The following is a 56654-nucleotide window of genomic DNA, read 5'->3' as shown; positions in this document are numbered from 1 at the left end:
AACAGGAGGTATACGAATGGCTTATAAGCACACAAACTCAAAAGGCATTACATACTACTTGCATAAAACCGAAGTCACGCTGCGCGGTGGCAAAACGCAGACGATTTATTTTTTCGCCAAGGTTGAAAAGAACGCCAAGGGCGAGCCATGCGACTTGCCAGATGATCGAATCGTTACCGAAAATCCACGCAACGGCTTTTTGACGATCAAAAAGAAGAAATAAGCACTTGCATTATACACCTGGTTACCGGTACAATGGTATCAAACAAACAGGTGCCTCAAAGACTCTCGCTCATGCGGGAGTCTTTTTGTGGTAGGGGTTGTGCCACCGAGATAGCCTTGCTTTTATGAGTAAAATGTGATATTTAATAATTATGGATGAACTGTTGCAGGTTGGTGATGAGTGGGACTGTGAATTGACCGCGGAGGAGTGGAAGAAGGTTGATGAACTTGTCGATAAAACAGGCTGTTCATATTATGAAGCGCGATGGGCACTTGGGCTTAAACCGCCGTCTTATCAGAACGCTCCCTCGAATAGCCAGCTATCGTCTGGTCAGAACGTCCCTGCGGATGAGAAGCCACGACCTCGTCGGCGCAGTGATCTTGCAGCGTTTGATACACGTACTGGGGATGCTATGTTGGCCTATGCATCAGAGCAAGAGCAGCCGTCGGATGATAAATGGGGAGAAATTAGTAGGCGTGGGGCTGCGATGGCGCGCGCTGCATTCAGGAACGCGCGAGCTGCTTGACGGTCGGTAGTGGGGGGAATTGACGGCACTTCTCACTTGGCCGCTTTTACGGTATAATATCGCTCATGGGGGTGTAGCTCAGCGGTTAGAGCAGCGGGCTCATAACCTGTTGGTCGCTGGTTCGATCCCAGCCACCCCCACCACGAAATCACCCAAGTAAATGGAGGTAATATGGAGGATCTGAAGCTTCCAGAGACAGATCATGTTAGTGCTGGTGATGTTGATTTCAGCCATGCTCTGGGGGCGCTCGTAGGACGTGGAGTTACTGAAGAAAGCGCCACGCGTATTCTTTGGGATGCTGTTGAAGCTGGAAAGTTAAATATTGATAGCAGTGGCACACTGTCTATTCCTAAGCAATTAATAGAAAATGATTAAGAAAAAGAAAAATCAGCATTCATTTGACAAACACGACGATGCACCTGAGAACAAACTTGCAATAGGCAGAACGCTCGTTTACCCGATCCGCTTCGCCGCTGAGGCTGTGCAGAAATCTTTGAGGAGATAGCTTCTGGTTATCGCGGAGCTCGGAGTAGCTAAGTCGGCATATTCCAGTGAAGTTACTGGTGGGGGAAGGTCGGGGCAAGTTATAATATGTCGAGCAGGTTTATCATCGCTGCTGGCTGCTATGCCGACCTTCTTGGCGAAGCTTTGGATAAGGTATAGTGGGCTCAAATACCACTTCTTCTCTCCCATCATCACCCCTCTCGAAGATGACTAGGCGCTTTCCGTCGGTACGACCGCTCTCTAGGGCGTTGATGGTGGCAACGCCGATATTCGAAAAAGTCTTATTGTTGCGCTTCTCGATAGCCCTATTTGCGCGCCATACTCGAAAAACCTTAACAAGCCAAGGAATTCCAGGTTCGTGGGCCTTGCTTTTAAGAGCTTCGATGTGTGGCAAGTTATAACTTGTCCATGACTCAGCTGTTGCAGCATCACTAGTCATCGCTGCGTTCTCCTTCTTGGAGTCGTCCAGCGGATTGGAGCCAAGGGGATGTGTTTGTCCTAGGTCGAAACGCGGCAATAGCTTGAATTCTGAGCTCATATTTACTGTAAATATAAGCTAGCTGCGCAAATAAAGCAATAGCTACTTGAGTCTTTGGGTACGAAGAAATAGTGTCCTTAAGCCGGAGTTTTGTGCTATCAAGATTCGTAAATTATCCCTTCAGGTAACCATTTTCTAAAGCCTTGGTAAAAGCATCTATGTGAGTTAAAATCGTCTCTAGGAGAATACATAAGTCGATGCACCTGAGAACAAACTTGCAGTGGGCGGAACGCCCGTTTGGTGAACGAGAGCGCCCTTTTGGTCGAGAACGAAGTCTCGTTGCTGCGCTCGATGTTGAGTGGACAAAGAATTTCCGGGTTCGGGGAGCATCAAAACCATTTTGCTACTCATGGGCCATCATTGACCTTGCGCATGTTGATTCGCTAGAGGATCAGAGCCTGCTTGAATTTGGATTCAAGTCGGTCTATCTGGAATCAGAAGACGAGGCGCCGCGGCTTCTGGAGATGATCGAGTCAGATATCGCTTCCTCACGGACATTGTCCGGCGTGACCTTTGCAGGCCACCAACTCTGTGCCGATTTGTCAGTACTGAAACGGTCGTCGCCAATTGCAACAGAACAGGTGGATTGGCTGTACAACAAGTGGAGAGAGCGGCGGCAAAATAGGGCGGTAGTTGACACGAGGTACGATATTGATCGTCTGACGCCGATAGCCAGCCGGCGCCTCGTCGATGTGGCTGAGGATCTGGGGCTTGACGTGACGCAGCCAGAACTCGCGAAATGCTCGATGACCAAGCTACACAAAACCTACCTCGAAACACATCAGGCGGATATTTTTGAAAAGCTTGCTGTACTCAATCTTCGCCACAGCCTATCGACGGCGCTCATCGCAGCTATATATCTCGGTGCTGCGGTGCCACGGCCTTTGAATGTTAACAACCTCCTGAGTGACCATCTGGCACATGATTTTGAATATGTGAACTCTTCCGAGTTTATGGAACTGGTGCACTGAGCTTACTACGGGCGACCGAAATGGACTAGTAATTTTGCTAGGTTGCTACGAGCTAGTCCCTCCCCATTTTTAACCATTCATGCTACAATCAAGTATTATGACGGAGCATTTATATCCAAATCAGTCATCAGTACAAGAACAGCAGGTGGCGCCAGCAGACGGAGGGGTGGAGACAGCGAAGTGCAGAGAATGCGGACAGCCATATCCGTGCGAGAGACAGCTTGGGAAGGAAGCTCTGAGTGCAGTAAATAGTGAACCTTCCGGCAGAGGGTGGAGAAGGCGTGCTGCTTTTCAAAGAACTCCTTTACCCAACCCTTCATTGACAGGGCGAAGACGTAGGATATCCAAAATAGAGAGACGGCAAAGAGAAGAGTCCATGCAAGAAAAGAGGGCTATCAGACCTCGAATATATCCTCCCGAAGGCTTGGCAACCTTGGAGGACTTGAAGAATAACTACATAAGTCATCAAGGCCGAACTCCTCGCAGAAGTATGCTTGTAGAAGACTGACCTGATTTTACACATCCAATAGCATCCTTTGAGTATACCCATCTTGACTAACCCCACCCGACCCCTCATAATATAGCCATACCTTCTGATAAAACCAACATGAACATGCTGAAACTCAAACGATTTTGGTACCACGTGCGTCACGATTATTTGACGCTGAATAATGTTGTGGTTGCGGCGGCGGCGCTGATCGCGCTGAGTTGGGCGTGGGGGTCGATTGAGTCGATGCAGCGTAATTATGAACTGCAACAGATGGTTGATCAAAAAAAGTATCAGCTGACGGTCGAGAAATTGCGCACTGAGCTGCTGGCGTACGAATCGAAATATTATGAGAGTGATGAGTACCTTGATCTCGCGGTGCGCCAGCGCCTGGGCCGCGGCTCGCCCGGCGAAAAGCTACTGATCGTGCCATCAACCGACGCAGCCAAGCAGCAACCGACCGCCCACAATACGTCGCAAAAACAACCGACCAGTAACTTCCAGCAGTGGGTCAATTTCCTCTTTGGCGCGCGGCGGACGAGTCAGAACTTGCAAAAATAATTCGTGTTTGCTAAGATAGACAATGTGCCGCGGGGTAGAGCAGCCTGGTAGCTCGTTTGGCTCATAACCAAAAGGTCGCAGGTTCAAATCCTGCCCCCGCAACCACGTTTCGTTGATTCTTCGGCCTCATGAGTTGAGGTCGTTTTTGTTTTTGATACATGTGAAGTCGTGGTGTAAATTGGCTGCGGTAGCCTACGTCTAGCCTTTTTGATCTGGCCGTGCTATATTAGAACATCATGACAGAGCGTCTAGGTTCATTGCCTCAACTATCCACTAGACAGTTTCCTCCAGAAATCGATGCCCGGTGGAGGAGTCAGATTGATAGAGATTTTAGAGAGAGTTGCTCTGATGGTTTGAGTAATTCGAGGTCGCCAGAGTATCAGATGTACCTCGGGGCAATTGCACGCGCCAATGAGGCGAGAAATCAACTCTTGAAAGAAAATCAATTCCTGACGACAGAAGAGGCTGTCAAAGAACTTGGTGGTGGGGAGTATGCTTCCAGCATTACACTTGCTGCGGTGCGCCGCGGTAGCGTTCTTGCAGTTCCTGATCACGGATATCACCTTTATCCGACCTTTCAGTTTGATAGTAATAGAGTATCGCCGCTGGTAGGTTTACTTCATGATGTGCAGATGCAACGTTTGGACGGGGAGAAGCCCGATCCCTGGGATTTATTAACTTTTTTCAGTGTTAGAAGGAAACTTCTCGGGGGTGCGGCCTTAAAGGATTGTCTGTGGAAAGAGAAATCTGCAGAGGCCTCTCAATACATTGTTGAGAATGCTCTTGTTTAGCATTCATCTACATGTCTCATCGATCCAGTCAAGGTATAGCTGTGATCCAGCAGTGATATCGAACGAGGTTATCTTTACCGCGTCATAGTCATGGAGCGATCATACCACCCCGTCATCACGCTGCCAATTTCCCCGCCGCAATGCGCACGGCCTCTGACCAGGCAGTGAAACAGTTTGGTGTGCTCATCAGTTGTTTGGCGGTCAGGCCGTGGCGGATGGCGAGGCTGAGGCCAGTCATCAAGTCGCTAGCGCCTGGTGCGACGATGGTGGCGCCGAGCAGGACGCCTTTTTTGTCGCTGATCAATTTGACGAACCCACTGCGTCGGTCGGTGATGTTGCTGCGAACGGTCAAGGTCAGTGGCGCAAGGGCAATACTTACTTTCAAATCACGGCGCAGACAGTCGTCCTCGTCTAGTCCCGTTCGGGCGATCTGCGGGTCGGTGAAGGCGATCGTCAAACGCGGCCTATCGTCAAGCGCGATGAAATTACGGTGTAGTAAGTTGTGTGCAGCGGTGCGGCTGTGGCTGAGAATGGTGTGTGTCTGTGCCTGAAGGTCAACGACGCTGCCAGCCGCAAAGATGTGCCGTGCCGAAGTCTGCATCGCTTCGCTGACTTGAATGCCATGTTCAGTATATGCTACGCCCGCATTTTCTAGGCCAATGTCGGTCGTCGGTAGGCGGTCGTCGGCGACGAGGATTTCATCAACGCGCACTGAATGCTGCTGGCCGCCACGAGCGTAGGTGACGCGCTTTGCGATGCCGTCTTTCTGGACGGCGACCAGCTTTGTCTGGGTGAGGATGTTCATACCGCGCTGTGCCTTGGCGTCAGCGGCGATCAGCTCGCCAACTTCCTGGTCAAACTCGGGCAAGATGCGCCCGGCGGTCTCGGCGACATACACCTTGCTGCCAAAGGTCGAGAATAAATATGCCAACTCCATCACTGTCGTGCCAGAGCCGACAACGAACAGTGTTTTGGGCGGGCGCTTGAGCGAGAGGATGGTTTGTGGCGTGTGATGGGCCACTTCGTCGAGGCCCGGGATGTGATCATCGCGCCAGGTTGAGCCGCTGGCGATCAGGAATTTGCGCGCGGATAAGTGGCGGCGATTGACGGTAATCTCGTTGGGACTGAGAAAGTGGGCGCTACCGGTAAAGACGCTGATGCCTTGTTTCTCGTAGTAACTGCGGTTGCCGCCGGTGCCGGTGCGCTTGATGGCGGTGTCTTTCCAGGCGAGGAGCGATGGATAATTATAGCCGACTGTACTGGTGCGCAGGCCGAACTTGGCTGCTGTTTTAGCCTCGTGATAGACGTCGGCGGTATAGAGCAGGGCACCAGTCGGAATGTCGCCCCAGTTCGGAGATTCGCCGCCAAAGGTACCGCGCTCGATGATGGCGACTTTCTTGCCAGCGCGCGCCAAGACAGTTGCGGCCGGTGAACCGCCAGCGCCGCTGCCGATAACAATTACATCATAGTCAAAAGTTGGTTTTTGTGCCATGTGCCCCCTACATGATCGTCTTATGGTGTTGATAAACAAATGCTGCGTCGGTGTGTAGTTTCTGTAGCAGCTGCGTCGCGCGGTGTCGGATGTCGTTTGTGGTAATTTCTGGTCGGGTCTCGCACCAGCTCATCACGCCGAGGGTGACTGACTTGGCGATATCATCAGCTTGGCCTTCGGGTGTGCGGATACTCAGGCAGGTCGCCATGATAGAGTGGTGGAGTTTCGTTGGGTCAAACTCTTCGCTCGGCCGCTTGCCGCGCTTGACAACATCGATGATTGGTCGGTTTGGGTGCCCTTCTGACATCAAAAACCTCCGTAGCTGACGATGCCGAGCACTCGATCAACGAATAAAAAGCCGCCCAAGATGATCAAGCTGCCGCCGGCCGCGAATTGCAAGAAACGTTTATGCGCCATCCGCCACTGTTGCAAATGGGCGAGGGAATGGCCGCTACCGACCAGCACCAAGACGACGACCAGTGATAGCAGCGATATGACGACGTAGAGGGCGATGGCGATGAGGCGCCACTCGGTTGATGGTAGTAGGACGGTTGCCAGCCCCGCTGCTGTCATCGGCCCGATGATAAACAGTAACTCGGCCACCACGCTCGCCATCCCGAGACTAAAGGCCTCGGCACTGTGACGCGTCGCTTTTGAGCGCTTTGATAGGTAGGTCGCGAAGCTGCGCGGCAGCCACAAGGCTGTACCTTCGCCTCGTCGGTAGTACACTGCCCAAGTCGCCACGCCCAGCCCGACCATCAGCCCACAGACGGTGGCCGCTACCAGCTGCTCGGCCTGAGCGGCATGATGAATGACCAGCGACAGGTAGTAGACGATTGCTGATATCAGCAGCGCTGTCAGCACCAACACTCCACACACAAATCCGTTCATCAGTCGCAACACTTTTCGGCGAGCGGTTTGCTTGCCGAGGGAATGGCCACTGAGCAAGGTCAAGACGCTGACGCTGAGCTGAAAACTAGCGTGGATCAGTGCTGAGAAGGCGACGATGGCGAGTGATGAAATAATAGCCGGGGTCATGTTTGTGTAAAATCCTCTCCCTCCAGTTTATCACAAGCGGTTTGCCGAGGGAAGATGATAGGTGATGTTGAGCGATTGTACAAGCTGTCATACTATTGCACTTATGTCAAATGTGTGCTATAGTAGAGCCACAGTTTAACAAACACAGAAAGGCAACAACATGGATATCACTGAGCACGAGCTCGGGCAATTTTTAGCTGCGGTCAATAATGATCGGCTGCGGACATGGCAGCGCCGGCGGACGTGCGAGGAGCTACGTTCGTTGGTGATGCGGCGGCTGGAGCTACTAGATGAAGAAGATGTGGAGCTGGTGGCCTAGTCGCCGGGGGCGAAACTTGCCTGGCCTTATTTGATTAGCAGTCTAGGCCCCGCCGGATAAGTAGGTTCTCGAGGCGGTTGAGATTTTCTGACTCGTTTGGTACAATTGGTGACGTGTGGCACCGTAGCTCAGCTGGTTAGAGCGCAGGACTCATAAGCCTGAGGTCGGTGGTTCGGGTCCACCCGGTGCTACCAGAACTGTTTTTTATCCGCGGTCTGTATGGGCCGCGGTATTTTAATATGTGGATGACACATTGCGCACGCCATTGCAAGAGTTGACGATATGATGATATACTTGTGAAAATAATATCGGGGAGGATATAGACAAACTATGAGCGAAATGATGCCAACTATGCCGACGAAGAAATTACCACCTCAAGAACATGGGGGGGTGGGACGCTCTGCGTCAGCCCGAGGCTTCTCCGACTGACGCCAATATTAGTGAAGTGGCAAAATTTATCCTGTGTCGTGTCGGTGATGCTGGTATGAAAAGAGCTAATTTTTTCAAAAACCCAGCCTTTAAGAGGTTAACAGAAGAACAAATTTCCTCAGTGTTAGCGGCGGAGGCGGTACCTATTTTTGAGGCTAGCGGTCGAGTCTATTGGTTAGACCCATCGGGGTCGGAGTCATCGAACTAGTTGACGTTTGAGTATTCTATGCTATTTCGCGTATCATCTGGGCGATTGCTCGGGCAAATCGCTCGTGACCTGCTGCTGTCCAGTGCAACCCGTCTACACTGGCCTCGGCATATGTGTTGGCGTCGAAAAACGCAACACCATGCTTGGCGGCATAAGTTCGGATTTTTTCAGGCAGTGCAGTTAGGGTCGCCACGGCTGTGTCATCAAAGTGCCACGCCGACCGCGGTACGATTGCCTCGTTGAACAGCCCAGCGGGGTCTGGGACGAGTGGCGCAACCAGCAGCGGCGTGACGTCCGATTCGTGACAATACGTGACGTAGCGGGCCAGTGCCGTCACGATCGCCTCAACTGGTCGCTGGTGGCAGAGCTGGGCATCATTTGTTCCCAGCATGATGATGGCGATGTCGGGCTGATGACTGGCTAGGCACGGCGGAAAATACGTCCAGCCATTTCTTGACGGCTTGGCTGGGTCAGGATGATCAAGGTCAGTCCGCCGACCGCCCAGCCCCTCCTCAATGACATAATATTGGCGTGCCTCGCTCGCTAGCAGTGCCCCCAGTCGCCGCGGCCAGCGCACTGACTCGTCATATCGCGCGTTCATATCGGGCCGCTGTCCAAAGGTGTTGGAATCACCAAAGCAGAGGATGGTTGTCTCGTTCTTTTTATCCATAAAAATATTTTACCATTGCCACATATTTTGTTGATAGCCATTACTTATTTTTGTCATGACAACAGGCTGATTGCCGCCACTTGTTACCCTATATTTATCGACTTCTCCAATTTCTTCTAGAAGCGATATGGCTGTATGGCCAGATTCAATTGGGTACATGCCGCTCTGTTCGGCAGCAGCTTGCATTTTATCGTACTCAAGCCCTATTGACATCCAACGAGCCTCAGACTCTTCCCTTAGTTTACTTAACAGGGTTACCATGCGGTGAAAGCGTCGATCTGAAAAATCTTTCTCAGCAGAAGTACCAATCGTTGTAATCCTGCCCCCCAACGAGACACCCGGCACCAATCTGTTTCATATGAGTTAAGAGAAACGCTCCATCTGCTTCGGCGATCTTTTTGTCGAGCGCATCATTTCCACGGTAGCTGTCACCATAAGCACTGCTAAAAAGTGTGTACAGCGCAAACCTTCCAAGTGCATTATCAAGCTCGGAGTTATTTATATGTTCAAGCTTGTAGTCATGACTATCGGGTTGTATAGACATGAACATATAATATCATATAATTTAATATTATACAATAGACTATAGGCTGTGTCATAATATCCTCATGAAGCGACTGATTGCGGTATCGGGTGGGGTGGACAGCGTGGTACTCCTCGACAGCGTATTGCGGCATGGGCAGGACGAGGTAGTGGTGGCTCACTTTGATCATGGAATTCGGGCAGAGTCGGCGGCTGATGCGCGGTTCGTGGCGGGGCTAGCGCGCCGGTATAATGTGCCATATGTTACCAGGCGTGAAGAGTTGGGCGTGGCAGCCAGCGAGGATACGGCGCGCCGGCGGCGGTATCAATTTCTCTTTGACGCGGCGGCACGGTGGGGCGGGCGCGTGACGACGGCCCATCATCAGGATGACGTGATCGAGACCATAGCACTCAATCTATGGCGTGGTACGCGCTGGCGGGGTCTGGCCGCCATGGGTGATCAGCGGATTGAGCGGCCGCTGCTGGAATGGACGAAGCAGGACATATATGATTATGCGCTGCGCCACCGGCTGGAGTGGGTAGAGGACGCGACAAATCAATCGAGCGCCTATCTGCGTAATCAGCTGCGCCGACAGTTGCAGGCAAGGCTGACTGATCAGCAGCGGGCGGCGCTTGGTCGGCTATGGCGTCAGCAATGGCAGCTACGCCAAGAGATTGACCAAGAGACATTGCGGTTATCGTCATGTCTTAGCAGTCGTTATTTTTGGGCGCATATCCCGATTGAGCCGGCGCGCGAGCTACTGCACCGAGAAGTGCAGCGACTGACTGGCGTATCGCTACTCTCAGCACAGCTGGATCGACTGCTGATCGCCATCAAAACTGGCCGAGCAGGAACGGTGTGGCAGCCAGCCGCTAATGTGCGGGTGAAATTGTCCGTAAAAAGTGTTACAATAAAACGAGTGACTCGCTAGGACAAAAGAGAAAGGATTATGTGACGTATGGCAGGAAAGACGCCAAAGAATACTAAGAAAGGGATCGGGCAGGTTGCTCGGCTGGGGTTGTTTTGGGCAATCATTGTGTTTCTTGGGCTGGCAGTGTACGCGGCGCTGTCGCCAAATAGCAACTTGAAGAATGTGGCATTGACTGACGTAGTGCGCCGGGCAAATGCTGGGGAGATTGCCAAGATTGATATCCAGGGCAATGATCTGAAAATTACTCCCAAAGGCCAAAAACAGCCGACCGAGAAATCAGTCAAGGAATCCGGTAGTACGATTTATGAGCAAGGTTTGAACAAGGACGCCAAGGTCGAAATTAACGTTCTGCCGCCATCGCAAACCGGTGAGGTGCTGTGGAACCTGACAGTGATGATCGTGCCGGTGGTGATTATCGTGATTTTCTTCATGTTCATGATGCGCCAAGCCCAAGGGCAGAACAATCAAGCGATGGGCTTTGGCAAGAGTAAGGCGCGGCTGTACGGTGAGGACAAAGAAAAGGTGCTGTTTGAGGACATTGCCGGCAATGATAACGCCAAGCAGGATTTACAAGAGGTTGTCGATTTCTTAAAGCATCCAAAGAAGTACAAGGAACTAGGCGCTAAGATTCCGAAAGGTGTCTTGTTGGTCGGTAATCCGGGTACTGGTAAAACCATGCTGGCGCGGGCAGTGGCTGGCGAGGCAGGCGTGCCGTTCTTCTCGATTTCTGGATCAGAGTTTGTGGAGATGTTCGTCGGTGTTGGTGCTAGCCGGGTACGCGACCTTTTCTCAAAGGCTAAGAAAAATGCGCCGTGTATCGTCTTTATCGATGAGATTGACGCGGTAGGCCGCAAGCGCGGTTCGGGTATGGGCGGCGGCCACGATGAGCGCGAGCAGACCTTGAACCAGATTCTGGTGGAGATGGATGGCTTTGACGGCGATACTAATGTGATTGTGTTGGCGGCGACGAACCGAGCGGATGTGCTGGATCCAGCACTGCTTCGGCCGGGGCGGTTTGATAGGCGGGTGACGATTACTCTGCCGGAACGCAAAGACCGCGAGGCAATCCTCAAAGTTCACTTTAAGAAAAAACCGACCGACGAGACGGTTGATCTGGATAAATTAGCCGCCAAGACGGCTGGCTCATCGGGGGCGGATCTCGCCAATATGGCTAACGAAGCAGCAATTATCGCGGCGCGCCGCAACAAAAAGAAGATTACCAACGATGAACTGACCGAGGCATTTGAGCGGGTAGCGATCGGGCCGGAGCGCAAGGCCAAGGTAATGAACGACCACGAGAAGGAATTGACAGCTTACCACGAGGCAGGCCACGCCATCGTCGGTCACGTCTTGCCAGATTCTGATCCAGTTCACAAGGTGACGATCATTCCGCGCGGCGGTACCGGCGGCGTCACGTGGTTCTTGCCGCCAGAGGATAAGAGCTACACCAATGTCTATGAGTTCAAGGATATCTTGGCGCGGGCGATGGGCGGTCGAATCGCTGAGCAGATCATTTACGGCGATGACGGCATTACCACGGGCGCTGGCTCAGACCTGCGTAAAGCCACCGAGATTGCCCGCGATATGGTGATTGAGCAAGGTATGGGTAGGGGTCTACGCGATCAAGTATTCCACGAAGACAACGGCGGCCTGATGTTTGACAAGATGACCCGCGAGCGGCCGTACTCGGATGAGACTGCTAAGCTGATCGACCAGGAAGTGTCGCAGCTGATCACCGAGGCCAAGCAACGGGCGATGCTGGTGCTTAAAGCCAATCGTCCGTTCCTCGATAAATTGGCTGAGGCGCTGCTCAAAGATGAGACATTAGAAGAAGCGGCGGTGGACGAGATTCTTTCGGGAACGAAACTGCCAAAGGAAGCAAAGCTGCACGCATAAATTGCTATGGGGCGCGTTCGTAATGTTGTCAACAAGATTAATCAGCGGCTGACAGTCAAGTTAGCCGCCACGATTTTAGCGAGCTCAATGTTGCTGTCAAGCCTGCTGGGGCTGCTGCGCGATCGCTTTTTGAACGCGGCGTATTTCCCGAACGAGAAGGCTCACTTGGCTGGCTATCCAGTTGGGCTGGATGCCTATACGGCAGCGTTCATGGTGCCGGATTTTATGTTTGCGATTTTGGTGTCGGGGGCGCTGAGCGTTACCTTCATACCGGTATTTAACGAGCGGTGGATCAAGGGCAACAAGCAGTCAGCCTGGCAAATCAGTTCGAGCATGATTAATTTGATGGCGCTGGTAACGCTGGTAACGAGCGTTCTAATCATCGTTTTTGCTGATCCGCTGATGAAATATCTGATCGCGCCAGGGCTGAGCGAGGCGGGCCACGCGTTGGCGGTCAGTATGATGCGAGTGATCGCGGTCAATCCGCTGATCTTTGCGGTGGCAGCGGTGATCGCCAGCATCCAGCAAGCGGTCGGTCGCTTCACCTTCTATGCGCTGGCGCCGATGCTGTACAATGTCGGGATTATCATCGGTACGCTATGGTTTACCAATGGCATCAACCTGTTCGGCTGGCAGATCTTTGATGGCGGCATCATGGGCGTGGCGCTCGGCGTGGTGCTCGGGTCGGTGCTGCAGCTCATCGTCAGTGCGGTTGGATTGATCGGCCTCGGTTTTGATTATGATTTCAAGATTTATTGGCGCAACCACGGCTTTCGTAAAGTTTTGTCGCTGCTGCCGGCGCGCTCGATTGACCAAGGGATGGATTATGTAGTCAGCCTAGCCGAAGTCAACTTGGCGTCGCGGATGGGGGATGGCGTCATTCGTCGCTATAATCAAGCATTGACGCTACACATGATGCCGATCAATCTCATTGGCGTCGCTATTTCCAACGCTGCCTTTCCGCAGCTAACTGAACGCCTTGCCTCGGAGCGGCCGGATCTATTTCGCAGAGACCTGCGGTCATTTCTCAGGACGGTAATCTGGATGATTATCCCGATCTGTGTGGTGACATTTTTCGCGCGCGGCTACATAGTACACTTTATCAATAATAATGGCGATCCGGTCATGGCGAATATTCTCGGTTGTCTGGTGATGGCGATTTTATTCAGGACGGTGTATCACATGGTGGCGCGCGGATTTTATGCGCAGCAGGACACCAAGACGCCGATGTATGTGTCGATTTTTGCGATTGTGTTAAATGTGGCGCTGGCGGTGATACTTGGCTACTACGTGAAACTTGGTCCGTACGGCCTGGCGTGGGCGCAGTCGGTCGTGGCCTTTGTCGAGGTGGTGATTTTGTGCGTCATTTTAGGTCGGCGCATGCCGCAGCTGTTTGATGCGACGTTTGTCAAAGCGGTCGCCAAGATGGCGTTAGCCGCGGTGCCGCTAGCGGTGGCGTGCTACGTCAGCGTGTTGGTAATTCCATTTCGAGCGTCGGATGACAGCTTTTTAGGGGCGCTGCCCAAGTTTGGGGCGATTACGATTTTCAATTTTGTCGTGTACGGTGCGCTGTCCAAGTGGCTGAAGTTGCCAGAAATCGACCCAGTCTTGGCGCGAATTAAACGTCTGCTGTTTTCGCGATTTGATATGAGTAAGTTGAGGCGCTGATGAAACCGCTGACCAGTATTCGTAATTTTTGCATCATCGCTCACATCGATCACGGTAAATCGACGCTGGCGGACCGGATGATGGAGATGACGGGGACGGTGGAGAAGCGCGAGATGAAATCGCAGTTGCTCGATAGTATGGATCTCGAGCGCGAGAAGGGGATCACGATTAAGCTCGCGCCAGTGCGGATGAGATACCGCTACCGCCAGCCAGCGGCAACCACTTCCTCTGAATCGAACGTCGCAGGCAACGCCAGCGACAGGGCTATCGATTCATCGGAAGGATTGCCACTGACTGGACCTTACGATCTCAACCTCATCGACACGCCCGGTCACGTTGATTTTAGTTACGAAGTCAGCCGCTCATTGCAAGCCTGCGAGGGCGCGGTGCTGGTGGTCGACGCCAGCCAGGGCATTCAGGCGCAGACGCTGGCGAATGTATACTTGGCGATGGAGCAGGATCTCACGATCATTCCGGTACTCAATAAAGTTGATTTGCCAGCCGCTGATGTGCCGCGCGTGTCCAAGCAAGTGATCAATCTGCTGGGCTGCAATGAAAGCGACATTATTCATATTTCTGCCAAAACAGGACAGAATGTCGATCAAGTTTTGGAGGCGATTGTTGAGCGAATTCCAGCGCCGACTTCGCCGCTTGCAGTCGAGCATCCTGATATTGCGCCGGCTGATATGCCGACGCGGGCACTGATTTTTGACAGCTATTATGACGATTACCGCGGCGTGATTTTGTATGTCCGAGTAGTTGATGGGCAGATCAAAAAAGGTGAAGCGATTCACATGATGGCGACTGGCGCGAATGGCTTGGCGCTGGAGGTTGGCCACCTCAGCCCTGGCATGATCCCCGACCCGTCGCTGGACACCGGTGAAATTGGCTACATCGTCACCAACCTCAAAACCACGCGTGAAGCGCGAGTGGGTGATACGGTAACCTTAAGTAAATACTGTAATCTGTAATTGATGATGAATAAATTTCCGTCAATAAAATTTACTAAATAGGTAAATAGCTAGTGTTTGATTGTAAAGATAAAACATGCTAGTATACTCGATATGAAAGAATCAAAGGAGATTTTTCTGGTGTCAGCAGAATTGCCTGGTTGCGGCAGCAGTACTATGACCCGCGCTATAGCAGAAGGGTGTCGCGGCGTAGATGGGGGGGGTGAGGTGTATGTTGTCAATATTGGTCAATCTATTCGACAGACACTTGGTGTAGAGACAGAAGAGCAGCTTAAAGAGAAATTAAGTCAGGTTAAGGACCCTGAGGCCTTTGATGCTCAGTTTTATCAAAACCTCCCAGAAGACAGGACTTGTGTCATTGATGGTAAGCTAGCAACTATAGCTGGACTTAGGTATATAGAACCTACCGATAGAGAGATAGTTACTGTAGACCTGACAAGTCATCCGCTGATTAGCGCTAAAAGGATAACTCAACGTGAGACCGGGCAATCTTTTCCTGAGACGGTATTGAACCGTGATAGTTTAAGAGGCCTATTAGCTCGATATGTGCTTATACAAGAAAGAGCAACTCATGATTCTGTAATGCGTTCACGGATGGAGAGTAGAGACCAAGGTCGGCGGCCTAATCGAACTCATAAAATTAATTCAGGAGAATTATCTTATCATGAGGCTGTAGGTCTTGTTGTGTCTGGCGAGAACGATAAGCAAGGTGTGCCAGACTGGGAACTGGAGGCTCTTTGGAAAACTGTGCGAGACCTGCAAATCGCTAGAGACACATTGGGGAGTAAGGTTCATCCAGCAGATGATAACCATTTTAGATATAACTTTGAGAGCATAAAGTATAAGATAGATAGACTTAGTATTATGGTGGCTGATACCGCAATCTCGTCTATCCGGCATGATATAAAAGATACTGTCATCGACGGATGGTCGAGCTTGATGATGAAACATACTCCAAGATTTTTTATTGATCATGGTGGCAATTTATCTGTAGACAATAGGTCTCAGCGATGGACTCCAGAACACTATAAAATAGCCGAAGCTTGGCCTATATTTAGCACTTTGCTAAAAGATAAAACTATCCTTGATCCTTTTGCTGGCGCAGGAACGTTGGTTAATTTACTAGCTTCACGAGAGATCCCTAAAGAGGTGTATACGACTGACTTGTCTTATGAAGACGGTAGAGAGCTAGAGGGGCTAGGCAAGTTTTATGCTCCTAAATTAAATCGCAAAATGTGGGAATTATTGTTTGATGATTTACCATCTTGGTATAAGCCTAGTCGCTCTATTATTAAAGAACCCATAGCTAGTGACGTACGAATACTACCGTTTGAAGATAAGACTATAGATTATATTGTTACTGATCCTCCGTATGGTAAAAATTGTTCTGGCGGGTGCGATTTGTTGGTAGATTCAATAAATGAGATGAGACGGGTTACTCGGGAGGGTAGTATATTGCTAATTCCAACAGATTGGGTAGATAAATTGCAGACTGCGGGTATAGAGGTCAAGCAGTTAACCCTGGATGTTTCACGGGGGTCGTCTAGTTTAGCGACTTGCTATGTTTATATTCCATCAAGTGTAAGTTAATTAAGATTAAAGAAGGAGAAACCATGAATCCACAAACAATAAGCTTAACTGAATTACAAAAACACCTCGATCAAACGTGTAAAGAAAAAGGATGGGATAAAAATTCTGTTACCGAAGTATTCTTATTGTTTACCGAGGAAGTTGGTGAGTTGGCGAAAGCAATTCGCAAAGAGACGGGATTTAAGGGCGAGAAAAAGCCTGACAATCACGACAATCTGCGCGAGGAGTTTGCGGACGTGTTGAATTATTTGATGGAATTGGCAAATCGGTTTGACGTCAATTTGGCGGAAGTGTATTTTGAGAAGCACAAGATCAACCAGACGCGGCAGTGGAAATAATATATACTATTATTGAAAGGTGCAGATGTAATAAAATGCACGAAATAGGTATTGATATATCTGTTGTTGGCAATTATGAGTAACTTCAAAAACTTTACAGAGAAAATTAGATGCCGCGTGATTCCGATAACACGCGACCGCCGCGTGTGGCTGGACGAAAAAGTTGTCGACGATGATTCGTATTGTATGTTTATGAATGGACGATCATACGAACTCGGTGAAGAATATGATGACTTTTTGTATGTCACTGCTGATAACTTTGCCGAGCTAGCAGATGTTATCCTCCGCGAGTTGTACGCGCGTGGATTTTCGTCGTCAGATTACAAATTAATCAACGAAAATCGTGTCCATCTGGACTATAGTTTTATAAGCGATGACACGCCTTGGATCGTCTGGCGCAATGTCGATGCGATAGTTACGGGCGACGTTACCGATGAAAACGATCATCGCCGCGACAAAACTAAACGCGGTCGGTGGATGAGCTACGCTGAATTGGTCCAGACTATTGGCAGGAATCAAGCTCATAAGATTTTTGAGCAGTTATAAATTAGACCGCAGTATGTAAGGAATAATTCGCCGAGAATAAGTGAGTGTGCAAGAAGCGATTTACTGTGCGTTTATACAAAAACACTGAGCTGATATAATAACACATAGTTATGACTGAAAATATCGCCATCCAGCCCCTCCCCGGCTATAAAGAAGTCAAACCCTTCGTTTATGCGGGGTTTTTCCCGGTGTCCAACGAAGATTACAATGATCTGAAAGAGGCTATCGAAAAGCTGAGCCTCAGCGATTCAGCGCTGCAGTTTGAGCCGGAAAATTCGCCAGTGCTGGGTTATGGTGTGCGAATTGGCTTTCTCGGCTTGCTACACATGGACATTATTCGTGAGCGGCTGGAGCGCGAGTATAATCTGGATCTGCTCGTCACTAACTTGAAAACCACGCACGAAGCACGGGTGGGTGATACGGTAACGCTAAAGAAACTTCAAGGGCTTATACATGTCACGTAGCCAGCTAGCGCTCACCGATCAAGACTGGCATCACCTCCAGGTATTGTGGGAGTATCTTTGCGTTGAGAGTCGGCTACCGGCGCGGGCGGATGCTATCGTGATCGGCGGTGCGGGAGCTATGATCGATAGTGCTGAGCGAGCGGCCGAGCTATATCATGCAAGCGTTAGTCCATGGATTGTGGTGTCGGGATTTGCTAATCCCTATCATGGGGCCACGGAAACCGAAGCGACACTGTTAGGGCGACAGCTCCAACGTTTGGCGGTGCCGAACTCGGCAATCCTGTTTGAGCATCAAGCCGCCAACACCGGTGAAAATATCACCCGTTCGGCTCGGCTGCTGGCAGAGATGATGATTCAGAGTAAGGACATTATCTTGGTTCATAAACCATATATGACGCGTCGATTTTTGGCAACTGCCGAGGCTCAGTGGCCGCACCCACGGCCGCGACTGTATGTAACGAGTCAGCCGACAACATTAGAGGCATATTATCGCTTATACGAGGTAACCTATGGCAGTGCTGCCATGATGCTGACGTTGATGCTGGGTGATTACGAGCGGATAAGGACCTATCCTGCTAAGGGATTTTCAACGCCTCAGCCGTCATCTCTCTCGGCAGACACGGCTTGGCAGGCGCTCGTGGCGCGCGGTTTTTTGCCGAAGGCGCAGTAGATCAGGCGCCTAAGATAGTAGAATAAACTATGATTATGGCGCATGGAGCAGCTCGATAGTACTAAGCGTAAGTATGATGACGAGATTGTCTTTCTCAAAGATAAAACAATCGGAGCAAAAAATGTTGGCGAGCGTGAAGTTGAACATGGTGAGCAGGGGTGATTTTTGTCGCTGCTGGTACGAAAAATATTTGAGGATAAAAATCAGTTAATGATAGCGGCGCGTATCAAGGCGCAGCTTACTTTTGTTTTGACGGCAAGGAGTTGAAGGATTTGCTGGATGCAGTACTGTAGAAGTGATGTAGCTTTTATAACCGAGGAGTAAACCATGAATCCACAAACAATTGGCCTAACTGAATTGCAAAAGCACCCCGCGGATACGTGTCGCGAAAAGGGCTGGGATAAAGTTTGGTCAACGTGGTGGAAGCATATTTCGAGAAGTACACGATCAAGAGAGTGTGCCAGCGGGATAAGTCTTCCGTACCAGCTGACTTGACTAGCAGGTAGTTTATTTGACAAAAAGTAAGCGCTATGCTATAATTTGATTTACTATGATGCTGGCAGGTTTTTGTATGAGCTTTCTCAGTTTTAAGATCCAGAAGGATTGGCGGCGTGTCATCTAGCGAGGCGCTTGTTCTGCCAGAAAGAATGGCGCAATATGTTGATGCTGGTCGATTGCGCGATAATTTTCATAATCATCCGGAGAGTCAGAGAGATTTATCAGGGGGCCAGCAGCTAGCTGTTCAGGAGATACGAGCGTGTCTTGAGCAATTGCCACTTTTTCACTATACTGACTCAGGTGATTTCCCTGGGCGATTCATGGAGAGGGGGATACTGCCAAGTAGTCGGTTATCAGGCTGTAGAACTAATACATACGGGCTTGATCGCCATTTTGGTCTTGACCAGTTCGTATTTTCGAGCCTTTATCTGAGAAATGCCTATCACTATGGCGCAAAAATGTTATCTATAGATCCACAGCTAAAAATAATAGACACCATGCTCGTCACGCCTCATGACTTAAACGATACGGTGCATACTGCCAAAACCGACCCGAATAACCTCAGTAAAGAAGATTGTAGAAAAATTGACGCGTATTTCGACTCGATGATGTTTGGGGCGGATTGGCTCGATATCCTTGCTCGTCAAGCGCTGGATTTATTTGTAGAGAAGATGCGGACATCTAGAGATGAGGTGGAAGAGGGCGTGGAAATGGCTCTTCTGCCACTAGGTTTTGATTTGTGCTATGGAGAGTGGAAGCACTATGGAGCAATTGATCCAGGAAATATTGTTGATACATATGATTGCTCTCGTGATATATTGGAAAATCCATGTGCCGACGATGATGTTATAAGCATGGCATGGCTGCCGCATGGTTTGGTGCTCAGTAAGTACCGTCTACTAGATAATGGAGCTGTGATGAGTACGTGGCATGATGTGCTTTCAAGCCACGATGTTGAAGGCGTAGACGTCAAGGCTCTGCGTCAGTTTTGGAAGCGTATTGGCGAGCTGGCGCTCTCATAAGTAATTTGTCAGTGAACCAATGTAAGCTATGGCGTGGCCTGATCGCTGAAAAGAGAGTTTTAAAGCTTGCGGCCAACTAAGCCTTGCTTGACAATAATAGCTTATGTTTTGTGTAGTCGGTGCTGTCGTATAATATTAGAAAGAAGGTATATGAAAAAGGCAGGATTATTTATGGTAGGTATCGTGATGGCTGCTGTGCTGTCTTTTGGATAACAATGGTGAAGCCAAGTACGACACACGCAAATCCAGCAAACTATAGCAGAATATACAGGTCACGGGGCCGGTGTAAGATAGCCAGGACAAAGATGAACCGGTACACGGCGGTGTTAAAATGTGTTCGGGTACAGATTGGGACTCCAGACGTGACGTTTTGGACGTTCTACTTCCGTTCACCAATGGGGATATGATATAAGTGTATGTGTCACTACTAAGCGTATGATCCTTGGCTTTCCCCCGCCCTTGCTAAGAAGCTACGTGTGGGAGATGTGACCATGGCGAGGATAGTAGTAGAGCTTAAAGAAGTCAGTGCGCTATCTGATGGTTACTTTCGAGTCTACGAGTTCTATAGTCCGGAGCAGCAGGCAATGATTATGAGAAAAGCACAGGAGAATGGGTTATTTGCACCTCCATCACCAGAGGGATATGTCATGATAAGTACGGCAACAAAGCGCCTTGGGGTGAGTTTGAAATTGGTGAGAGATGCCATAGATTCACTGAACCTACAGCGTGAAATCTATAGATTTCACGCTGAAAGTGGTCAGGTGAGAATTCGTGAAGGCTTGTCACCGGAGCAAGTTGATAAGATAGGTAAGTATCTCAGAAGTGAAGGCTATACGAAGTCGGCTCCTGAAGGGTATCGAGTAAAAAAAGAGATCATGCGTGAGTTACATTGTAGCGCCCCTCGATTTGATAGGGTAGTTGATAGTTTAATAAGGAACGACCCCAATTTTGGACAGCCGTCACGATACCGTGCTAAGGGGAAAGGCGGTGGTATGAGTAAAGCGTTAGGCTATTTCTACAGCCCCAAGCAACAAGCGAAGATTGCTGAGATGCTTGAGAAAAGTCGCCAGGCTGCTAGATGAGATTGCTGAGTTATGTCAGAATCAATCGCTGTCCAGCTCAGTGCTGATTGCTCAGTAAGCTTGACAAATGGCGAAGCACTTACTATCAAATAGGCTACCGAACCACCGATAGCTATGATTGACAAATAAATAATATTATGATAAAATGCAAGCCATGAGTCAACTGAATTTTAATCGCTTGAGGAATGATATTGGAGAGTCTGTTGTCTATGATGTAGTCCCAGATTCAGAGAGAGAGTTATAAGTATTGGCGTGGCTTGAGTTTGGCGCGATTGGCGCTGGAGCTTTCACGGGGTAATCGCACCTTTCAGTTTGGTGCTGATGGTGTTCATTTCGCAGATTTTCATTTATATGCGCACAATGTAGCACGTGACATTGCTGCTGGTGCAAGCCCTTTGCAGACTCAACCAGAAGATTGTTCCGCCATTCAGCAGGCTATTGGCGAACGGTTTACCAGCAAAACGCCTCACTCAGCACTAGTCGTTGCATATGCGCGACCAAATGCTTATGCGGTGCCGTCCGATAGAGGGCTGTGTCATGGTGTTAAATTGTATGGTCGACTGACCGACTTAGATGAGTATTCCCAAGAGTTTATTCAAGATTATTTTGGTCTCAGTTCGCTTGCATAAGAAGCGAGCGAGCGGCGGCATTATATCATCTAGCAATTGATGGTATAATTATCCAAGTAAATGTCTCATATTACCGTCCAGCCTCTCCCTGGCTACAAAGAAGTCAAACCCTTCGTCTACGCGGGGTTTTTCCCGGTGTCCAACGAAGATTACAATGATCTGAAAGAGGCTATCGAAAAGCTGAGCCTCAGCGATTCAGCGCTGCAGTTTGAGCCGGAAAATTCGCCAGTGCTGGGTTATGGTGTGCGAATTGGCTTTCTCGGCTTGCTACACATGGACATTATTCGTGAGCGGCTGGAGCGCGAGTATAATCTGGATCTCATTGTCACCAATCCGAGTACTGATTATCAAGTCAGCCTGACTAACGGCGAGGAGTTGGACATCAAGTCAGCCAGTGAACTGCCCGACCCAGCACAAATCACCGAGGTTCGCGAGCCGTGGATTGACGGTGAAATTGTGGTGCCGCAGGACTACATCGGTGCGGTGATTCAGCTGATTGTCGCCAAGCGCGGCCGGCAGAAAAACCTCAGCTACATCGACGAGCGGGCGCTGATTTCCTTTACGGCGCCGCTGGCAAATCTGCTGACGGATTTTTATGATCAATTGAAGTCGGTAACTAGCGGCTATGGCTCGTTTAATTATGAACTGGCGGGTTATCAGCCGGAGGATTTGGTACGGGTGGATTTTTATGTGGCGGGCGAGATGGTCGATGCGCTCAGCGTTATGTGTCATCGTTCGGAGGCGCCAGGCTTGGGCCGCGAGATCGTTAAGAAGCTGAAAGATGTCGTGCCGCGCCAGAGCTTTGAAGTGGCACTGCAGGCGGCGATTGGTGGCAAATTCATCGCTCGCGAAAACATCGGCGCTTACCGTAAAGATGTCACCGCCAAGCTCTATGGTGGTGACGTGTCGCGCCGTAAAAAACTCCTCGCTAAACAGGCCAAGGGTAAAAAGCGCATGAAGAAATTTGGTAATGTTGAAATTCCGTCAGAAGCATTTACCGTGATGTTAAGGAGGGATTGATCATGAAGAAACCAATTATCTATCTTGATATGGACGGCGTGCTGGTGGATTTCACGTCGGCTTTGACGAAGGTTCCGCCCGAGATGCTTGAGAAGTTTGCGGGTGAATATGACAATATTCCGGGTGTTTTTGCATTGATGAATCCGATGCCGGGCGCCCTTGAGGCGGTTGATAAGCTGAAGGAAAAGTATGATCTATACATCCTGTCGTCATCGCCATGGGAAAATCCGACGGCGCTAGGCGATAAACTGGCGTGGGTGAAGAAGTATTTTGGCGGCGATGGCCAGGAAAATATTTTCTATCGTAAGGTTATATTTTCGTCAGTCAAACAGCTGAGTCGCGGCGATTTTTGATTGATGATCGGACGGCCAGGGGTGCTGCTGAGTTTGTTGGCTGGCACATTCATTTCGGTACTCCGCAGTTTCCTGATTGGCAATCGGTACTGGATGAGCTGCTCTAGCGGCTCGGCGGTGCGCTGCTTGAAATCACTAAGCATAACCAGTATAATGGTGACAGAATCAATCAGAGGAAGGAGAGTCATATCGACCAGCTGACCGTAATCATTTTCGGTATCGACATCTCCCAAGGGATGGGGTGGCGCTGATGAAGTTGATGAAGCTATTCAAAAAAGCTCGGCTCGGCAACCGTCGTAAGGGCGAGGTATCAGATGTTGACGCGGAAGCATCAGTGTTGCGTCAGCGCCCGGTGGCTACTTCAGTACCCGCCGCATCTCCCACATCACCCGCGCCACGTTCTCCTCACTCCGCTCCGGCTCGGCGTCATAGTATTCAACGGCAAACTGTAGCCGCGCAGCCGGCTCGTCCTTCGGCTGCATCTCGCGTCGTGTCGCCGCAACCCGCTACTCAGTTACCTCGCTCGCGTTCTGCCGCTCCTCAAAAGACTCCCGCTCTCAATCCACCGGCTAAACCTCACCCTAAAAAACCAGCAGTCTTTCATGACATTATGCCGCCGCGTGACGTCCAGCGCTCGCGAAACTCATCATTTACCAAGCCGTCCGTCAAGCCCCAGCCGCCGAAGCACGCCCTCTCACCATCACGCGCTTCACTGATCAAGCCCACTGCTTCGGCGCCGGCCCCGGCCAAGCGCCCGCTCAACAAACTTTCTTCCGTCAAGGCTCAGCCAGTCAAGCCGCTCTCATCACATCCGCCGCACCCGCCGCTGACGAAGCCACCGCTTTCATCTCAGCCTTCGAGCCCGACTCGTCCGCTTAATCCCGTAGCCGCTGCGTCATCTCGGCGTCCAAACCAACCATCAGTTACAGCGCCCCAAGCGGCGTCCAAACCAACCACTTGCTGCCCGCATACTAGTCCTCGTGCCAGTACGCCGCATGCTGATACGCAACCGACTGTCAAGCGCCCACTATCCCAGCCACACCAGCTGCCAACCCAGCCAAAATTACCGCCGCAGCCAAAGGAGCTGACCCACCCGCAAGCCACCGCTCATTCCCGTGCTCACATCGCTGTGCCGTCTCGCCGCCCTCAGCTAACGCACCGCCCGCCGCACATTCGGGCGATGGACATGGTACATAGATAGTAAGTCGCAGCTGCTCCCGGAAGCTTAGTCAATAATCTGGTATAATACTCATATGTCAGATCTTGAACGTGTCATTAGGGAGTACCAGCCGACCGAAGCGGCCATCGCGCTAGTACGAGATACCAAAATTGCGCTACTGACCGGTATTTCCGGCGCAGGCAAGGATACGATTAAAAGGCGGTTGTTGCGATCGCCGTCATTTCGTGATATCGTGTCACACACTACACGGGAGCCGCGGGCAAATAACGGTCAGCCAGAGCGCGACGGTGTTGATTATCATTTTATTAACCAAGCGACAGCGCTGACCATGCTCAGAAATCATCAGTTCATTGAGGCCAAGTTTGTCCACGGCAAGGTGTATGGCACCTCGACAGCCGAGCTACAGCTGGCGCACGACCATCACCAGACGGCGATTACCGACATTGACGTACAAGGCGTGGCTGAGTATGAGCAATTAGCGCCGGGCTGTATCGCTATCTTTATCGTGCCGCCGGATTATCCGACATGGCTGGAGCGATTGAAGCAGCGGTACGCGACGGAAGCAGAGTTTCAAGCGGCCTGGCCGAAACGCCGCCAGTCGGCCATCGCCGAGCTCAGTCATGCGCTGGAAGTGCCATATTATCACGTGATTATCAATGATGATTTGACCCGGGCGGTGCGGGTTTGCGGCGAAATTATTGAGCGCGGTGACGTGTTTAATCGGCGTGATGACGAGGCACGGTTGATAGCGCGGGATCTCCTTGATTATTTGATGGGTGAGGACACGGTCTAGATGGCGACGAAGAAGTCGTCATTTTCGCTCAGGCGACCGTTTTGGTCGTTGTCGGGGTTGCTTGACCAGATCTTTTTCTTATTAGCCAGTGCGGCGTCGTTCTGGCTGGCATGGCTCGTGTGGCGTGAGGGCTGGCATTCGGGCGGCTGGTGGATGGTCGGGCTGTTTGTGGTGGTGTGGCTGATTACGGCCTACTTGGCACTGCCGCGGCTGCATCGTATCCTGAGTAGTTTGTACGTACCAAATTATTTCATCGGGCGGACACGGACGGCGGACGGACTGCTCGGTGATCCAGTTAATCTAGTCTTGCGCGGCTCGGAGGCACAGGTCCATCAAGCGATGACCGCGGCTGGCTGGACCTTGGCAGAAGAGATCACGGTGCGTTCGTCGTGGCGGATGATGGTGGCAATATTGACGCGGCGTAGCTATCCGCAGGCGCCGGTATCATCACTGTTTTTATTTGGTCGGCGGCAGGACTTTACCTACCAGCAGGAAGTTGACGGCAATCCCGGCAAGCGCCATCACGTGCGTTTCTGGCGTTGTCCACAAGGCTGGCTGCTGCCGGGTGGTCACCGAGTGGACTGGTTGGCGGCGGGCACGTACGACAGAAGTGTCGGTTTTAGTCTGTTCACCTTGCAAATCACTCATAAGATTGATGAGAATACTGACATCGAGCGGGATTATATCGTCCAGTCAGCGCTCAAGGCGCGAGCCTCAATTGAAGTGACTACTCTGAAAGATTTTTCCACCGGGTATCATTCGCGTAACGGTGGCGGCGACACCATTCAGACCGATGGCGATCTGCCAGTGCTTGAGGTCGGGCGAGTGCGCGCCAACCAGTCCTTGATAGAGGAGCGCGACGAGGTGATTCTCGATGCTACTTCGCACGAGGTGATGCCAGTAGCACACGACACATTGATACAACAATTTTGGAGTCGGCGGCCGCCACAGATCGCGTTTGGCGTGGTGGCAATGTTTGCGGCGCTGGCGGTCAGTATCATCAATACCGTTGTTGAATTACTTGCGATTGACCAATTTCATAGCCAGACGGTGGCTGAACTGATGGTGGATGGTCAGGTGAATGACGCGGCGGTGATTGCTAATTGGCTGATCGGTTCATCAATTGTCCTCGGCGCAGTGTGGGTGATTATTACCATCGTGCTGGTGAATCGGACATTTAGCGGTAGCAATCGATTGCGGCTGGTGTTGATGATGATATCTGGGCTGGCAGTTATCGCTAATTCATTCACGTTGACCATCGGCAAGATAACCTGGTCGACAGCCAGTACGCTGCTGTTCATTGGGCTGAATATCGTAGCGGTGCTAATGTTTTCGTCAGACGCTGCCAGGCGATTTACGCGGGCGCGTAGCCAGGCCAGGCGCGCGGCAAGGTCGTGTTAGCACTCGCCTTGCAAGAGTGCTAAATGTGCGATATAATAAGAGTATGACCGAACGTCAACAGGCGATTTTAGCTGCCATCATTGAGCAGTATGCCGAAATTGCGGCGCCAGTTGGCAGCGTGACGCTAGCCAAGTTGTTTGGTGTGTCCAGCGCCACGATTCGCAGCGAAATGGCCAAACTCGAGGAGATGGGTTTTATTGAGGCGCCACACACCAGCGCCGGTCGAATTCCTACGGATAAGGGCTACCGGTTGTACGTCAATGGCATCACCGATGCTCAGATGACGGAGCTGCCGAGTGGCATCGATCGCAGTGCGAGAGCGATCGAAGCGCATGTTAACTCGCACGTTGATAAGTCTGACCGGGCGATTCGTAGTGCGGTTGATAGTTTAGTGGAGTTGACAGGCAATTTTGGCTTTGCCTCGTTTGGCGAACATCTATATATGAATGGCATGACGCAGTTGTTTAGCCAGCCGGAGTTTGTCGAGGGCGATCACGTGCAAGCGATTGCCAGACTGATTGATAATATTGAGCCGTGGCTACGTGAAGCAGCGCCGAACCAGCCGCTCAATGTGTTTATCGGCAGCGAAAATCCGATTGGTAAAAGTTCTGGAGCAACGTTGATTATTAGTAGGTTTTGTTCAAAGTTTAGTAATAATAGTTACATCGGCGTGATTGGTCCGACTCGGCAAAATTACCGCCGAACGATGGAGCTGGTTAGGCGAACCGGTGCGATGTTAGAGGAGGTATTGTAATGGCTGAGTGGATTGGTGGACTACTGAGCGGCTTGCCAACGTGGCTAGTGGTGATTATTTTGATTATTATTTTCATGGCTATGATCGCGTTCTTTCCCTGCACATATGGCGACGAGCCGTTTTGGCCGTTTAGAAGGAGGAAAAAATGACGAAAAATAAGACCAAGAAAACTGAAGATTTGGAGCAGCAATTGGGCGAGTTGACGCTGGATTTGCAGCGGACGCGGGCGGATTTTGAGAATTATCGCAAGCGTGTGGAGACAGAAAAACAGTCAGCGCACCAAATGGGTCAGGCGAAGTCGGTGATGAAACTATTGCCAGTGATCGATACGATTGAGCGGGCGATTGTTAACGTACCAGAGGAATTGCAGGATAACGCGTGGGCGAAAGGCGTGACTGGCCTGGGTAAACAACTCGACAAGCAACTCAAGGAAATCGGTCTCGAGAAAATTAACGCTAACCCCGGCACATTATTTAACCCTGAGCTGCACCAAGCCGTTCAATTTGACGAAGAAGCAGAGGGCGACAAAGAAGTGATCGCCGAGGAACTGCGAGCTGGCTATATATTGGACGGTGCGGTTATTCGCGACGCGATGGTTAAGGTGACGCGCCAATCGTCAGCGCCGGAACAGGCGGAAACCGGACCAAACGCTGCCGCACCGGCGGAATAATTAGCAACTAGTAAAAACCTGAATTAGCACTCTTGACACGGGAGTGCTAATTATTTATACTGAAATAGTTGGCACTCGTGAATAAAGAGTGCTAAAATGAATATAAGAAAAACCAGATGTGATCAAAACAAGAAAGGGGAATCATATGGGTAAAATCATCGGAATTGACCTCGGTACAACCAACAGTGCCTTTGCATATATGCTGGCGGGCAAGCCAGAAGTTATCGCTAACGCTGAGGGTAATCGTACGACGCCATCAGTGGTGGCGATTAATAAAAAGGGTGAACGCTTGGTTGGGCAAGTAGCGCAGCGTCAGCGTGTGACTAATCCAAAGAACACAATTTATGGTGTCAAGCGCTTTATTGGCCGTAAGTTTGATGACAAAGAAGTCCAAAAAGACCGTGGCCTCATGCCGTTTAAGATCGTCAAGAAAGGTGCGGGTGTGGCCGTGGAAATGGGCGACAAGGAATACACGCCAGAAGAAGTTTCAGCCATGATCCTCAGTAAAATCAAAGCTGATGCCGAGGCGTTCCTGGGTGAAAAAGTCACCGAAGCGGTCATCACTGTGCCGGCCTACTTCGACGATTCGCAGCGCCAGGCGACCAAGGATGCTGGTAAAATTGCTGGCCTGGAAGTCAAGCGTATCATTAATGAGCCAACGGCGGCAGCTTTGGCGTACGGCCTAGAGAAAGGTAAAAATGATGAAACCATCGTGGTGTTTGACCTCGGTGGCGGCACCTTCGACGTTTCTATTTTGGAACTCGGCGACGGTGTGTTTGAGGTGAAAGCTACCAATGGCGATACTCACCTGGGCGGCGAGGACTTTGATAACGTCATCGTTAACTACTTCCTGGATGACTTCAAATCTAAAGAAGGCATCGACCTACGCAAAGACAACGCTGCCATGCAGCGCCTGAAGGATGAAGCTGAAAAGGCTAAGAAGGAGCTATCAACGGTTACTGAATACGAAGTTAACATTCCATTCATTACCGCTGATGCTGACGGGCCAAAGCACTTTGAGCTGAGCCTAACGCGGGCCAAGCTGGAAGATTTGGTGAAAGATCTGTTAGCGCGCCTCGACGGCCCAGTTGAAAAAGCACTCAAAGACGCCAAACTCTCTAAATCAGACATCCAAAACGTGGTGATGGTTGGCGGTATGACTCGTATGCCAGCAGTGGTTGAGCGGGTGAAGAAATTGTTCGGCAAAGACCCAATGCAGGGTGTTAACCCAGACGAAGTGGTGGCTGTTGGTGCCGCCATTCAGGGTGGCGTGTTGGCTGGCGATGTCAAGGATGTGTTACTGCTGGACGTAACGCCTTTGTCTCTTGGTATCGAGACGATGGGCGGCGTATCAACCAAGCTGATCGAGCGCAACACCACTGTGCCGACTAACAAGAGCGAAGTGTTCTCGACGGCTGCCGATAACCAGCCGCAAGTGGAGATTCACGTCTTGCAGGGTGAGCGCGAATTTGCCAATGATAACAAGAGCTTGGGGCGCTTTGTGCTTGACGGTATCGCGCCAGCACCGCGCGGCGTGCCGCAGATTGAAGTGACGTTTAATATCGACGCGAATGGTATCCTCAATGTTACTGCCAAGGACAAAGGTACTGGCAAAGAACAATCAATTACCATCCAAAACTCTGGCAACATGAGCAAAGAAGACATCGAAAAAGCGCAGAAAGAAGCCGAACTGCACGCTGACGAGGACAAGAAAAAGCGCGAAACCGTTGACGCCAAAAACCAGCTAGAAAACGCCATCTACCAGGCAAAGAAAATGCCGGATGAGTTCAAAGATAAGATTTCTGACGACGACAAAAAGGCGATTGACGAGGCGGTCAAGGAAGCGGAAAAGCACAAAGACGCTGACGACAAAGATGAGCTGGAGGCAGCAGCCAAAGCCTTGCAGGATGCCATCATGCCAATCGGCGCCAAGATGTACCAGCAAGCCGCTGAAGACAACAAAGCTGATGAATCTACGGACGATAAAAAGTCTGACAAGGACGAGCCGGTCGAAGGCGAGGTGGTTGACGAGAAGTAGTCTCGGCGTCAGCTCATAACATAAACTACCCCCTTTATATCGGGGGTAGTTTTATATTCTCATGGGCTCAACAGGCTTACGCCGCCGCTAGTCAATTGTGCTAATGTGAAAGAGCCGCACCCTCTAACAAATCACTATACGAGCCAACCACTAAATCCATATCCTTGATACCAAGTTCACGCATGTAGTGTGAACATTGCTCCTCCAGCTGCTCGGCGTTTCGTTTGCCGTCGGTATCAATGGCTTCAATTTCGACAAAATTCCCGAGGCCCTTAACGGTGTCGATATGAAACTTGACATTGTCGATGAAGTAAATCTCGCGCTGCTTATCGACAACCACGCGTACACCAAGCGCTGCTGTTAGCACCTCGCCGATGGTCGAGTCCGGCGCAACTGGCGATAGGTTGATAGTCGATTGTTTCGGCCCATCGGTATCGGCCCGCTGATAAAAGATAAGGTTATTTTCGATCGGTCCTTGACGTAGCTTCAGGCGCCCTTTGGGCACATCAAAATATGTGTCAATTTGATGGTCAGTCCCCTTAAAGTCCGCGCCGTGCTCACGTAGATATTGGCGCACCGACTCTTGATCCGCGCACCGGGCCTTGATTTCTGAATTGATAATTGCTGTCTGTTTCATAACACCTCCTATATTTTAAGTATACCACGGGCGAGGCTAGCACTCTTGCATGTCGAGTGCTAAAAGCGTATAATAAACGCATATGAGTAAGCGCGATTATTATGAAGTGTTAGGTGTGTCGAAAACCGCTTCTGAGGATGAGATTAAGAAGGCTTTTCGTAAAGCAGCGGTGAAGTACCACCCCGACAAAGAGGGCGGCGATGAAGCTAAATTCAAAGAGGTTAACGAGGCATATGAAGTCCTAAAAGACAAGCAAAAGCGCCAGCGCTACGACCAGTTTGGCCATGCGGGTGTCGGCGGCGCAGCAGGTGGTGGCTTTGGCGGTAATCCGTTTGAAGGATTTGGTGGTTTTGGTGGGCAAAATGTACAGTTTGACTTTGGTGGCGATGGCGGCATGTTCGGCGACATTTTCAGCCAATTCTTCGGTGGCGGCGCGGCTGGTTCACGGGGTGGTGCGCGACGCGGTCGTGATGTTGAAACTAATGTAACTCTGAGTTTTGAAGAGGCGGTGTTTGGTGCAGAAAAGAACTTGAGCATAACCTTAGACGCTGAGTGTGAGTATTGTCATGGCGATGGCGTCGAACCGGGCCATAGCTTAAAAACCTGTGAGGACTGCAAGGGCTCTGGTCAACAGACTCGCGTGATGAACTCGATTTTTGGACAAATTCAGCAAGCAGTCACCTGTCCAACCTGTCACGGCCGCGGCAAGATCCCAGAGCAAAACTGTTCAGTCTGTGGCGGTAAAGGTACGACTCGCCAGCGCCAGGAGATCACCGTCAAGATCCCAGCTGGTATTGATGATGGCGCGACGATTCGCCTGCGTGAGCGCGGCGAAGCCGTTCAAGGCGGCGCGCGCGGCGATCTATACGTTCACATTCGCGTCAAAGCCCATAAGAAGTTCACGCGTGAGGGCGATATCATCCTTTCAGAAGAGCATATCTCGATGGTTGATGCGGCGCTGGGAACGGAAATTGATGTCGAGACCGTGGACGGTACGGTGCGGATGAAAATCCCAGCCGGCACCCAGTCGGGGACTGATTTCAAGTTATCAGGCCACGGCGTGCCACATCTGAGAAATGATGAACGCGGCCCGCACATTGTCGGCGTCATTGTCGATACGCCAACCAAACTGAGCAGGAAGCAGCGGGAACTACTGGAACAGTTTGATGGCGCACGGAAGCGGGGGTTGTTTTCGTAGTAAAATTTCTCCATGAAAATCCCTCTCGTGCTATACTAAAATTAGCATGAGGGGAGTTAAGCATGGAATTGATTTTTCTGTTAGTAATTGTCATCGTGATAATTAAGGTAGCGCAGAGAGGCAATAATCGGCTGCCCCGTCAATCCGATGATTATCAACGCGGTTATTGGGACGGCGTGCGCGATGCGCAGAATGGCCGTGCAAAAATTGAAGATAACGACGGTCAAGCCAAGCTTATTACCGAAAATCAGGCTGCAGTTTCGCAGTCTACTGACCCTACCTTAACTAGCGACGAAGGGGAAGAGCCGAGCGATTCATCAGCTACTGATGCCGTGCCAATTGAAGAAAATACAAATATTCCCGACGAAAAGACGCAGACTATCCAGTGGCTATCCCCGGTCAGTAATAAAGAAAAAGAGAAAAATCGTCAAACCACCATCAACGTGGCGCTCTATACTGCGTCATTATTGCTGACCGCCGGTATATTATTATTGGCACAAACGATTGAACTTTCGGCGCAGCTCAGGTTTAGTTTGGTCTGGCTGTTTATTTTTGTCTATTATGCCATTGGCCAGGTGTTGTACGCTAGATTGCCAATTTTAAAGCCGGCCTCAACGGCGTTTATTGGTACGGCGCTGGCTGCTGTGCCGATTGGCGGCTGGAGTATGCATTTACTCTTGGGGATTGATCCGGCGCTGTGCTGGCTTGCCACCTCATTCATTGGTACTTTCCTATGCGTTGATGCTACGGTCAGGCTCAATAGCCAGCCGCTCGCCTATATTTCGCTGCTGTCGATGTTCACGATGACCACCAGCTTGCCGGCTGTTATGCATGCTCAGTTGGTGTGGTATTATGCTGTGGTGCTATTGTTCGGATGCCTGATGACCTTGGCTGCGTATTTTTCTAATCATTTTCCACGCCAATTCACCGAGCCGTTGACGCTGGTTAATCCATTTATCGTCCCGTCCACTTTGCTTCTCGCTATCGGTTCGTCGGTGCATATGGGCACGCTTGACGTCAGCATGCTGCTGCTCATCAGCGTTATATATTATTTTACTGTTGCCCTAGTCGAGAAATCAAAAAAGATGCGCACGTATGAACTAACGACGACGCGCGTGCTGCTGATGGCGGCGACTGCTAGTTTTACTATGTATCTGTCAAATAATGATGGTCTGGTCACAGGTATAGCGCTGGGGGTAGCGGCGCTTGGTAATATGGTTTGGTCTATCGGCTCGATGCATGTCCAAAAGCAGCCCGATAAGCAGCACGAAATAGTACTGTGGATTAGTTTCGTTGCGTCGCTGGCTGCTGTATCGACTATAGCTGGCGTCGAAAGCCCGCTAAGAGATATGATCATATTTATCCTGCTGAGTATGATATCGGCAGTAAGTTTTATGGCGCTTGCATTGCTGCGCCGCGCCCGTTTTGGCGGTATGGTAGTAATGTCTGGAATTTTGTTAGTACCGGCTGGCGTCAGGCTATTTAGCCTCGACCCCATAACAGCCTTGCATATACATTACTCTATCTTTATGTTTATGGCTTTCCTGCCGGTTATCTGCCGATTATTAGTTTTGAAACGTCCAAATATTACTAAAAGTCAAGCAATACTAGTATACGGCACGGCGGCCGCTTGGTGGTTAATAACGGTGTTTATAGCCTTAGCTTTTTTGAATGCTTATCCAGCGGGAGAAGGTATGCTGTATCTGTCAGATTCGGTGGCGGTTGCCACTATCATCATGGGTATCGCTGCGTGGCGTGAGAAGGTTTATGGCTTAGTGATTGGTATTCATGCTTCTCTGCTTTTGATGGCGCTGCTGATAGCTTTGTATTTCAAGATGGCTGGCGAAAATCTTGCTATTTTGATGGCGTGGTTGAACGGCTTGTCGTTGCTGTTATTAGTAGAGTGGCTGTACAATTACCGCAAAGAGGCGGCGGTTAAGTGCCGCGAATTGTTGTTATATTCTGCTATTGGCGCGGCTATCTTAATCATCTTTTCGTCTATTCATCCGGCGGTTTGGCTGCCGTTAGTAGCACTGCTGTACTATGCGTTTTATCGGCGGCGTGAAGATGGTTATCTGGGCGGAGCATACTTGGCGACGATTGCTTTGGTGCTGCTGTTCTTACATTGGTTGGATGTGCCGCTAAGCGACAATTTTACTATCACTGCTTGGGTGGTGCTTGTTGGCTTTGGAGTAGTGTATTGGTCGTTGGCGATGAATAAGCGAGCGTCAATCACTAGCGATATGACTCTGCTGGCCGCTACGGTACCAGCGGTGATATTACCGATGATAAATCTGTCGACGGCATACGAATTGCCGTTCAAAATCTTGGGCTGGCTGGCGGCTGTCGCGGCACTTTACATGGCAGTGTATGCCAAGCGGGATTGGCGGCCGATGGCGATATTGGCGCATCCAAGTTTGGTGTTATTATTCTACTTAACTGCACAATGGCTCGGCGTTAAGCTTGAGTTTATGCCGATCGTTTCGCTGATTATCTTTGCGGTATTTTATGGCGCCGCCGTAACTGCGCGAATCAAGAAATTATCAGTTTATTGGTATTATGCGTCATTTTGGAGCGCTATCGGTTGGTCGATGACTTTACTGCTGATGGCTATGCCGGCCAGTGTCGCGACGGAGGCGGTACTGCTAGTAACACTAACGTGGGCGGTCAATGGCAGCGCCCTAATAGCCGAGGGAGTGCCGAAGAAGAATATTCTATATTTCGACTCGGGCTCCCTTTTGGTGCTGTGCGGTATTTTATTTGCTATTCATATGTTAATTGCGCCTGTTCACGGCATAGTGGTGCCATACCTGTGTTCAGCGGCAATTCTTTCAGGGGCGGTGATGTCGTGGCGCTGGCTGGGGTATGCTCATATATACACCATTGCGCATTTGGTGCTGGCGCTCGCTGTGTTCAGCTTATCGACCCTTGTCCTGGCGCTAGCGGGTGATAATGCCATGGAAATATTGTTCCTGGCCGAGCATTCGCTGATGGTTATCATCGGCTTAGCACTTGGCAAGCGGCTTATCAGTATGTGGGGTGCTGTCGGCGTGACGTTGGCTTTAATTTATCTGCTGTCAGGCTATGCTTATGCGCTGGCTATTTTGGCCGGACTATCGATTATCACGGCAGTGGTGGTTGTGGTAGCGAGAAGACAAGGGGGTAGACAGAAATAACTTAAGAGTGTTATTACAACGTCGTCGACGTTTGTTGTATGACGACTAAGCTAATCAAAACGTAGGGGCGATTGCTGGAGTAGTTTGATGATATGAGTAAACGAGGCCTATTCTCGTAATACGTACTTGCTTTTTTGCATAAATATGCTATCATAAAAAAATGAGTATAGCGCTCGAAACAGCACCGCGCCGACCGCGAACGATTGAAAAGATTATTAATCCTAAAAATCTTCCTGAAGCCGGGTTTCAGTCGTATACAGAACTTGTTAATAATGCGCTTGACCAGCGAGAGGACTTTATCGCTGGCGAGTTTCGTAACCCCCGACTTGAACATTCGCGCTTTCGCGATATGTCGGCACTAGATCGGGGTATTATAGCGCTTGGCCAAGCTCGTGAAGAGGCGGCTAATCGTGAACCTGACTCGGTATTTCGTGGGGCGATTGATTCGTCTCTTGGGTTTCGTATGGCAGAGATGGAGTATGTGAAATTGCTTGGTCGGCTAGAGTTTCTGCACGATGAAGGGGCTAGTCTGGAAGAGCTGGATGAAGTGCAGGAGCAGGTTCGGCAACTCGGTCATGAACTGTATGGCCAGCCGCAGCCAGAGATTCGTGACGCGGCACTTAATGAGCTATGGAATATACTAGATAGCAAAACATATCACCCGACTGCCCAGGTTCTGTACGATGAGCTAGTGCATGGCTTTACCTGGCAGAGTCAAGAGATACCGGCAATGCTCCGTGCTGAAGATGGCGACGCACGACTTCCTCGCTTTAAGGATAATCGAGCACTGGAGTGGGCGGGTGAGCAAATTATTGAGCAAAATGCTGATATTCAGGCCTTGGTGCAGGAGTCCTGGGATCAGAAAGTTGAAGAATATGGTAAAGATTATAGATGTGGCCCAGATGATATCGTCGAAGTGTTTCAAGCGGTGATCAAGCTACGGGATCCTGATCATACGAGCGGCGTAACAGTGAAGCTAGTAGAAGGCAAGACCGCACTATCTTGGGAATCTCCAGAGATGGCAGTAGTGGTTGGCGGGAAGCGAGCGCCGATCAAGACGAGTGATGAGCTGTTTCGTAAGGTACTGCACGAATTTGGAGTGCATGGGCAGCGTTCAGTCAATGGACTGAAGACGAAGCTACCAGTCCTCGGGATGGGTTTGTTCACTGATACTCCACGACCAGATTACCTGACCTTTGAAGAGGGGCTGGCGACGACGGTTGAGGAAATGATCGGTGATACTGTGCCGAAATGGACAGCTGCAAAGCTTGGCCACTATATCAATATCTCGCTGGCGGAGCAGGGTGCAGATTTTCGCACGGTGTTCGAGACAGCATGGCGATATCGTCTGCTTGGGAGGCTAAAGAATGATGAAGAAGTGACCCGGGAAATGATAAATAAAGAGAAGCGGACGGCGTATGGCGCCTGCGTGCGGATCTTCCGTGGTACGCAACCTGATTTAGCGGATAGCCAGCCTGGTGTAGCGCCGTTAACCTTTAACAAGGACCTTGCTTATCTCGAGGGGCGCGTTTTGGCGATGCGGCATCTAGAGAGTTTGTATGCTGCAAGAGATATCGAGGGGGTTGCTCATCTCTTTGCTGGTAAGTATGATCCGACTAACCCCGAGCAGCAAGAGTTGATGATGATGGCGCTTGCGGTGTAGAGTGTTGATATGAAGGTTATTGCAATTATTGGCCTCAGCACCCATCCAAATGGTAAGGAGACAGCTTGGCAAATTGCCAATTCGCTTCGACCGTATGTTGATGGAAATCAATATGAGGTTCGGTATATTAGTTTTGACGATATCCTGTTTGATATATCAACTTGGGAAATCGAGGTGATTGATACTAGGACGAATATCGCCCTAAGAGAATGCGCAGCAGTCATGCTGGTTAATTGGTTTAGCTGTATGATGTATGGTGATATTGTTTATGCCTTAGCGCTATATCTGAATCACCATAAAATTACTATAATGAATAGTGAGGCGCTCCATAATCGATCTACCTCTAAGTTATCGCAAATGATGGGAGCTGCCCTAAACGATATCTTGATCCCGCGTACTTTATTCTGTGCAAATATTACTGCACTACAACAATATATGAGAAGGGAGGACTTTGATGAGCCTTTTATACTTAAGAAAGCTAGCGCAAGTCGTGGTCAGGATAACCATCTTCTATCTTCAGTCTCAGAAATTACGGATTATAGGGAGAAACATACCCAGGATAACCCCTTCTTAGTACAGCAATTCATAGCTTCTAATAATTCAGACTATCGCTTTTTTATGGTTGGTGGTAAGATTAGGCTAATTATTCAGCGCATAGGCAAGGGGGATAGTCATCTTAATAATATATCAGCTGGTGCATTAGCCAGGATTATCCCTATTGAAAAAGTTTCTTCTGGAGCGGTACGTACAGCAAAGACTATGTCGCGAACTCTATATCGGGAAATGACTGGCCTTGATATTATATGTGAGGCAAAGACTGGTACCCCATACTTTCTTGAAGCCAACCCTATTCCACAGATAGCTACCGGTAGTAATGTTGATCAAAAATTGACAGCACTAGCAGAAGGGCTGATGGAGGCCGCTGATGGTGCGTGTCTTTCGCGCTGCCTATAGTGTGTCAGAGTGTGATACAATAAAGACATGAGTAGTCTTTTCTCTACCTCTGATCGGAAAAGCGCACTCTGGAATGGTCTACGCAATTGTGGTTTTCTTATCGAGGACGCGTACATTAATGGTGAATTGTGTATACGAGTCACCGCACCTAGTGGCAGACTATGGTTGGCAGGAAAAAAGATGTCGTATCCCATGAATAGTCACGAGGTGCACTGTCTAGCTGGTAATAAGCAATCATCATATCGGTTGGCCGAGCAACTAGGTATTATGGTTCCCGAAAGTATATATTGCACTGATCACGATAGTTTGCCTAAGATTGAGAGTTTTATGGCAGATAGAAAGCCGGTAGTCGTGAAGCCTCTTGATGGCTATCAGTCAATAGGATTAACCCTTGATGTGATTAATACAAAACAACTTACGGCAGCGTTAAAGAAGGCGTGGTGTGAGCATCATATTGCAATCGTCCAGCGCCAGATTATGGCAGAGGAATATCGTTTTACAGTGCTTGATGGTGAGGTCATCTCTGTATTAAGACGAGAACGGCCACAGGTAGTTGGTGATGGGGTGAAGACCATTGCTCAGCTGGTCGAGGAGGAAAACAAAGCCCGGTTACTGCTTCGGCCGGAGATATTCTATCCACTCTGGACTAAAAGCATCATGAATAGCCAAGAGGTTAGCCAGCGAGTCTTGCCTGCGGGGTATCGGTACATTTTGTCACAGGCGACTATGGTCAGAGACGGTGCATCAGTCTATGAGGTAATGTGTGAGACTAGTCCGTACTATATAAATATTGCCAAACAGTTTGCTCGGGAGCTTGGCGCTGGTCTTCTGGCGGTTGATATGTTTATTGTTGATCACAGGGGCGAGGGTAATTATTGGTTTAATGAATGCAACACCTCACCTGCACTTAAACTTTATGCTGCTGTACGTAACCACGATAACTCATCAATTATTGAGCGTATTGTCGCAAGGACAGCAGAGCTTCTCCGATAGATCTTTTAAAGGGAGGAGGTTCGTTTTATTTGATAATTATGTTATAATAAGCTAGTATGCACAAGAAGAGCAACGTTATTATTGGCCGAAACGTTCGTGTTGATTTTGGAAAGCGGGCTATTGGCGTACCGGCCAAAGTTGACACAGGTGCAGACAGCTCATCGGTATGGGCGAGCAATATTCGTGTTGATAAAGATGGTGTGTTAAAGTTTGCCCTATTCGGCAAAGGCTCGCCTTACTATAGCGGGAAGATTTTCAAGCGAACGGATTTCACTGTAGCAATGGTACGCAGTTCATCTGGACATGAGCAGATTCGCTATAGAACACATTTTACCGTGACTATCAAGGGGCGTAAAATCAAAGCGCTATTTAACCTCTCGGATCGTTCTGGTAATCTATACCCAGTCCTGATAGGCCGTCGTACTGTTGCGGGCAAGTTCTTGGTTGATGTGCGCGAGGGTGATACGGCACATCGATACAAATATGCTGCCGATAACAAAGTACTGAATAAGGAGCTGGTAAAGAATCCCCACAAATTTTATAAAAAATACCATAAGCCAAAGGATAAGTAGTCATGAAAATTGCAATCCTCAGTAACGGTAATATCAACTACTCCACCCTCCGCCTCAGAGAAGAGGCCGAAAAACGTGGCCATCAAATTAAGGTTATCAAGTATAAAAACTGCTATGTATCAATTGATGAGCGACATCCAAAGGTTATTTATCGTGGTAAGGAGATCGGTAATTTTGACGTGTTTATCCCGCGAATTGCCAGCTATATGACGCGCTACGGGACAGCGGTAGTGCGTCAGCTGGAGATGGCGAATCCGCAGGCGTTTTTTATGAATCGGTCAATTGCTATTATGCGGGCGCGGGATAAACTGCGCTCGACGCAGTTACTAGCGCGGGCTGGCGTGGCAATTCCAAAGACGGTGTTCTCGCGTAATGAAACGGACATCGATGTGCTACTGGATGAGATTGGCGGTACGCCGGCGATTATCAAGCTGGCGCGCGGGACACATGGCAATGGCGTGGTGTTAGCCGAGACGATCAAGGCCGCCAAGTCGGTCATGCAGGCGTTTTATCTCAGCAATTCTGACGGCACAAACGTGCTGTTGCAGGAATTTATCAAAGAGTCGGCCGGCACCGATATTCGGGCGTTTGTGGTCGGTAGTCAAGTGGTGGCTAGCATGAAACGGCAGAGTTTGGACGATGATTTTCGCAGTAATTTACACAAAGGCGGTGAGGGAACGGTCGTCAAGTTGACGCCTGATGAACAAAAGATGTGCGTTAAGGCCGCCAAGGCAATGGGCCTGGTAGTGGCCGGCGTTGATTTTATGCGCTCAAGTCGTGGTGCATTGGTGCTGGAGGTGAATGCTAGTCCAGGATTTGGCATCGAAAAGGTGACGGGCCGCAATGTGGCTGGTCGGATTATTGATTATATTGATCGCAACGCCAAGCGCGGTAACAAAAAAGATAAAGTCGGCGCCTGACGATAAACTTGCTATAATGAGGGTATGAGTGCAAAGTCGGCGTCGATAGTGCAGCGGATCATCGTTTGGGTGATCGTACTCGGTGTGCTGGCCGGGGTCGGCTACGGCGTATGGGCGGTGTCGCGCCAGATGAATAAGACGTACACGACTGTTGATATTGGTAAGGGTACATTTCGAGTAGAGGTCGCTGATACGGACGAGACGCGGGCGCGGGGCTTGGGCGGTCGGCAGGAGCTGGGTAAGAGCGAGGGGATGTTGTTCGTGGCCGAGAAAGACGGTGATATACCAATTTGGATGAAGGATATGCGCGTCCCGATTGATATTATCTGGCTAGATGCCAAGAAAAAGGTCGTGCACGTCAAGCGTGATGTCTGGCCTGACAATGAGCCGCATGAGGTATATCACACGCCAGTTCCGGCGCGGTACGTGTTAGAGCTGCCGGCGGGTAGTGCCAAGGAGCATGGTATCAAGCCGGGCGTCACTGCGCGGTTTACGACGGAGGGGAAGCGATGAGTGTAGTGTTGTTATTTGGTGGTGTAGCCGTGGTGGTAGCGGCGCTAGCTTTCGTGTTAAACCGGCGATTTGGCGTGTTGGCGCTGGCACTAGCGGCTGGTGCACTGTTGGCAGAATTATGGGCGGAGTGGCTGGCCGGGGTGATCGGCGGGCTAGGTGTTAGTAGCGTAGTGGGATTGCCGAACGGTGTTATCGCGACGATTATCCTGACGGTGGGGCCGCTGGTGCTATTATTAGTTACTGGGCCAAAGGGGCCTGGCAAGTTACTGCGGCTAATCTCGGCAGTGCTAGTCGGCGTGCTAGCAGCGGCGATGCTGGTGCGGCCACTGGGCAAGTTTATGAGCTTGGATGCGGAGGCGATGAAGACATACAAATTGCTGAGCGACTGGTGGCGCTATGCGGCGACCGTTGGGCTGGTAGCGGGGCTGCTTGATATGAGTGTGCCACTCAAGGCCAAGGCGCCCGCCTCCAAGAAAACAAAGCGTTGAAAATGCCGCTTCTCTGTGATAAAATGTGAAAAGTCGCGTTCTCGCTTCGTTGCGCTGCGCGTCATGTGCGGGCCCATAGCTCAGTTGGTTAGAGCACCTGCCTTTTAAGCAGGGTGTCCCGGGTTCAAGCCCCGGTGGGCCCTCCACGTGGAGTACAATCCTAGTTCATGAACTAGGATTTTTATTGTATCCATTTCAGGTGATTTGATGTAAGTCTGGCCGCACTTCGCGTATACTAACAATATGAAGTCTCTCGGCCTCACTCAGCGTTTGCATGTGTCGTGGCTGTTGGCGGCGGCTGGTGTCGGCATCGTCATCGGCGTTATCAGCGTGATGCGAGCGCCGTACGGGTTGTTTGCTGGCTGGATATGGTTGGTGGCGGGAATGGTATTGGCCCTAGCGGCGCTCGTTGGGGCGCGGCGCTGGCTGGTCGTAGTAGCCTTGATCGGCGGAGCGCTCATTGGACTGTGGCGAGGCAGTCTGGGGCAGGTCGGCCTAGAGCACTATCAAACGCTAATCGGTCAAACGGTGCGGCTGAGCGGGCGGGTACTGGAAGATCCTGATGTCGATAAAAAGGAGCAGACAGTGCTGCGCCTGGGTGATATCATGAGTAATGATCGGCGGCTACCTGGTAGTGTCTGGGTGGTGACGAGACATAACCAGGCGATTAAACGCAGCGACGTGGTCACTGTGCGGGGTGTGCTGAGCGATGGGTTTGGGGCGTTTGCGGCGCGGATGTCGCGGGCAGCGGTTGAACGAGTGACGCGCGAGCAGCCGGGCGACGTGGCAGTGGGCGTGCGTGATTGGTTTGCGGAGCGGGTGCGACGGTACGTGCCGGAGTCGGAGGCGGCGCTGGGCCTCGGGTTCTTGATGGGTTTACGGCGGGCATTGCCGCTGGAATTGATGACGGCGCTGCAGGTCGCAGGCTTGACGCACGTTATCGTGGCCAGCGGCTATAACTTAACAATTTTAGTGCGGCTGGCGCGGCGACTGTTCGTTCGGGTGTCGAAATATCTGGCGGCACTGAGTGCCGGTGTGATGATCATTGGCTTTATGGCGATGACCGGCCTCAGTCCGAGCATGTCGCGGGCCGGGCTGGTGGCGAGCCTCAGCCTAGCCGCGTGGTATTATGGCCGGACGATTCATCCGTTGGTGCTGCTACCAGTCGCTGCGGCGATGACGCTACTTATCAATCCGCAGTTTGGCTGGAATGACCTCGGTTGGCAATTGAGTTTCGCGGCGTTTAGCGGGGTGATTATCCTGGCGCCGCTGCTGCAGCGATACTTTTTTGGTACGAAGCCGCCCGGGGTGATCCGGCAGATTATCGGCGAGACGGTGTCGGCCCAGATCATGACGTTACCGCTGCTGGTGGCGTCATTTGGTGTGATTAGTAACGTGGCGCTGATCGCGAATGTGCTCATTCTGCCATTGGTGCCGCTGGCGATGCTGCTGACCTTTGTGGTTGGTGTGTGCGCGGATGTGTCGGTGGTGGCTGGACTCGTCGCCGCGCCGACGACGTGGCTGCTCCAGTATATGGTCGGCGTCGCCACGTGGCTGGCAGGGCTGGACTGGGCGCAGCTGGAGGTGAACTTGAGCTGGCTATGGGTAATCATTACCTACCTCGTCATTATCGGGGCAATGTGGTGGATGCGGCGACAGACTGGGCTGCGGCTGCGTGAGAGTAATGTGGTTGAGTAGCCGTGGACGATTGTGGCAGGCTGCCGATCTCGCTCATGCTTGAGGAAACCTGATAAGTGTACTACTATCAGGTTATTCGGCTGATCACTTGGGACGGGTGGGTACAGGTTCAATCCTCGGGCGATGGCTAGAGAGGTATAACATTATTCAATCTGGAGGAATGAAATGGGCAAAGAAAGAATAGGTGGAGATAGCAGTAATCAAGGCCAGGATCTAGCAGCTTCATGGGAGAGGCTAGCAGCCGCATCGAATAATTATGGTGAGCAACAGCCTGATGAGGTTGAAGTCCGTGGGGATATGCAAGGTGGTGACGAGACGCAGGGGGAGCAAGGAGTAGCCGCTCCGATGACACTTGAGGAGTTTTGTCGAATATATACGACAATCGACAATGTATATAACGAATACAGCGATAAAACGCATGAGACCAAGCGAGGCGATCAGCGGCAACGCGCGGAAGTTTTAGCTAACCAAGAAAGACAAATTAAGGAAGCTCGGAAGGAGTTCGACAGGCGGTGTAGGGAAATTAGAGAAGCAGCGTCTGTGCAGATGCAGCAAATTCAGGAGTCAACGAAGGTCGCCCAGACCTTGGCTGTGATTAAAGAAGAAAGTTCGAAACGCATGAATGAGGCGATAGCACCCCTCGTTGCAGCCGATAAGGCTAGCGATGAGACGTTACGTCAATTTATTCATGACTTTGATGAGCAGCGGGAGCGAGGCGAGCTGACACCTGATGACGTAGAGTTATCGTATTTTGTGATGGCTATTGCCAAAAGGAACTCCCGACATCGAAAAGATGTCCTGCAGACCAACGCAGACCTTGAATGTGAGGAGGTTACTCCTCTGGATGCGGAGTTAGGCGAGGCATCTCCTGGGGTATATTTAACAAATAATTGTGAAGCTTTGTCAGGGGAGCGTCAGTATCCTGTTCTACAACCTCCGCTGGATGTGTTGGAGCGGAGGAGTGGGAATATGATCGAGGGATATGTCAGAGGTATACTACAGAAATATGTTGATAAGGGGATTATCTCTCGTCAGTATGGTGTATATATCAACAAAGAAGAATATCACGATGGTGTGCATATCTGGGAGGTACGCATAGAATCAAATTGTGGTGGCTTCGTTCTCTCAGAAGACACCACCAACCAGGTCGATAGTTAACCCCTCGTCCATTTTCTGCTATACTAAAAGAAACGAATTTTCTGGAGGCATAGACACATGGCAGGACACAGTAAATGGGCGACGACACACCGGCAGAAAGCGATTGTTGATGCAAAGCGTGGTGCGATTTTCACGAAATTGGGTAATCAAATTGCAATTGCGGCGCGTGGCGGTACCGATCCGACATTGAATGCAAGTTTAGCAATGGCCATTGAAAAAGCCAAGGCAGCCAACATGCCGAGTGCTAACATTCAGCGGGCGATTGACCGCGTGGCTGATAAAAGCGCGGCGGCACTGGAGGAAATTGCCTATGAAGGCTATGGTCCTGGCGGCGTCGGCATCATCATTGAGACGGCGACCGACAACCGTAACCGTACCTTGCCAGAAGTCAAAACGGCGTTGGTGAAGAACGGCGGGCGCATCGCTGACGCTGGTAGTGTGGCGTTTCAATTTACTCGCAAGGGTGTGATCACCGTAGAGGGCACGGGCGAAGAATTGCTACTGCAAGTGCTGGATGCTGGTGCTGAAGATGCGGTCGAGGAAGACGGCGAGATCATTGTTTACACGGAGTTGAAGGATTTGGCGAGTGTTAGAAATCAGTTGGCTGAACAGGGTTTGAAGGTGAAAGACGCCGAGCTGCGCTACATCGCTAACACGCCAGTTGAGATTGCTGATATGGAAACCGCACAGAAATTGATGAAGGTAGTTGATGCGCTGGACGACTTGGACGACGTGGTGAATGTGCATACCAATGCTGATATCACTGCGGAGTGACCTGCGTTTAGGCCATGTATTGACTATGTATTGAGCGCCCCCGACGGTGCTCTTTTTGCGTTTCGGAGGAATTTCTTTTACAATAATAATTAGTCAACATAAGCCAAGCAGGGAGTTCACGATGAAGGTTTTGACCCGCCTACTACTTATGTCAACGATAATTGCGCTGGTGTTTCAGCCGGTGGTAGCGTTTGCCAGCGACTCCCCACCAGAGGCCGTACCTCCTGCTAGCGGCTCGACACCGGTTGCGCCAACCCACACGCCCGCGCCGCGCCCAGCCAATCCAGTACCCAGCTCGGCAGCTCCGACCAGGCCATTAGCTCCAGCAGTGGCCACGCCGGACACAGCTTCTGGCGGTACATCTACGTCTACGCCCGCTCCGTCAACGCCGCCTAGAGACCCATTGACACCCGCACCAGTCAAGCCAACGCCTTCCGAACCTCCTGCACCGTCAGCCGCGGCTCGCACATCGGCCAAACTCTTGATCACTAAAATCGGCCTCGATACAGCGCGCGGCACCTACGTCGAACTCTACAATCTGTCGTCAGGGCCAGTCAATATCGCTGGTTGGACACTGCAGTATGTTAACCAAAAGGGGCATGTGACGACGCTCAAAACAGTATCGACTGAGCTAGTAGTGCCGGTGGGCGGGGCGTTGGTGGTCGGTGATAGTCGGCTAGCTGATGAGCAGGCCGACCTGCGGTTTGACGGCAGGAAAGTGCTGGCAACAACCAGCGGCTCTGTCAAATTGGTGATGAGTGATGGGCGAGTGTCGGATCTGGTTGGCTGGGGCGCGGCATCAGAGCGCGAAGGCAGTCCGATTAAGCTGGGCGGCAAGCTACACGCCTGGCGCTGCCAAACAAATGGCGTGGTGACTGATACGGATAATAACGTCAGCGATTTTTCGGTCGGCGAGGCGCCGCACTTACGTGAACTGCCAGCCTGTACCGAGCCTGACGAGCCACGTCCGCCAGTTGATCCGGCGCCACCGAGCAATCGCTGTAGCGGCTTGAAATTACATGAGATCGCGACCAATGTCGACGCGCCGTTTATCGAGATTATCAATGCCGGGACCAGCGACCTCGACCTCACGGGCTGCACCATTCTCATGAAAGGTCGAGGCAAGAATAAGGATACGACGTACACGTTCAAGGGTATTGAGCTGGCAGCTGGGGCGCTGCATGTCATTCGCCTGGCAGAAACAAATCTCAAACTAACAAAAACTGGCGGCGGCGAAGTGTACGTGCTGGACGAGAGCGGCAATGAAATTGACCAGACATCGTTTGCTGGTCTGGCTAAGGACTCGTCGTGGAGTTTGCTTGACGGGGAATGGAAGGTGACATTTTCACCGACGCCGGCTCGGCCTAATGAATTCAAGCAGTGGCCAGATTGCAAGGCGGGCTATGTGCGTCACGAGTTCACGGGCCGTTGTGTCAAGGAGCCGGTGGAGCCAGTGCCGACGCCGTGCCGTCCGGGGCAGTACCGTTCGCCGGAGACGGGCCGCTGCCGTAATATCGTACGCGAGCCGGAACTCGTGCCGTGTAAGCCCGGCCAATATCGTTCACCAGAAACCGGTCGGTGCCGCAACAGCAGCAAGCTCAAAACCCAAACGCCGTGTCGTGAAGGGTATTATCGGAGCGAGATAACCGGTCGGTGCCGGTCAATTGCAGCCGCGGCCGCCAAAACCCTAAAGCCATGTCCCGATGGTAAGTTTCGTAATCCCGCCACCGGGCGCTGTAAGAAAATTGCCGCTGATAGTGACGTGTTGAAGGAGTGTCCCGAAGGCTTTGAACGCAATCCAAAGACTCGCCGTTGCCGCAAGGTCGCGCTGGCTACTGCACCGAAAACTGGCTTTGCGCCGGAGCAGGTCAAGCAGGTGACGGGCGCGATGTGGGGCTGGTGGGTGCTCGGCGGCGTCAGTCTGCTGGCGGTTGGTTATGCTGGCTGGCAGTGGCGCTGGGAAATCGGCCGGGCTGCTACGCGGCTGAAACACACCATCACGCGCGGCAAGTGATAACTTGGCGAGTAGCTCGTCGAGGTGGCTGCTTGCATTAATTATTGTCACCGGCCGGGTGCTATAATAAACTCATGAGAATTATTGGCATTGATCCGGGGACTGGTATCTTGGGTTTTGGTGTGATTGACACGAAGCAGGGCGGCTACCGGCTGGTGACGGCTGGTGTGATCAAGACGCCCGCCCACACGCCGCTAGACGAGCGGCTGGCGGAGATTTTTGATGGCCTGACGGAGATTATCGCTGAGACCAAGCCAGAGGTGATGTCAATTGAAAAGTTGTTTTTTGCGCGCAATGTCACTACTGCTATCTCTGTGGCCCATGCTCGCGGCGTGGCGATGCTGACTGGGCACAAGGCGGGTCTCGCGATCAGTGAATACACGCCGCTTCAGATCAAACAGACACTGACTGGCTATGGCAAGGCTGATAAAAAGCAGATCCAAGAAATGGTGCGCCTCAACTTAGGTCTCAGCCAAGTGCCCAAGCCAGATGACTGCGCCGATGCGCTGGCAGCGGCCATCACCCATGCCGCGATGACGCACTGTGGCGTGGTATAATTGATACATGGTGCAATTAGGCAAGGGAAAACGAGCTCCGATAAAGAAGCAGCCGCCGCACATGGGTCGGTATGCCAATCTCGGTCAAGTCAAGGCAAAACCCGGTAAATTACCGCGTCAACACAAACATTTTTTGTGGTTTTGGCGGCTGAGTCGGCCGAAAAAAATCATGGTGTGTCTGCTGCCGATTCTACTGTTCTTGATCATCGTGCCGATTGCCAGCTATCTTTACTATGCACGCGACATCGCTGATCAGGAGCGGCTGATGAACCGCAACAATACCGGTATCGTGCTGACCGACGCCAAGGATAAGGTGATTTATAGCGTTGGCAATGCCGAGCGGCGGAACTTGGTGCAGCTCAAGGATATCTCTGAGAGTATGAAAAAGGCGCTGATCGCCAGTGAGGATAAGGATTTTTATAAGCACAGCGGCTTTAATATTTTCAGTATTTTCCGGGCGGCAATCACGCGGCACGGTGGCGGGTCGACCTTGACGCAACAGCTGGTTAAGAATAATTTACTCAGCAATGAGCACAGCTTTATGCGCAAATACCAAGAGCTGTTTATGGCCATCGCTATTGAACAGAATTATAGCAAAGAGCAGATCTTGATGATGTATCTCAACTCAGTGTACTTTGGTGAAAACGCCTTTGGCATCGAGGAGGCGGCCAAGGTTTATTTCAATAAATCGCCGAAGGATTTGACGCTGGCCGAGAGCAGTATGCTGGTTGGCGTGCTGCCGGCACCGAGCCGGTATTCACCGATCAGCGGCAATGCCGAATACGCCAAGCAACGCCAAAAGACGGTGCTCGGTCGGATGCAGACTGAAGGCTTTATCACCGAGGAACAGAAGCAACAGGCAGAAGCCACGCAGCTAGCATACGCCGGTGGCGGCGCGGCTCACACCAACTCCGCAGCGCCGCATTTTGCCGAGATGGTCATCAAACAGCTCAGTGACAAATATGGTTACGAAAAAGTCATGCGCTCGGGCTACCGCGTCAAGACCTCGCTGAATCTCGACACGCAGCATCTCCTCCAAGAAAACATCGCCAAACAAATGAAGCAAATCAATCGCCTCGGCGGCACCAATGCTAGCGGTATCGTCATTGATCCAAAAACTGGCGAAGTGCGGGCTCTGGTCGGTAGCGCTGATTACAATAATGCCGAGTGGGGTAAGGTCAATATGGTGACCACGCCGCGTCAGCCTGGCTCGAGCTTCAAGCCGTTGTATTATGCGCAAGCGATGGCTGATGGCACTATCACGCCGGCGACAGTTTTTGATGATAAGTTAACTAACTTCAATGGTTATGTGCCCTACAACGCTACCCGCCGCTGGAACGGCAAGGTGACGACGCGCAAGTCGCTGAGCTGGTCGCTGAACATCCCGAGCGTTCTGATCATGCAAAAGTATGGCATCAATCGCTCCATCCAAGCCGCTAAGAAACTCGGCATTAGCACCCTTGATGAAAACAAAAATTACGGATTGTCACTGGCGCTTGGTTCGGCCGAGGTGCGCCTGAGCGAGATGACTAACGCCTACGCGGCCTTTGCCAATGGCGGCACGCAGTACGAGTCGCTCAATCTCATCACCGAAGTCAAGGACAAATTCAACAAAAACGTTTCGTGGAAAGCAGCGAACACACGCCAAGCTATCAGCCAGGGCGGTGCCTATCTCATCTCTAGCATCCTGTCGGACAACGCCGCGCGGGCGGGGATGTTTGGCAGCAGCCTGACGGTGGGCGGCAAAACGGTTGCTGTCAAGACGGGTACCACCAATGATAACCGCGATGCCTGGACGATTGGCTATACGCCGCAATATGCTGTCGGCGTGTGGGTCGGCAATAACAACAACAAGGTCATGAACAGCGGTGGTTCGGACGTGGCGGCACCAATTTGGCGGGCGACAATGACCAAGCTGCTGGCGGGCGCGAAAACTGGTTTTGATGTACCAAACGGCGTTGTCCAGCGAAGCGTGTGTAGTAGCAACGGTGGTCTGGCTGATGATTCCAGCCCTGGTGCTTACAAAGAATATTTCCTCTCGAACGCCCTCCCGACCGAGAAATGTGATCAGACCAAGCCAAAGATTGAGGTGTGTAACCTCGCGACCAAGCAAATGGAGTCAATTTTTGAAGATCAATTTGACGCCGCTAAATACTCCAAGAACGCTGCTGATTGTCGGCAAACGTCCACCACTAAGCAGATCACCGTCTGCGACCTAGCTACCAAGCGTCTCATTACCATCACCGAAGATAAATTTGATGCGACGAAGCATTCGCGAAAGACTGCGTCGTGTGGCAGTACTGGCGATGACGACCAAAATCCAGGCGGCGGCAATGGCAGTGGCGGCGGTAGCGGCGGCGGTTCAGGCGGTGGCAGCGGCGGCACTTCGCCCGGCCCGACCAATCCTCCGGGCGGCGGAGACAGACGACCGTGATCGCCCACCTCTCTGGCACGATCGCTGAAAAGTTTGGTGCGGGCAGCATCGTGATTGACGTTCACGGCGTCGGTTATGAAGTCAGCGTATCGGCTGGTGATTTCGAGGCGGTGGCGCTGGATCAAGACGCTAAGTTTTACACCTATCATCATGTGCGCGAGCAGGCGGAAGAATTGTTTGGCTTCTCGAGCCTGGCGGCAAAGAAACTGTTTGAAATGCTGATCACCGTTCAGGGCGTTGGACCAAAGGCCGCATTGGCCATTCTCAGTCTTGGCGATGCTGAGCACGTCCGTAACGCCATCGCCAATGCCGACAGTGCCTTTATACAACAAGCTGCTGGTGTTGGCAAAAAAACCGCTGAGCGTGTGGTGGTTGATCTGAGCGATAAAGTCGGCCTACCGACGCAGTACGGCCGAGCAGCTGCGCCAGTCCAGACTGAATTGAATACTTCCGACGAAGCGTTGGAGGCGCTGATGGCGCTGGGCTACACCTTGGCTGACGCTACCAAGGCGCTAGAGAACGTTGATGTCAATCTGCCAACAGCGCAGCGGGTGACCGAGGCGCTGAAGAAGTAGGGTCTCTTTATTTGAAATATTTAGTTCGTGATGTTGTTTATGGGGTTTGTGTTTTTGGATTCGTTGGGAGACACTTGAAGGGTGATTACTACTACATCTTAGCGTGAGTCTTATTCTCGGGGTGCTATAATAGACATATATGGAAGATACAAAATTTTCTCTTAATCAAACACCAATTAGTACTATTCTGGCCTGGGTAGAAAGCGGTGCAATTGCTATTCCGGAGATCCAGCGGCCGTTTGTATGGATGAGTTGGCAGGTACGCGATTTGATGGATTCGTTATATCAAGGCTATCCAGTCGGCTATATCATTACTTGGCAAAACCCAGACGTGAAGCTGAAGGATGGGTCGACGTCGCAGGGCAAGCGTATTTTGATTGATGGCCAGCAACGTATCACTGCACTCAGGGCAGCGATTAGCGGGCTTGATGTGATAGATAAAAAATATAAGAAAAAACGGATTGCTATATCGTTTAATCCGCTGACTGAGGAGTTTCGTACTCGTACAGTTTCAACTATTCGCGGTAAAGAATGGATTAGCGATATTGCTGAAGTGATGGTAAACGGCTATGATACGCTGACGTTTGTTGAAGAATATGCAGAAAAAAATCCGTCGTTAACGCGCCAAGAGGTTAATACGCGACTTAACCGTTTGATCCAGATTAAAAATAAGCAAATTGGTGAAATCCAGCTTAGTCCGTCTTTGGATATCAATATAGTAAATGAAATATTTGTCCGAATTAATGCTAGCGGTGTTAATCTTAGTAATGCCGATTTTGCGATGAGTAAAATTGCGGTTTATGAGAACGAGCCGGGTGATGAAATGGGCATGAAACTTCGTAAATTTATTGATTATTTTGCACATCTATCGGTTGCCCCCGAGCAGTTTGACATTATTAAGGAAAACGATACAGAATTTGCTAAAACTGATTATTTTACGAAAATATCTTGGCTTAAAAATGAAACAGATGACCTATATGATCCATCGTATAATGATATTATTCGGGTTGTTGGTTTGACGCAGTTTGCAAGGGGTAAACTTGGCGATATCGTGGCATTGCTTTCGGGTCGTAATTTTGAAACTCGCCAGGATGAAAAAGAAATTGCTGACGAGTCCTTCCGAAAGCTTGAGAAGGGTTTGTACCAATTTACAAACGAAAATAAATTTAAGCATTTTGTACAAAACATTTTGCGCGGCAGCGGTTATGACGAACCCAGTATGTTGATTGCTCGCAATGCAGTTAATTACGCCTATGCAATGTACCTGCGGCTATTTGATATTGGCGAAAATCATGCCGAAGCTAATTCGCTAGTTCGTAGATTGCTGGCAATTTCGTTACTGACTGGTCGCCATTCCGGCAGTTTTGAAACTAAGTTTGAGCAGGATATTAAACGGATTCAAAATCCTGGAGATTTGGCTAAATTTGTTGCTACGCTGGAAAAGCAGGAGTTGTCTGATATATTTTGGGACTCAACATTGGTTGATGAGCTTGATAAGCCGACGATAAATAATCCGTTTTGGCACATGTTTGTTGCGGCGCAGAATAAATTACTGAAGCAAGGATTCTTGTCGAAAAATAATATTGCCAGAGACTTGGCGACTGATGACGTGCATCACATTTTTCCTAAAAATTATTTAGTTAAGCATGGTTATGATAAAACTAAATACAATAGAATTGCTAATTTTGTACATCTGCGCAATGATATAAATATTTCAGTCGGAGATTTAGCCCCTCGCGATTACTTAAGCGATATTTTAAGTAGTAAAAATGACCATCACAGTGATATTACTGGCGAGGATGAACTAAAAAGCAACTTTAGTGACAATGCAATTCCAATTTTATTAATGAAGGCGGTGGCCGTTGATTATGAAGAATTTTTAAAACAGCGGCAGCGACTGATGGCTAAGATGCTAAAAGAATATTACAGGAGCTTATAATGGCAATTCAAAGAATAGTTGATACCAGTCCGCACGATGATGATGCTGAGGAGCAGCGAATTGAAATCAGTCTGCGCCCGCAGAGCTTTAGTGAGTATGTTGGTCAGGAGCGCTTGAAGCGCAACCTGCGCTTGGCAATTGAGGCGGCAAAGAAGCGTGGTGAGCCACTGGATCATGTACTACTCTACGGTCCACCAGGACTAGGCAAGACGACCATGGCGACGGTGATCGCCAATGAGATGGGCACGAATTTGCGCATTACCAGCGGTCCGGCCATTGAGAAAGCGGGCGATTTGGCGTCGATTTTGACCAACCTAGCGGACGGCGATATTTTGTTTATCGATGAGATCCATCGACTCGGTCGGGCGGTGGAGGAGATTTTGTATTCGGCCATGGAAGATTTCAAGCTGGATATCGTCATCGGCAAAGGCCCGGCGGCCCGGTCGATTCGACTGGACTTGCCGCGGTTTACGGTCATCGGTGCGACGACGCGGACGGGCAGTTTGGCGGCGCCGCTGCGCGATCGCTTCGGGCATATTTATCGCTTGGAATTTTATGAGCCAGAGGATATCGCTAAGATTGTGACGCGGAGCGCAGCCATTCTGGAGTCGTCGATTCGGCATGAAGCGGCGAACTTGTTGTCGACACGGGCTCGCTTGACGCCGCGCATCGCCAATCGCCTGCTCAAGCGCGTGCGCGACTATGCCGACGTCAACGGCGATGGCATAATTGATGTGAAAACGACAACGAGTGCTTTGGAAATGCTGGAGGTGGATGAGTTGGGATTAGACCCAGCCGACCGTAATTTACTACAATCAATCCTGGAAAATTATGGCGATAATCCGGTGGGACTAACGACCATTGCTGCTCTGACAGGCGACGAAGCAACGACGATCGAGGATTTTTATGAGCCGTATTTACTACAAATCGGCTTCATTGAGCGCACGCCGCGCGGCCGGCGGGTGACGCCAAAGGCGAAAAAACACATCAATATGCTATAATAACAGATATGAAAAAGAGAGTTTTGGCGATACATACCCCTGATAGGGTTGGTGAAGTGATTACAGTGGCTGGCTGGGTGCATTCCCGGCGCGATCACGGCGGGCTGATTTTTATTGACCTACGCGACCATACTGGCTTGGTGCAGCTGGTTATTAATCCTGAGCGCGCGGAAGCGTTTCGTTTGGCGGAGAGCTTGCGCGATGAGTTTGTGATTCGTGCTAGCGGCGTGGTGACGGAGCGCGGCGAAGGTTTGAAAAACCCAAATATTGCCAGCGGTGATGTGGAAATTGTGGTGGAAAATTTGGAAATTCTCAACCGAGCCGAGACCTTGCCAATCCAGCCGTTTGCCGAGGAGAATCAGGCAGGTGAGGACTTACGTTTTAAGTATCGTTACCTCGACCTGCGCCGCCCAAAGATGCAACAGATACTGAAAAAGCGCGCCGAAATGTACCGCCGGATGCATCAGTATATGGACGAGCGCCAATTCATCGAAATTCAAACGCCGATTTTGGCAAATTCCAGCCCTGAGGGCGCGCGCGATTTCCTGATCCCAAGTCGTTTGCAAGAGGGCAAGTTTTACGCGCTGCCGCAAGCACCGCAGCAGTTCAAGCAATTGCTGATAGTTGGCGGCGTGCCGCGATATTATCAGTTGGCGGCGTGTTTCCGCGACGAAGATCCGCGAGCCGATCGGTTGTATGGCGAGTTTTATCAGCTGGATCTGGAGATGAGCTTCGTTGAGGACGGCGAGGAGGTTCGCCAGGAAGTTGAGCCGCTGATGTGTCAGTTAGCGACTGATTTTGCAGGCAAGGAATTGCTGGATTTGAGTGGTCTCGCGGTCGGTGACGGCAGTCCAATTCCGCGCATTTCCTACCGCGACGCCATGGAGACATATGGCTCGGACAAGCCGGACCTGCGCTTCGGTATGGAGCTGATTGAACTAACCGATGTCTTTGCTAACACCGAATTTGGTGTGTTCAAGAACGCCGAGTGTATAAAGGCGATTTGTGTTAAAAATGGCGCCAGTCTTAGCCGTAAGCAAATTGACCAATTCACTGACATTGCCAAGAGCGAGGGGGCGGGCGGTTTGGCGTACATCACCTACCAAGACGGCGAAGCGAAATCGCCAATTGCTAAGTTCTTGAGTAAAATAGAGCTGTCTTCAATCCAACAAAAAACTGGTGCAGTTGATGGTGATGCAGTTTTCTTCGGTGCCGACACTCGCTCAGTCGTCAACGCCGTGCTTGGCCGTCTGCGAAACGAATTTGCCGCCCATTTCAACCTGAAAGACCCGAGCGTGGTAGCGTTTGCTTGGATTATCGATTTTCCATTCTATGAATGGGACGACCACGGCAAGAAGCTTGATTTTGGACACAACCCATTTGGTATGCCAAAGGGCGGTATAGAGGCGCTGGAGTCGGCGAAGACTGACGCCGACAAGCTCGCCATCGTGGCTGACCAATTCGACATGGTGATGAACGGCTATGAAATCTGCTCCGGCGGTGTGCGCAACCACAACCCAGCGGTGCTATACAAAGTATTCGATTTGCTCGGCTTTAGCGAAAGCTACGTCGAGGAAAAGTTTGGGGCCATGCTAAACGCCTTCAAATACGGCGCACCACCGCACGCTGGCTGTGCCTTTGGTGTCGACCGCATCCTTATGGAACTTATTGACGAAACTAATGTCCGCGAAACCTTAGCCTTTCCAAAGAACGGCTCGGGCGTTGACGTGATGATGGATTCGCCATCAACGGTTGATCCAGCGCAGATAAAGGAGTTGGGACTGTAGTAGCCTCCCAAAGTAGGTAGCAGATGCTCAATTATGGCAATGTAGCTAGGAATGGAGCTGTGTTATTTTGCTTTTTAATATCGCTTCTATTGCATCAAGCTCAGACTTTTTCTTTCGTACCATCGCAATCTTTTTATGCAATATATCAATAGCCGTATCGGGTGTAATCTGGCCGTCATTCCATTCCTTGATGTATTGCTTGATCTCCATCAGCGTAAAGCCTGCTGACTTAGCGAGGCGTATTTCCGTGAGGTACTCGAGTGCACTCTCGTCGTAGTCTGAATAACTGCGGCTTCCAGCAGGACGTTGTGTTACCGGTAAAATACCGAGTTTTGTATAGTAACGAATGGTATCAATAGAAACACTAGATTTTTTGGAAAGTTGATGAATTAGCATGGTAAAACCTCCCTCATCATTACCTATTGACTATAGAGTATACTCCATAGATTATACTACTATTATGAGTAGAAAAAAGTATAATTCAAATCATAAAGTAGTGTTAATTACTGGAGCATCCAGCGGTATCGGAAGAGCGACCGCCGAGCTGCTTTTGCAGAAAGGCCACATAGTGTACGGATTTGCTCGAAATAGTGAGGTGCTTCAAGAAATTAAAGGCCTTCGGCCAATACCAGGTGATATGAAAGATGAAAAATCACTTGAGGCTGCGGTAAAAAAGATTTGTGACGAACAGGGAAGAATAGATGTACTTATCAATAATGCTGGCTATGGATTACTGGGGGCGGTAGAGGATATTCCAATTGAACAGGCCCGCAGGCAGTTTGAGGTGAATGTATTTGGGTTGGCTAGGCTGACGCAGCTTGTGCTGCCTAGCATGAGAGAGGCGGGTTCGGGCTTGATTATTAATATGTCATCGGTTGGAGGCAGAGTGTATTTTCCGCTCGGTGCCTGGTATCATGCTTCAAAGCACGCTATCGAGGGGTTTTCCGATAGCTTGCGGCTAGAGCTGCAGGAATACAACATCAAGCTTGTGATAATTGAGCCTGGCTTGATCGCTACAAATTTCTACAAATTAGCTGAAGAGCCGCTTACTCGTTATTCGTCAAATGGTGCCTATAGCGGCGTGGCAAAGGCAATATCGCACAACTTATCTCAGTCATATAGGACCATGTCACCGCCTAGCGTGGTTGCGTATACAGTAGCGACAGTTATTGAGAGTAAGCATCCACGACGTCGGTATCTTGTTGGTAAATTGGCGAGAGTTCTCTTCTACGCACGGCATCTCTTGGGCGATGGCGTCTTTGAGCAAATAGCTAAAAAACAGACAAGGTAAGTGAAGTTACTTGCCGGTCGGGGTCTAGGTTTGGTATAGTGACATTGATGTATGATCGACACGAAGTTAGCGTAAAAGTGGCGTTGTATAGTAGTGATGGCGAGCGGGCGCTGCTGATGTATTATCCGCGCGATGATGGTTTTGGCCTGCCGGGCGGGCATATTGACGCTGGTGAAACGCCTGACGTGGCATTGAGGCGGGAATTACGCGAGGAGCTGGGCGTTACAATTGATGCGACCCCAGCTGATTTTTATGTGCGCGATCCGCAGGGCGGTACCGTCAAAGACCATAAAATTATTCTTGGCTACACGGCCACGGTTGACGGTAACATTGAACTACCGGACCGAGCGTGTGATGGCGGCGAGGAACGACCAGTCTGGTTGATGCGGACAGAAGTTGAAGCTACTGACAAGCTCGCGCCGGGTTATCGGGATTTTTTGTTGAAGTGGTGGCTCGATTGATGTGTGGTGTATAAATTTGACCATATTTTTATAGTATGATATAAAATTCACACGATG

Annotated in this window: 60 protein-coding genes, 4 tRNA genes and 2 pseudogenes (1 of these 66 cut by a window edge); 55 read left to right on the top strand and 11 right to left on the bottom strand. The window is 50.6% G+C overall.

What is annotated here, in order from left to right:
• Positions 1-16 precede the first annotated feature (16 nt).
• From GWK77_04080 to GWK77_04065, 4 genes are all read left to right on the top strand, one after another.
• Entirely contained in the window at positions 17-223 is a 207-nt protein-coding gene (locus GWK77_04080) for a hypothetical protein (GenBank protein ID QHU93315.1), read from the top strand.
• 151 nt (positions 224-374) lie between these two features.
• Positions 375-749, top strand: coding sequence for a hypothetical protein (locus tag GWK77_04075; GenBank protein QHU93314.1), 375 nt, complete (start codon positions 375-377; stop codon positions 747-749).
• A 67-nt stretch (positions 750-816) separates the two neighbouring features.
• A tRNA-Ile gene (locus GWK77_04070) sits at positions 817-892 on the top strand.
• 28 nt (positions 893-920) lie between these two features.
• Entirely contained in the window at positions 921-1124 is a 204-nt protein-coding gene (locus tag GWK77_04065) for a hypothetical protein (protein QHU93313.1), read from the top strand.
• A gap of 232 nt (positions 1125-1356) precedes the next feature.
• Here GWK77_04065 and GWK77_04060 read toward each other — a convergent pair whose 3' ends face one another.
• The gene (locus GWK77_04060) at positions 1357-1791 is read right to left on the bottom strand and encodes a hypothetical protein (GenBank protein ID QHU93312.1); all 435 of its coding nucleotides are present in this window, start codon (positions 1789-1791) and stop codon (positions 1357-1359) included.
• 197 nt (positions 1792-1988) lie between these two features.
• On the opposite strand from GWK77_04060, the gene GWK77_04055 reads away from it, so the two are divergent.
• The 4 genes from GWK77_04055 to GWK77_04040 all read left to right on the top strand — a co-directional run bounded on the left by GWK77_04055 (position 1989) and on the right by GWK77_04040 (position 4601).
• Positions 1989-2762: a hypothetical protein gene (locus GWK77_04055; GenBank protein QHU93311.1), complete on the top strand. Its 774-nt coding sequence runs from the start codon at positions 1989-1991 to the stop codon at positions 2760-2762.
• Between the two features lie 607 nt (positions 2763-3369).
• Positions 3370-3810, top strand: coding sequence for a hypothetical protein (locus GWK77_04050; protein QHU93310.1), 441 nt, complete (start codon positions 3370-3372; stop codon positions 3808-3810).
• Positions 3811-3838: 28 nt separating this feature from the next.
• Positions 3839-3915: transfer RNA gene (locus GWK77_04045), tRNA-Met, on the top strand.
• Positions 3916-4046: 131 nt separating this feature from the next.
• Positions 4047-4601 carry a hypothetical protein gene (locus GWK77_04040; GenBank protein QHU93309.1) on the top strand — a complete coding sequence of 185 codons (555 nt, stop codon included), beginning with the start codon at positions 4047-4049 and terminating at the stop codon, positions 4599-4601.
• 3 nt (positions 4602-4604) lie between these two features.
• Here the strand turns inward: GWK77_04040 and GWK77_04035 are convergent, their stop codons facing one another.
• The 4 genes from GWK77_04035 to GWK77_04020 are packed head-to-tail and all read right to left on the bottom strand — an operon-like array spanning position 4605 to position 7131.
• On the bottom strand, positions 4605-4673 hold the full coding sequence (locus GWK77_04035; protein QHU93431.1) for a hypothetical protein: 69 nt from the start codon (positions 4671-4673) through the stop codon (positions 4605-4607).
• Between the two features lie 43 nt (positions 4674-4716).
• Positions 4717-6093, bottom strand: coding sequence for an FAD-dependent oxidoreductase (locus GWK77_04030; GenBank protein ID QHU93308.1), 1377 nt, complete (start codon positions 6091-6093; stop codon positions 4717-4719).
• 7 nt (positions 6094-6100) lie between these two features.
• Positions 6101-6400: a hypothetical protein gene (locus GWK77_04025; protein ID QHU93307.1), complete on the bottom strand. Its 300-nt coding sequence runs from the start codon at positions 6398-6400 to the stop codon at positions 6101-6103.
• Positions 6400-7131 (bottom strand): hypothetical protein, encoded by a 732-nt coding sequence (locus GWK77_04020; GenBank protein QHU93306.1) that lies wholly within the window; start codon positions 7129-7131, stop codon positions 6400-6402. Before GWK77_04020 ends, GWK77_04025 begins: the two co-directional genes overlap by 1 nt.
• A gap of 160 nt (positions 7132-7291) precedes the next feature.
• Here GWK77_04020 and GWK77_04015 point away from each other — a divergent pair, with 160 nt between their 5' ends.
• From GWK77_04015 to GWK77_04005, 3 genes are all read left to right on the top strand, one after another.
• Positions 7292-7450: a hypothetical protein gene (locus tag GWK77_04015; protein ID QHU93305.1), complete on the top strand. Its 159-nt coding sequence runs from the start codon at positions 7292-7294 to the stop codon at positions 7448-7450.
• A 117-nt stretch (positions 7451-7567) separates the two neighbouring features.
• Positions 7568-7644: transfer RNA gene (locus GWK77_04010), tRNA-Met, on the top strand.
• Positions 7645-7832: 188 nt separating this feature from the next.
• Entirely contained in the window at positions 7833-8087 is a 255-nt protein-coding gene (locus GWK77_04005) for a hypothetical protein (GenBank protein QHU93304.1), read from the top strand.
• A 16-nt stretch (positions 8088-8103) separates the two neighbouring features.
• Here GWK77_04005 and GWK77_04000 read toward each other — a convergent pair whose 3' ends face one another.
• From GWK77_04000 to GWK77_03990, 3 genes are all read right to left on the bottom strand, one after another.
• Positions 8104-8757 (bottom strand): hypothetical protein, encoded by a 654-nt coding sequence (locus GWK77_04000; GenBank protein QHU93303.1) that lies wholly within the window; start codon positions 8755-8757, stop codon positions 8104-8106.
• A 9-nt stretch (positions 8758-8766) separates the two neighbouring features.
• On the bottom strand, positions 8767-8970 hold the full coding sequence (locus GWK77_03995) for a hypothetical protein (protein QHU93302.1): 204 nt from the start codon (positions 8968-8970) through the stop codon (positions 8767-8769).
• Positions 8971-9049: 79 nt separating this feature from the next.
• Positions 9050-9301, bottom strand: a complete 252-nt coding sequence (locus tag GWK77_03990) for a hypothetical protein (GenBank protein ID QHU93301.1) — start codon at positions 9299-9301, stop codon at positions 9050-9052.
• A gap of 64 nt (positions 9302-9365) precedes the next feature.
• Between GWK77_03990 and tilS the strand changes: the two genes are divergently transcribed.
• From tilS to dnaK, 21 genes and pseudogenes are all read left to right on the top strand, one after another.
• On the top strand, positions 9366-10211 hold the full coding sequence (gene tilS, locus GWK77_03985) for a tRNA lysidine(34) synthetase TilS (GenBank protein QHU93300.1): 846 nt from the start codon (positions 9366-9368) through the stop codon (positions 10209-10211).
• A gap of 27 nt (positions 10212-10238) precedes the next feature.
• On the top strand, positions 10239-12107 hold the full coding sequence (gene hflB, locus GWK77_03980; protein ID QHU93299.1) for an ATP-dependent zinc metalloprotease FtsH: 1869 nt from the start codon (positions 10239-10241) through the stop codon (positions 12105-12107).
• Positions 12108-12143: 36 nt separating this feature from the next.
• Positions 12144-13775, top strand: a complete 1632-nt coding sequence (gene murJ, locus GWK77_03975; GenBank protein ID QHU93430.1) for a murein biosynthesis integral membrane protein MurJ — start codon at positions 12144-12146, stop codon at positions 13773-13775.
• Positions 13775-14746, top strand: a complete 972-nt coding sequence (locus tag GWK77_03970; GenBank protein ID QHU93298.1) for a GTP-binding protein — start codon at positions 13775-13777, stop codon at positions 14744-14746. The genes murJ and GWK77_03970 overlap by 1 nt, the downstream gene beginning before the upstream one ends.
• Positions 14747-14839: 93 nt before the next feature.
• Positions 14840-16336 (top strand): hypothetical protein, encoded by a 1497-nt coding sequence (locus GWK77_03965; protein ID QHU93297.1) that lies wholly within the window; start codon positions 14840-14842, stop codon positions 16334-16336.
• A gap of 23 nt (positions 16337-16359) precedes the next feature.
• Positions 16360-16674, top strand: coding sequence for an RS21-C6 protein (locus GWK77_03960; GenBank protein QHU93296.1), 315 nt, complete (start codon positions 16360-16362; stop codon positions 16672-16674).
• A 117-nt stretch (positions 16675-16791) separates the two neighbouring features.
• Positions 16792-17220 carry a hypothetical protein gene (locus GWK77_03955; protein QHU93295.1) on the top strand — a complete coding sequence of 143 codons (429 nt, stop codon included), beginning with the start codon at positions 16792-16794 and terminating at the stop codon, positions 17218-17220.
• 110 nt (positions 17221-17330) lie between these two features.
• Positions 17331-17654 (top strand): annotated as a pseudogene (locus GWK77_03950) (GTP-binding protein LepA).
• Between the two features lie 19 nt (positions 17655-17673).
• On the top strand, positions 17674-18354 hold the full coding sequence (locus GWK77_03945; protein QHU93294.1) for a hypothetical protein: 681 nt from the start codon (positions 17674-17676) through the stop codon (positions 18352-18354).
• Between the two features lie 611 nt (positions 18355-18965).
• Entirely contained in the window at positions 18966-19874 is a 909-nt protein-coding gene (locus GWK77_03940) for a hypothetical protein (GenBank protein QHU93293.1), read from the top strand.
• 476 nt (positions 19875-20350) lie between these two features.
• On the top strand, positions 20351-20956 hold the full coding sequence (locus GWK77_03935) for a hypothetical protein (protein ID QHU93292.1): 606 nt from the start codon (positions 20351-20353) through the stop codon (positions 20954-20956).
• Between the two features lie 257 nt (positions 20957-21213).
• Positions 21214-21585 (top strand): hypothetical protein, encoded by a 372-nt coding sequence (locus GWK77_03930; GenBank protein QHU93291.1) that lies wholly within the window; start codon positions 21214-21216, stop codon positions 21583-21585.
• Between the two features lie 60 nt (positions 21586-21645).
• A complete protein-coding gene (locus GWK77_03925) occupies positions 21646-22605 on the top strand; it encodes a GTP-binding protein LepA (protein QHU93290.1) in 960 nt (319 codons plus the stop codon).
• 2 nt (positions 22606-22607) lie between these two features.
• Positions 22608-23065, top strand: a pseudogene (locus GWK77_03920) (hypothetical protein).
• A gap of 503 nt (positions 23066-23568) precedes the next feature.
• Positions 23569-24159 (top strand): hypothetical protein, encoded by a 591-nt coding sequence (locus GWK77_03915; GenBank protein ID QHU93289.1) that lies wholly within the window; start codon positions 23569-23571, stop codon positions 24157-24159.
• 52 nt (positions 24160-24211) lie between these two features.
• Positions 24212-24931 (top strand): hypothetical protein, encoded by a 720-nt coding sequence (locus GWK77_03910; GenBank protein ID QHU93288.1) that lies wholly within the window; start codon positions 24212-24214, stop codon positions 24929-24931.
• Positions 24932-26332: a hypothetical protein gene (locus GWK77_03905; GenBank protein ID QHU93287.1), complete on the top strand. Its 1401-nt coding sequence runs from the start codon at positions 24932-24934 to the stop codon at positions 26330-26332.
• A 43-nt stretch (positions 26333-26375) separates the two neighbouring features.
• Positions 26376-27086 (top strand): transcriptional regulator, encoded by a 711-nt coding sequence (locus tag GWK77_03900; protein ID QHU93286.1) that lies wholly within the window; start codon positions 26376-26378, stop codon positions 27084-27086.
• The gene (locus tag GWK77_03895) at positions 27086-27235 is read left to right on the top strand and encodes a hypothetical protein (protein QHU93285.1); all 150 of its coding nucleotides are present in this window, start codon (positions 27086-27088) and stop codon (positions 27233-27235) included. Before GWK77_03900 ends, GWK77_03895 begins: the two co-directional genes overlap by 1 nt.
• Positions 27232-27756 carry a nucleotide exchange factor GrpE gene (gene grpE, locus GWK77_03890; protein ID QHU93284.1) on the top strand — a complete coding sequence of 175 codons (525 nt, stop codon included), beginning with the start codon at positions 27232-27234 and terminating at the stop codon, positions 27754-27756. The genes GWK77_03895 and grpE overlap by 4 nt, the downstream gene beginning before the upstream one ends.
• A 145-nt stretch (positions 27757-27901) precedes the next feature.
• A complete protein-coding gene (gene dnaK / locus GWK77_03885) occupies positions 27902-29794 on the top strand; it encodes a molecular chaperone DnaK (protein QHU93283.1) in 1893 nt (630 codons plus the stop codon).
• Between the two features lie 100 nt (positions 29795-29894).
• Here the strand turns inward: dnaK and GWK77_03880 are convergent, their stop codons facing one another.
• Complete coding sequence (locus GWK77_03880; GenBank protein ID QHU93282.1) at positions 29895-30431, bottom strand: CYTH domain-containing protein; 537 nt, start codon at positions 30429-30431, stop codon at positions 29895-29897.
• 82 nt (positions 30432-30513) lie between these two features.
• On the opposite strand from GWK77_03880, the gene dnaJ reads away from it, so the two are divergent.
• The 13 genes from dnaJ to GWK77_03815 all read left to right on the top strand — a co-directional run bounded on the left by dnaJ (position 30514) and on the right by GWK77_03815 (position 44538).
• Complete coding sequence (gene dnaJ, locus GWK77_03875) at positions 30514-31629, top strand: molecular chaperone DnaJ (protein QHU93281.1); 1116 nt, start codon at positions 30514-30516, stop codon at positions 31627-31629.
• 62 nt (positions 31630-31691) lie between these two features.
• Positions 31692-34805, top strand: coding sequence for a hypothetical protein (locus GWK77_03870; GenBank protein QHU93280.1), 3114 nt, complete (start codon positions 31692-31694; stop codon positions 34803-34805).
• Positions 34806-34965: 160 nt separating this feature from the next.
• Entirely contained in the window at positions 34966-36468 is a 1503-nt protein-coding gene (locus GWK77_03865) for a DUF1704 domain-containing protein (GenBank protein ID QHU93279.1), read from the top strand.
• A gap of 9 nt (positions 36469-36477) precedes the next feature.
• Positions 36478-37422 (top strand): hypothetical protein, encoded by a 945-nt coding sequence (locus tag GWK77_03860; GenBank protein QHU93278.1) that lies wholly within the window; start codon positions 36478-36480, stop codon positions 37420-37422.
• A gap of 327 nt (positions 37423-37749) precedes the next feature.
• Positions 37750-38415, top strand: coding sequence for a hypothetical protein (locus GWK77_03855; GenBank protein ID QHU93277.1), 666 nt, complete (start codon positions 37750-37752; stop codon positions 38413-38415).
• A gap of 56 nt (positions 38416-38471) precedes the next feature.
• Positions 38472-38987: a hypothetical protein gene (locus GWK77_03850; protein QHU93276.1), complete on the top strand. Its 516-nt coding sequence runs from the start codon at positions 38472-38474 to the stop codon at positions 38985-38987.
• Positions 38988-38989: 2 nt separating this feature from the next.
• Positions 38990-39907: a RimK family alpha-L-glutamate ligase gene (locus GWK77_03845; GenBank protein QHU93275.1), complete on the top strand. Its 918-nt coding sequence runs from the start codon at positions 38990-38992 to the stop codon at positions 39905-39907.
• A 24-nt stretch (positions 39908-39931) separates the two neighbouring features.
• The gene (locus tag GWK77_03840; protein ID QHU93274.1) at positions 39932-40420 is read left to right on the top strand and encodes a DUF192 domain-containing protein; all 489 of its coding nucleotides are present in this window, start codon (positions 39932-39934) and stop codon (positions 40418-40420) included.
• Entirely contained in the window at positions 40417-40908 is a 492-nt protein-coding gene (locus GWK77_03835; GenBank protein ID QHU93273.1) for a hypothetical protein, read from the top strand. The genes GWK77_03840 and GWK77_03835 overlap by 4 nt, the downstream gene beginning before the upstream one ends.
• 69 nt (positions 40909-40977) lie before the next feature.
• A tRNA-Lys gene (locus GWK77_03830) sits at positions 40978-41054 on the top strand.
• A 97-nt stretch (positions 41055-41151) separates the two neighbouring features.
• On the top strand, positions 41152-42606 hold the full coding sequence (locus tag GWK77_03825) for a hypothetical protein (GenBank protein QHU93272.1): 1455 nt from the start codon (positions 41152-41154) through the stop codon (positions 42604-42606).
• 165 nt (positions 42607-42771) lie between these two features.
• The gene (locus GWK77_03820) at positions 42772-43764 is read left to right on the top strand and encodes a hypothetical protein (protein ID QHU93271.1); all 993 of its coding nucleotides are present in this window, start codon (positions 42772-42774) and stop codon (positions 43762-43764) included.
• A 57-nt stretch (positions 43765-43821) separates the two neighbouring features.
• The gene (locus GWK77_03815) at positions 43822-44538 is read left to right on the top strand and encodes a YebC/PmpR family DNA-binding transcriptional regulator (GenBank protein QHU93270.1); all 717 of its coding nucleotides are present in this window, start codon (positions 43822-43824) and stop codon (positions 44536-44538) included.
• A gap of 174 nt (positions 44539-44712) precedes the next feature.
• Here the strand turns inward: GWK77_03815 and GWK77_03810 are convergent, their stop codons facing one another.
• A complete protein-coding gene (locus tag GWK77_03810; protein QHU93269.1) occupies positions 44713-45027 on the bottom strand; it encodes a hypothetical protein in 315 nt (104 codons plus the stop codon).
• On the opposite strand from GWK77_03810, the gene GWK77_03805 reads away from it, so the two are divergent.
• From GWK77_03805 to aspS, 7 genes are all read left to right on the top strand, one after another.
• Positions 45020-46552 carry a hypothetical protein gene (locus tag GWK77_03805; protein ID QHU93268.1) on the top strand — a complete coding sequence of 511 codons (1533 nt, stop codon included), beginning with the start codon at positions 45020-45022 and terminating at the stop codon, positions 46550-46552. The genes GWK77_03810 and GWK77_03805 overlap by 8 nt on opposite strands.
• 74 nt (positions 46553-46626) lie before the next feature.
• Entirely contained in the window at positions 46627-47109 is a 483-nt protein-coding gene (ruvC, locus tag GWK77_03800; GenBank protein ID QHU93267.1) for a crossover junction endodeoxyribonuclease RuvC, read from the top strand.
• 7 nt (positions 47110-47116) lie between these two features.
• Positions 47117-49543, top strand: a complete 2427-nt coding sequence (locus GWK77_03795; protein QHU93266.1) for a PBP1A family penicillin-binding protein — start codon at positions 47117-47119, stop codon at positions 49541-49543.
• Positions 49540-50118, top strand: a complete 579-nt coding sequence (ruvA, locus tag GWK77_03790) for a Holliday junction branch migration protein RuvA (protein ID QHU93265.1) — start codon at positions 49540-49542, stop codon at positions 50116-50118. The genes GWK77_03795 and ruvA overlap by 4 nt, the downstream gene beginning before the upstream one ends.
• A gap of 139 nt (positions 50119-50257) precedes the next feature.
• On the top strand, positions 50258-52057 hold the full coding sequence (locus GWK77_03785; GenBank protein QHU93264.1) for a DUF262 domain-containing protein: 1800 nt from the start codon (positions 50258-50260) through the stop codon (positions 52055-52057).
• Positions 52057-53058, top strand: a complete 1002-nt coding sequence (gene ruvB / locus GWK77_03780) for a Holliday junction branch migration DNA helicase RuvB (protein QHU93263.1) — start codon at positions 52057-52059, stop codon at positions 53056-53058. The genes GWK77_03785 and ruvB overlap by 1 nt, the downstream gene beginning before the upstream one ends.
• A gap of 8 nt (positions 53059-53066) precedes the next feature.
• Positions 53067-54845 carry an aspartate--tRNA ligase gene (aspS, locus tag GWK77_03775; GenBank protein ID QHU93262.1) on the top strand — a complete coding sequence of 593 codons (1779 nt, stop codon included), beginning with the start codon at positions 53067-53069 and terminating at the stop codon, positions 54843-54845.
• Between the two features lie 45 nt (positions 54846-54890).
• Here aspS and GWK77_03770 read toward each other — a convergent pair whose 3' ends face one another.
• Positions 54891-55241, bottom strand: a complete 351-nt coding sequence (locus tag GWK77_03770; GenBank protein ID QHU93261.1) for a MerR family transcriptional regulator — start codon at positions 55239-55241, stop codon at positions 54891-54893.
• A 64-nt stretch (positions 55242-55305) separates the two neighbouring features.
• Here GWK77_03770 and GWK77_03765 point away from each other — a divergent pair, with 64 nt between their 5' ends.
• The 3 genes in view from GWK77_03765 to GWK77_03755 are tightly spaced (at most 54 nt apart) and all read left to right on the top strand, a layout consistent with a single transcriptional unit that may run on beyond the window.
• Complete coding sequence (locus GWK77_03765) at positions 55306-56136, top strand: SDR family NAD(P)-dependent oxidoreductase (protein ID QHU93260.1); 831 nt, start codon at positions 55306-55308, stop codon at positions 56134-56136.
• Positions 56137-56183: 47 nt separating this feature from the next.
• Positions 56184-56597 (top strand): NUDIX domain-containing protein, encoded by a 414-nt coding sequence (locus tag GWK77_03760; protein QHU93259.1) that lies wholly within the window; start codon positions 56184-56186, stop codon positions 56595-56597.
• Between the two features lie 54 nt (positions 56598-56651).
• Positions 56652-56654: the beginning of a hypothetical protein gene (locus tag GWK77_03755; GenBank protein ID QHU93258.1), read on the top strand. 519 nt of this gene lie beyond the right edge of the window; only the first 3 of its 522 coding nucleotides appear in the window; its start codon is at positions 56652-56654; the stop codon falls past the right edge of the window.

The sequence above is a fragment of the Candidatus Saccharibacteria bacterium oral taxon 488 genome, from assembly GCA_010202645.1.
GTDB lineage: Bacteria > Patescibacteriota > Saccharimonadia > Saccharimonadales > Saccharimonadaceae > Nanosynbacter.
This window is presented reverse-complemented; position numbering and strand designations above follow the sequence as displayed.

What these genes read in the sequence shown, in the direction of transcription:
- GWK77_04080 (QHU93315.1), top strand. Translation starts at nt 17, where the DNA reads ATGGCTTATAAGCACACAAACTCAAAAGGCATTACATACTACTTGCAT.
- GWK77_04075 (QHU93314.1), top strand. Translation starts at nt 375, where the DNA reads ATGGATGAACTGTTGCAGGTTGGTGATGAGTGGGACTGTGAATTGACC.
- GWK77_04065 (QHU93313.1), top strand. Translation starts at nt 921, where the DNA reads ATGGAGGATCTGAAGCTTCCAGAGACAGATCATGTTAGTGCTGGTGAT.
- GWK77_04060 (QHU93312.1), bottom strand. Translation starts at nt 1,791, where the DNA reads ATGAGCTCAGAATTCAAGCTATTGCCGCGTTTCGACCTAGGACAAACA.
- GWK77_04055 (QHU93311.1), top strand. Translation starts at nt 1,989, where the DNA reads ATGCACCTGAGAACAAACTTGCAGTGGGCGGAACGCCCGTTTGGTGAA.
- GWK77_04050 (QHU93310.1), top strand. Translation starts at nt 3,370, where the DNA reads ATGAACATGCTGAAACTCAAACGATTTTGGTACCACGTGCGTCACGAT.
- GWK77_04040 (QHU93309.1), top strand. Translation starts at nt 4,047, where the DNA reads ATGACAGAGCGTCTAGGTTCATTGCCTCAACTATCCACTAGACAGTTT.
- GWK77_04030 (QHU93308.1), bottom strand. Translation starts at nt 6,093, where the DNA reads ATGGCACAAAAACCAACTTTTGACTATGATGTAATTGTTATCGGCAGC.
- GWK77_04025 (QHU93307.1), bottom strand. Translation starts at nt 6,400, where the DNA reads ATGTCAGAAGGGCACCCAAACCGACCAATCATCGATGTTGTCAAGCGC.
- GWK77_04020 (QHU93306.1), bottom strand. Translation starts at nt 7,131, where the DNA reads ATGACCCCGGCTATTATTTCATCACTCGCCATCGTCGCCTTCTCAGCA.
- GWK77_04015 (QHU93305.1), top strand. Translation starts at nt 7,292, where the DNA reads ATGGATATCACTGAGCACGAGCTCGGGCAATTTTTAGCTGCGGTCAAT.
- GWK77_04005 (QHU93304.1), top strand. Translation starts at nt 7,833, where the DNA reads ATGGGGGGGTGGGACGCTCTGCGTCAGCCCGAGGCTTCTCCGACTGAC.
- GWK77_04000 (QHU93303.1), bottom strand. Translation starts at nt 8,757, where the DNA reads ATGGATAAAAAGAACGAGACAACCATCCTCTGCTTTGGTGATTCCAAC.
- GWK77_03995 (QHU93302.1), bottom strand. Translation starts at nt 8,970, where the DNA reads ATGTCAATAGGGCTTGAGTACGATAAAATGCAAGCTGCTGCCGAACAG.
- GWK77_03990 (QHU93301.1), bottom strand. Translation starts at nt 9,301, where the DNA reads ATGTCTATACAACCCGATAGTCATGACTACAAGCTTGAACATATAAAT.
- tilS (QHU93300.1), top strand. Translation starts at nt 9,366, where the DNA reads ATGAAGCGACTGATTGCGGTATCGGGTGGGGTGGACAGCGTGGTACTC.
- hflB (QHU93299.1), top strand. Translation starts at nt 10,239, where the DNA reads ATGGCAGGAAAGACGCCAAAGAATACTAAGAAAGGGATCGGGCAGGTT.
- GWK77_03970 (QHU93298.1), top strand. Translation starts at nt 13,775, where the DNA reads ATGAAACCGCTGACCAGTATTCGTAATTTTTGCATCATCGCTCACATC.
- GWK77_03965 (QHU93297.1), top strand. Translation starts at nt 14,840, where the DNA reads ATGAAAGAATCAAAGGAGATTTTTCTGGTGTCAGCAGAATTGCCTGGT.
- GWK77_03960 (QHU93296.1), top strand. Translation starts at nt 16,360, where the DNA reads ATGAATCCACAAACAATAAGCTTAACTGAATTACAAAAACACCTCGAT.
- GWK77_03945 (QHU93294.1), top strand. Translation starts at nt 17,674, where the DNA reads ATGTCACGTAGCCAGCTAGCGCTCACCGATCAAGACTGGCATCACCTC.
- GWK77_03925 (QHU93290.1), top strand. Translation starts at nt 21,646, where the DNA reads ATGTCTCATATTACCGTCCAGCCTCTCCCTGGCTACAAAGAAGTCAAA.
- GWK77_03915 (QHU93289.1), top strand. Translation starts at nt 23,569, where the DNA reads ATGCCGCCGCGTGACGTCCAGCGCTCGCGAAACTCATCATTTACCAAG.
- GWK77_03910 (QHU93288.1), top strand. Translation starts at nt 24,212, where the DNA reads ATGTCAGATCTTGAACGTGTCATTAGGGAGTACCAGCCGACCGAAGCG.
- GWK77_03905 (QHU93287.1), top strand. Translation starts at nt 24,932, where the DNA reads ATGGCGACGAAGAAGTCGTCATTTTCGCTCAGGCGACCGTTTTGGTCG.
- GWK77_03900 (QHU93286.1), top strand. Translation starts at nt 26,376, where the DNA reads ATGACCGAACGTCAACAGGCGATTTTAGCTGCCATCATTGAGCAGTAT.
- GWK77_03895 (QHU93285.1), top strand. Translation starts at nt 27,086, where the DNA reads ATGGCTGAGTGGATTGGTGGACTACTGAGCGGCTTGCCAACGTGGCTA.
- grpE (QHU93284.1), top strand. Translation starts at nt 27,232, where the DNA reads ATGACGAAAAATAAGACCAAGAAAACTGAAGATTTGGAGCAGCAATTG.
- dnaK (QHU93283.1), top strand. Translation starts at nt 27,902, where the DNA reads ATGGGTAAAATCATCGGAATTGACCTCGGTACAACCAACAGTGCCTTT.
- GWK77_03880 (QHU93282.1), bottom strand. Translation starts at nt 30,431, where the DNA reads ATGAAACAGACAGCAATTATCAATTCAGAAATCAAGGCCCGGTGCGCG.
- dnaJ (QHU93281.1), top strand. Translation starts at nt 30,514, where the DNA reads ATGAGTAAGCGCGATTATTATGAAGTGTTAGGTGTGTCGAAAACCGCT.
- GWK77_03870 (QHU93280.1), top strand. Translation starts at nt 31,692, where the DNA reads ATGGAATTGATTTTTCTGTTAGTAATTGTCATCGTGATAATTAAGGTA.
- GWK77_03865 (QHU93279.1), top strand. Translation starts at nt 34,966, where the DNA reads ATGAGTATAGCGCTCGAAACAGCACCGCGCCGACCGCGAACGATTGAA.
- GWK77_03860 (QHU93278.1), top strand. Translation starts at nt 36,478, where the DNA reads ATGAAGGTTATTGCAATTATTGGCCTCAGCACCCATCCAAATGGTAAG.
- GWK77_03855 (QHU93277.1), top strand. Translation starts at nt 37,750, where the DNA reads ATGGCAGATAGAAAGCCGGTAGTCGTGAAGCCTCTTGATGGCTATCAG.
- GWK77_03850 (QHU93276.1), top strand. Translation starts at nt 38,472, where the DNA reads ATGCACAAGAAGAGCAACGTTATTATTGGCCGAAACGTTCGTGTTGAT.
- GWK77_03845 (QHU93275.1), top strand. Translation starts at nt 38,990, where the DNA reads ATGAAAATTGCAATCCTCAGTAACGGTAATATCAACTACTCCACCCTC.
- GWK77_03840 (QHU93274.1), top strand. Translation starts at nt 39,932, where the DNA reads ATGAGTGCAAAGTCGGCGTCGATAGTGCAGCGGATCATCGTTTGGGTG.
- GWK77_03835 (QHU93273.1), top strand. Translation starts at nt 40,417, where the DNA reads ATGAGTGTAGTGTTGTTATTTGGTGGTGTAGCCGTGGTGGTAGCGGCG.
- GWK77_03825 (QHU93272.1), top strand. Translation starts at nt 41,152, where the DNA reads ATGAAGTCTCTCGGCCTCACTCAGCGTTTGCATGTGTCGTGGCTGTTG.
- GWK77_03820 (QHU93271.1), top strand. Translation starts at nt 42,772, where the DNA reads ATGGGCAAAGAAAGAATAGGTGGAGATAGCAGTAATCAAGGCCAGGAT.
- GWK77_03815 (QHU93270.1), top strand. Translation starts at nt 43,822, where the DNA reads ATGGCAGGACACAGTAAATGGGCGACGACACACCGGCAGAAAGCGATT.
- ruvC (QHU93267.1), top strand. Translation starts at nt 46,627, where the DNA reads ATGAGAATTATTGGCATTGATCCGGGGACTGGTATCTTGGGTTTTGGT.
- GWK77_03795 (QHU93266.1), top strand. Translation starts at nt 47,117, where the DNA reads ATGGTGCAATTAGGCAAGGGAAAACGAGCTCCGATAAAGAAGCAGCCG.
- GWK77_03785 (QHU93264.1), top strand. Translation starts at nt 50,258, where the DNA reads ATGGAAGATACAAAATTTTCTCTTAATCAAACACCAATTAGTACTATT.
- ruvB (QHU93263.1), top strand. Translation starts at nt 52,057, where the DNA reads ATGGCAATTCAAAGAATAGTTGATACCAGTCCGCACGATGATGATGCT.
- aspS (QHU93262.1), top strand. Translation starts at nt 53,067, where the DNA reads ATGAAAAAGAGAGTTTTGGCGATACATACCCCTGATAGGGTTGGTGAA.
- GWK77_03770 (QHU93261.1), bottom strand. Translation starts at nt 55,241, where the DNA reads ATGCTAATTCATCAACTTTCCAAAAAATCTAGTGTTTCTATTGATACC.
- GWK77_03765 (QHU93260.1), top strand. Translation starts at nt 55,306, where the DNA reads ATGAGTAGAAAAAAGTATAATTCAAATCATAAAGTAGTGTTAATTACT.
- GWK77_03760 (QHU93259.1), top strand. Translation starts at nt 56,184, where the DNA reads ATGTATGATCGACACGAAGTTAGCGTAAAAGTGGCGTTGTATAGTAGT.